We start from the raw sequence: 57,671 nt of genomic DNA, 5'->3' as shown, positions 1-57,671 counted from the left end.
TCCTTGGCGTGGCGAGAAAATGAGAGAATGGTTAGATAAGCTGATTAAAAATGCATCTAAATTCGATTTTCCTATTCACAGATCTGTTAGTCAGCTAACCGTTGCAGAGCGTAAATTGCTTTGGAAGGGGAATAAATACTTTGAAGGTTTAGATGATTTTTTTAAATACCTAGAAGAACAAACTTATAAAATTCAATATAGGGTGATGTTATCACGTTATCGTGGTAAAACCAATTGCCCAGATTGTTTGGGTACACGTTTACGTCCAGATGCTGCTTACGTAAAAATAAACGGCTTTTCTATTACAGATTTGGTTTTGATGCCTTTAGAAAGGTTATTAGACTTTTTTAAGAATATCAAGTTAGATGAGCAACAACAAAAAATATCCAAAAGATTATTGTTAGAAATCACTAACAGAGTGGTTTTCTTAAATGAAGTTGGTTTGGGATATTTAACCTTAAATCGTTTATCAAATACTTTATCCGGTGGCGAGTCGCAAAGAATTAATTTAGCAACATCTTTGGGAAGTTCTTTAGTGGGCTCTGTTTATGTTTTAGATGAGCCAAGTATCGGTTTACATCCAAGAGATACCAATAGGTTAATAGGTGTCTTAAAATCTTTACGTGATGTTGGTAACACTGTTTTGGTGGTAGAGCATGAAGAAGAAATTATGCAAGCCGCAGATCATATTATCGATATCGGGCCCGAAGCTGGTACACAAGGAGGAAATTTAATTTTCGAAGGCTCTTACCAACAAATTCTTAAAGATGAGAAGAGTTTAACAGGCAAATATCTTAGTGGAAGAGAAGAAATAGCCATTCCTAAAAATAGGAGAAAGCCAGTTGATTTTATAGAAATAAAAGGAGCAAGAGAAAATAACCTCCAAAATATTAATGTAAAATTCCCGCTCAACGTATTAACTGCGGTTACAGGTGTTTCTGGTTCCGGAAAAACATCTTTGGTAAAAAGAGTTTTATTTCCTGCTTTACAAAAGGTTTTAGGTAATTATTCTGGCGAGCAAACCGGATTATATGATGGAATTGAAGGCGCTTATGATTTATTAACTCAGGTGGAGTTGGTAGATCAAAACCCAATAGGGCGTTCGTCACGTTCAAATCCGGTTACTTATGTTAAAGCTTGGGATGAGATTAGGGCTTTATATGCTGCCCAACCTGCGGCTAAAGCAGCAGGATTAAAGCCAGCGGCTTTCTCTTTTAATGTTGAGGGCGGTAGGTGTGATGTTTGTCAAGGTGAAGGCGAGGTTAAAATAGAAATGCAGTTTATGGCAGATATTTTCTTACCATGCGAAGCTTGTGGAGGAAAGCGCTTTAAACAACACGTTCTAGACGTTACTTATAAAGATAAAACCGTATCAGAAGTTTTAGATTTAACTATTGATGAAGCCTTAGCTTTCTTTGAATCAGAACAAAAAATCATCAATAAAATAAAACCTTTGGCAGATGTAGGTTTGGGTTATGTACATTTAGGGCAATCGTCAAACACGCTTTCTGGAGGCGAGGCACAAAGGATAAAATTGGCATCTTTTCTTATTAAAGGTAACAATAGTCACAAAAATTTATTCATTTTTGACGAGCCAACTACAGGTTTGCATTTTCATGATATAAAAAAATTGCTAAAATCTTTTGAGGCTTTAATAGAACAAGGCAATACCATTATTGTGATAGAACATAATATGGATGTTATAAAATGTGCAGATTGGGTTATAGATATTGGCCCAGAAGGAGGCGATAAAGGTGGGGATTTAGTTTTTGAAGGTACTCCGGAAGAATTAATAAAGCAAAGAAAATCTTATACTGGCGAGTATTTGAAAGAGAGGTTTTGATGAAGACTGAGGTTTGATGACCGAAGTCCGAAGTTTGCAAGGCTAACTAAAAACTGACAACTTAAAACGAGCAACTGATAACTGTCAACTAAAAACTGACAACCGAATAAAGATGAAAGAAGAATCAAAATTAATAAGAACACAAGCAACAAGATCACAAAACAGAGAACACTCTGTGCCTTTATACCTAACATCAAGTTTTATATTTGATGATGCAGAGCAAGGCAGGGCTATTTTTGCTGATGAAATACAAGGAAATATTTATTCAAGATACTCAAACCCCAACACAACCGAGTTTATTGAAAAGGTTTGCGCTTTAGAAGGTGCAGAGGCGGGTTTAGCTTTTTCTTCTGGTATGGCGGCTGTATTTGCGTCTTTTGCTGGTTTACTAAAAAGTGGAGATCATGTGGTGGCTTTTCGTTCTATTTTTGGCTCTACTCATCAGCTTTTAACAACTTTATTTCCTAGATGGGGCATTACCTCAACTTATGTTGATGCTGCAAATCCAGAAGGACTAGAAGCTGCTATACAAGAAAATACCAAAATGATTTTCTTAGAAACCCCATCAAACCCAGGTTTAGAACTGGTTGATTTAGAATGGCTTTGTAAGATCAAAGAAAAGTATCCAAACATTATTATTAATGTAGATAATTGCTTTGCGACACCATATTTGCAAAAGCCTATTGCTTATGGGGTTGATATTGTGAGTCACTCGGCTACCAAATATATGGACGGACAAGGTCGTGTTTTAGGAGGAGTTGTTGCCGGAAGAGTAGGTTTAATTAAAGAAATGATGTTCTTTATTAGGCATACCGGCCCAGCAATGTCTGCTTTTAACGCTTGGTTATTATCCAAAAGCTTAGAAACTTTACCTGTAAGGATGGATAGGCATTGCAGCAATGCTTTAAAAGTTGCAGAGGCTTTAGAAGCAAGCTCAGAGGTTGAAGTAGTGAGGTATCCGCATTTACCATCCCATCCGCAATATGATTTAGCCAAAAGACAAATGAAACAGGGTGGCGGTATTGTAACTTTCGTTATAAAAGGTGGTTTTGAGAGGGCTAAACGTTTCTTAGATGCTCTAGAAATGGTTTTAATATCATCAAATCTTGGCGATTCTAGAACAATTGCTACACATCCAGCATCAACCACACATTCTAAATTATCAGAAGAAGAGCGTCAGCAAATTGGTATTTTCCCTGGTAGTATTAGGATTTCTGTAGGTTTAGAAAATATTGATGATATTGTGGAGGATATTTCTAGAGCTTTAGAGGTTAGTAAGTAAGTTCATTGGTTCATTAGTAGATAGTTCATTAGTTCAATAGTATATAGTTCATTAGTTGGAATTAAGTTCATTTGAGTAATATGATATGTTAATTTATCTCAAGATAAGTAAGTCTCAATACCCATATCTCAATACTCAAATCTAAAACCAATACTCATATCAAAAAAAATGAAAATAGAATTAAATAGAGTTAGCGATGCAGTACATTTTGAAGCTGCCAGTAGTTTTAGTGATATTAAAGTACATATAGATGGCTCGCCAGAAATTGGAGGCGAAGGTTTGGGTGCTAGACCCATGGAATTAGTTTTAATGGCCTTAGCATCTTGCAGTTCTCTAGACTTAATATCCATATTAAAAAAACAAAGACAGGTTATAGAAGACTTAAAAGTTGTAGTAGAAGCACAAAGAAAAGATGCTATTCCGGCAGTTTTTACTTCTATACACATGATTTTTAAATTTAAAGGTAACTTAGATTTGCCAAAGGTAGAAAAGGCAGCAGAATTGGCTGTGAAAAAATACTGCTCTGTACATGATATGCTTGCAGCAGGTGGTGTTGATATTACCTATGCAATTGAAATAAATTAAGATGTTATCCAAAAAAACCAAATACGCTATCAGAGCACTTATTGCTTTAGGAGAACGCTACCAGAAAGAATCTGTTAATATTTCTTTTATTGCAGAAACAGAGAAAATTCCTAAGAAATTTCTCGAACAAATTTTGCTCGAGTTGCGCAATGCTGGTTTTTTATACAGTAAAAAAGGTGCTGGTGGCGGTTATTCTTTATTAAAAGATCCTCAAGAGATAAATTTGGTTCAAGTGATGCGTTTAACAGGTGGGCCTATAGCTCAATTACCCTGCGTAAGTCTGAATTTTTATCAACGTTGCGATGAGTGTAAAGAAGAAAGCACTTGTGGTATCAGAGATACTTTTAAAGATGTGCGAGATGCAACTTTGAAAATTTTATCAGAGACTACCATTGCAGATTTAATTGCTAAAGAGAAAAGATTAGCACTTCCTTAATTGATTAAGAATTTAAAGCCATTAAACCTTTATGAACTTAAAACACTTATATTTGTAATAAGTAACTGATTTAATGAGCTTTGTGATTTAATTTTTCTAGCTATGGTAAAGCAAAAATCAGCAGAATATATTCGACATATTTTAGCGGCTAATTCCTCTAAACTTAAGTCGTTTGGCGTTAAGCAGATAGGTGTATTTGGTTCTGTTGCCAAGAATGAACAACATCCAAATAGCGATATTGATATATTAGTTTCTCTTGATAAAGAAAGTAAAACACTTCGCAATTTTCTTTCTTTAGCTTATTATTTAGAAGACTTACTTCAAAATAAAGTAGATTTAGTTACAAAGGAATCTCTCAGTAAATATGTTAAAAACAATATTTTAGATACCGTTTTATATGTACCCCTCACAAATTGAGTTCTTATCACATATTTTAGACGAATGTCACTATCTCATTTCAGAATCTGAACAATCTACTTACGAAGATTTATTAGAGAATCCACGATTAAGTAGAGCAATTTGTAGGAGTTTAGAAATCATAGGAGAAGCAAGTAGTAAATTACATCCAGATATAAAAATTAAATACCATTTGGTTCCATGGAGAGAGATGAGTGATTTAAGAAATAGAATCATTCACCATTACTTTGGTGTTGATTATGAGATTGTATGGAATATTTTATCAATGGATATTCTAGAATTAAAAGAATGGATTACTATCATATTAGAATCAGAATCTGGAGCATAATTTTTTTTTAAAATGTCTACTAATTCCGTATACTTTATATATATTTGCAACAGTCAAAATTAGTTTGATGGTTTACAGTTGAATTTTGCCTGCAAAAATAAATAGTTGAGGTGGGTACAGGAGAGCAAGCACATCAAAATATAATTTCTAGTGTGTTAATTGAAAACCTCTTCTGAATTGTTTCAGGGAGGTTTTTTTATATAAAAATATTATGCAAAGCTTTAGAACAGAACTTGAAAATCCTTTAGTAGAAAAAGAAATTATAGATCTTGAACAAAAGATTAGAGCTTTTCGTGAAGGAAAAATTCATGACGAAAAATTTAGAAGTTTAAGGTTGGCCAGAGGCGTTTATGGTCAAAGACAACCTGGTGTTCAAATGGTTCGTATTAAATTACCTTTTGGTAAAGTCACTTTTAAGCAAATTTTAAAAATTGCAGATATTTCTGATGAATACGCATCAAAAAACCTGCATTTTACCACCCGTCAGGATATTCAAATTCATTATGTAAGTTTAGATAGAACACCAGAATTGTGGGCTAAACTTGCAGAAGATGATATTACTTTGAGGGAGGCTTGTGGTAATACTGTAAGAAATGTAACCGCTTCTCCAACATCAGGAATAGATCCTAAAGAACCATTTGATGTTTCTCCTTATGCGCAGGCATACTTCGAGTATTTTTTAAGAAATCCTATCTGCCAAGAAATGGGAAGAAAAATCAAGATTTCTTTTTCTTCAAGTGATGATGATACTGCTTTTTCTTTCATCCATGATTTAGGTTTTATCCCTAAAGTGAAAATAGAAAACAACCAAGAAATAAGAGGTTTTAAAGTTTTACTAGGCGGTGGTTTAGGTGCACAACCTTCTTTAGCACATGTAGTGAGCGAGTTTATGCATGAAGACGATATTGTTCCTTTTGGAGAAGCCGTACTTCGTGTTTTTGATAGACATGGCGAGCGAAATAACAGAAATAAAGCTCGTATGAAATTCTTGGTTAATAAAATTGGGATTGATGAAGTTTTAAGATTGGTTGAAGAAGAAAAAACCGCTATAAAAGTTAAAACTTTTAAAATTAACAGAGATACCGTTAAAACTCCGGTTTTACCAGCAAAAGTTACCCAGCAAGTAACGGTTATAGATGAGGTAGAATATCAAAAATGGGTAGCTACTAACACTTTTGAGCAAAAGCAAAAAGGCTTTTTTGGTGCTTATATTAAAGTAAGCACTGGCGATATGCCTACCAAACAAGCAAGATTGCTAATTGATGGTATTAAGAATTTAGTTGCTGATGAGATAAGAATTACCATTAACCAAGGTTTACTTTTAAAATATGTGCCAGCGGAAAATTTACCTGCTTTGTATAATGTCTTAAAATCATTAAATCTGGTTGCTTTGGGTTTCGATAGCGTTGCCGATGTAACTACTTGCCCTGGTACAGATACTTGTAATTTGGGTATCTCTAACAGTACAGAGTTAAGCCGTATTTTAGAATCTGTAATTTATGAGGAATATCCAGACTTAATTTATGATAGAGATATCAAAATTAAAATTAGTGGATGTATGAATAGCTGCGGTCAGCATGGTTTAGCACATATCGGGTTCCACGGAAGTTCTTTAAAAGCCAATGGTAAAGTTTTACCTGCTGTACAAGTACTTTTAGGTGGCGGTATTGTGGGTGATGGTTTAGGCCGAGCAGCAGATAAAGTTTTAAAAGTTCCTTCTAAAAGAGCTCCACAAGTTTTAAGAAACGTTTTGGATGATTTTCATACAAATGCCGCAGAAAATCAAACATTTCATGCTTATTACGATGAAAAAGGAAAAGATTACTTCTATCAATTATTAAAACCATTGGCAGATAGTACTTTATTTACCGATAGTGATTTTGTGGATTGGGGTCATGAAGAAACTTTCCAAACAGCTATTGGCGTGGGCGAGTGTGCTGGTGTTGTAATTGACTTAGTAGCTACTTTAATATTTGAAGCAGAGGAGAAATTTAGCTGGGCAGTAGAAGCTTATGAAAAGCAAGCTTGGGCCGATGCTATTTACTATTCTTATAGCGTATTTGTTAGCGGTGCTAAAGCATTATTGTTAGATTTAGGTGTTAATAGCAGCACACAATCTGGTATCATTAAAGAATTTACAGAGCGTTTTGAAGGTCAGTTTGTAGATGGTTCTTTTAGCGATTTAGTATTACAAATCAATAAAAACGAGCCTTCAGCTGCTTTTGCAGAGGCTTATTTAGCACAAGCAAATGATTTTCTTGAGAAAGTTAAAAATCATAGAAATCAACCAGAGTTAGAGAAATCTGCAAACGCTTAATAGCTTTTAAAAAGAATGAATCAAACATTAGCTCAAGATAGCGAAAAGGAAAAAGCTGGAAATCAGCTTTTTCCTATTTTCTTAAAGCTACAAAACTTCAATACCTTATTGGTAGGTGGTGGTAATGTAGGTTTAGAAAAGCTTGAAGCTATGTTAAATAATAGTCCTGATGCAAATATTACCGTAGTTGCAGATAGGTATTTAGACGAAGTTTTTACCTTGTTAGAGAAACATCCGCAAGTAAAAACTATTCTTCGCCCATTTGAGGTATCAGATTTAGAAGGTAAGGAGTTGGTGATATTAGCCACTGACAATTACCAACTTCATCAGCAAATACAGCAATTGTGTAAAGAAAAAGGCATATTGGTTAATGTTGCCGATACGCCTCATTTATGCGATTTTTATTTGGGTTCTATCGTTAAGAAAGGAAATCTTAAGATTGCTATTTCTACTAACGGTAAATCGCCAACGGTAGCTAAAAGGCTAAAGCAGGTTTTAAACGAAAGTTTACCTGATGAGTTAGACCAAACTTTAGATAACATCAATAAAATAAGAAATACCTTAACAGGAGATTTTGCTTATAAAGTTAAAAAGCTTAATGAAGTTACGGCTAGTTTGGTTGATGAACAACCTAAACAAAAAATTTCGCCTAAAGCTTTAGGCTGGATAATTTGGATAACCGTTCTTTTTTTTGTTGGAATAACATTTTTTGCACTTTGGAATCAAGATCCGGCTTTTAAAAACTATTTGCTTACGGTTAACCCTTATTTCTATTATTTTTTAATAGCAGGGTTCATCTTTGCGATGATAGATGGCGCTATTGGGATGTCTTATGGCGTAACATCTACAACTTTTTCTTTGTCTATGGGCATACCCCCAGCATCAGCTAGTACGGCGGTACATATATCAGAAATATTAAGTAATGGTATAGCAGGTTGGATGCATTTTAAAATGGGCAACGTAAATAAAAAGCTTTTTAAAATGTTGGTTATTCCAGGGATTATAGGTGCTGTTATAGGTGCATTTTTATTATCATCATTAGAACATTATAGTCATTATACCAAGCCTCTTATTTCTGTTTATACTTTTGTTTTAGGAGTTATCATCATCAGAAAAGCGATTATAGCTAACAGAAGAAAAAACGAGCCGGCAAAGAAGAAAATCACAAAAGTAGCTCCTCTAGGTTTTACAGGTGGTTTTGTGGATGCTGTTGGTGGAGGTGGTTGGGGTACTATTGTTTTATCAACTCTTATTGCTGGCGGCCGACATGCCCGTTACTCTTTGGGCTCTGTAAAACTGAGTCGGTTTTTTGTAGCACTTATGAGTTCCTTAACCTTTATTACCATGCTGAATGATTTACATTGGTACGCTGTAAGTGGTTTGGTTTTAGGAAGCGCCATAGCATCGCCCATAGCGGCTAAAGTATCAAATAAAATATCAGCTAAAACCATCATGTTTGCAGTAGGTATTATCGTGATTTTAGCGAGTAGTAAAAATATCATAGGGTTTATCATGAAATTTTTAGCATAGGGTTTAATAAAGTTTAAGAATTGTATTTTTGCCGAAATTTTAACATGAATAAAGCAGAAGAAATAAAAGAAATTATAAAAGGACTTACTCCAGAAGAGGTTTTAGCAGTTTTAGCTAAAAGCTACGAGGGTGAGATTGTTTTTTCGACCAGTTTTGGTTGGGAAGATCAAGTAATTTCGCACATGATTTTTACTAAAAACCTACCCGTAAAGGTATTTACTTTAGAAACAGGCAGATTGTTTCCGGAAACTTATTATGTATGGAATAGGACATTAGAGACCTATCAGAAGCCTATCCATACCTATTTTCCTGATGCTGCTTTGTTACAAGAGTTTGTATCGGCCAAAGGGCCAAATAGCTTTTACGAATCGGTAGAGAATAGAAAAAGCTGCTGCGGCATAAGAAAAGTTGAACCTTTAAATAGAGCTTTAAAAGGTCAGAAAATTTGGATTACAGGTATCAGAGCAGACCAGTCTGCTAACCGTGAAGATATGGATTGGGTAGAGTGGGATGAGGCACATCAATTGGTAAAAGTGCATCCAATTTTTCATTGGACTTTAGAAGACGTTAAAAAATACGTTGCAGTAAATAACATCCCATATAACCCGCTGCATGATAAAGGTTTCCCTAGTATAGGTTGTGCCCCATGCACCAGAGCGGTAAGAGAGGGAGAAGATTTTAGAGCTGGTAGATGGTGGTGGGAAGACCAAAGTAAAAAAGAATGCGGTTTACATGATTTAGAAGCGAAAAGCTAAAGGCGAAGAGCCCAATAAAAAACATAAAATTTACAAGAAGCTTTTAGCCTTAGGCTTTTAGCTTTCAGCATTAAAATATGGATTATTTAGATCAGTTAGAGGCAGAAGCAATTGCAATTTTAAGAGAAGTTGCAGGGCAATTTGAGAAGCCTGCACTTTTATTCTCGGGTGGTAAAGATTCTATCACATTAGTGAAATTAGCAGAAAAGGCATTCCGTCCAGGAAAATTTCCTTTCCCTTTGGTACATATTGATACCGGACACAATTTCCCTGAAACTATTGAATTTAGAGATAAATTGGTAGCACAGTTAGGAGAAAAACTTATTGTAGGCTACGTTCAAGATTCTATAGACCAAGGAAAAGTAATAGAGCAAACTGGCAAAAATGCGAGTAGAAATGCTTTACAAACGGTTACACTTTTAGATACCATTTTAGAAGGTAAGTTTGATGCTTGTATTGGTGGTGCTAGAAGAGACGAAGAGAAAGCTAGAGCCAAGGAAAGAATTTTCTCTGTTCGTGATGAGTTTGGCCAGTGGGATCCAAAACGTCAACGTCCCGAGCTTTGGAATATCTATAACGGAAAAATCCATAAAGGGGAAAATGTAAGAGTATTCCCTATAAGCAACTGGACTGAGCTTGATGTTTGGAACTATATCAAACGTGAGAATATAGAATTACCTTCTGTTTATTTTGCTCATGAGCGTGATGTTATCATGAGAAACGGACAATGGATGGCGGCTTCTGAATACCTAAATATGGATGAAGAAGATATCATCATCAGAAAAAAGGTAAGATTCAGAACAGTTGGTGATATGACTTGTACTGCAGCTGTAGAGTCTGATAAAGACCAAATAGACGATATTATTTTAGAGATTTCACAATCTAAAATAAGTGAGCGTGGTGCCAGAATGGATGATAAAGTTTCAGAAGCGGCTATGGAAGACCGTAAAAAAGGAGGATATTTCTAATGGATATTTTAAAGTTTTTAACAGCAGGAAGTGTTGATGATGGTAAGAGTACCTTAATTGGTAGAATGCTTTACGATACAGAGTCTATTTTACAAGATCAATTAGAAGCTATCCAAAACTCTAGTCGTAAAAACGATGACGGTTCTATCGATTTAGCCATTTTAACAGATGGTTTAAAAGCAGAGCGTGAACAAGGTATTACGATTGATGTTGCTTACAAATATTTCCAGACCGAGAAACGTAAGTTCATCATTGCTGATACCCCAGGTCATATCCAATACACCAGAAACATGGTTACTGGTGCTTCTAACGCAGATTTAGCTATTATTCTGATAGATGCCCGTAAAGGTGTGATAGAGCAAACCATCCGCCATTCTTATTTAGTTTCTCTACTTGCTTTAGAGCATGTGGTAGTTTGCGTAAATAAAATGGATATGGTTGATTATAGTGAAGAAGTTTTTGAGAAAATCCACGCAGATTACCACTCTTTAGCTGTTAAATTGAATTTGCATGAAGTTACTTTTATACCTGTAAGTGCGTTAAAAGGAGATAACATCGTTAATAACTCTTTAAACATGCCATGGTATAAAGGCAAAAGCTTGTTAGACCATTTAGAAACGGTACCTGTTAGAGAAATGGATGCGCTTTTACCAGCTCGTTTCCCGGTACAATGGGTAATTAGACCACAAACAGAAGAGCTTCATGACTATAGAGGTTATGCTGGTCGTGTTGCAAGCGGTGCTTTTAAAGTTGGCGATACCATTAAAGTATTACCTTCTGGTATGAGATCAAAAATTGCTAAGATTGAAACTTTTGATGGCGAGCATGCCATTGCAGAAGAAGGAAAATCTATCACCATGCATTTAGAAGATGAGATAGATATTAGCAGAGGAGATATGATTTCTGAGGCCGAAAGACAACCGATAGTTTCTAATTTAATTGAGGCTGATATTTGTTGGATGGATACTCGTGAATTAGATACATCAGCTACTTATTTTATACAACATAATAGCAAGCTTACGCGATGCAAAATCCAAGAGATACTTTATAAAGTTAATATCAACACTTTAGAAAAAGTAAATGCTGATGCTTTTGGGTTAAATGATATTGGTAGGGTGGAAATTAAAACAGCTGATGAATTGGCTTTTGATCCTTATGAAACCAATAAAAGAAACGGTGGCGCCATTATTATTGATAGCAGAACCAATGTAACTGTTGGCGCTTTAATGTTAAGAGCTGCACTTTAAAATATAATTTATGATGGTAAAAGCTGTTGCAGAAATGTGGCAGCTTTTTTTATTTAGCGGCTTTTGGCTGATGATATTTTGGTATAATATAACATACCTAAGGTAATCAAAATCATCCCTAAAATACTCAACAGAGATGGTGCTTGTCCGTTTAAGAATAAAAGTTCTAGCATTAAGGTAATACCAATCTCGGCAGATTGCGTTGCTTCTACTGCGCCTAAAATAGAAGTATTATTACCAGCCATTTCTGTAGCTTTAAAAAATAAGACTGTAGCAATTACACCAGAAGATAAAGCTATAAATCCGGATTGTATGAGTTCTGATGATGATGGCGCACCACTTCTAAAATAGGCTATAGCAGCTACAATTAGCCATAATGGCATAGAGCCTAAAGTCATTCCGGCAACACGTTGTATAGCATTTAATTTAATATGTTCTTTTTCTTGAAATAGTAAAATCATCCTGTTACCTAAAGGGAACATAAAGGCAGAAAATATTACTAGAAGAGCTCCAATAAGGATATTAAAAAACGATGAAGATTTAACCTCACCAAATTGAGATATAATCACGCCCATTAAAATAATGCAAGTAGCTATAAAAGCCTTTTTTGGGATAATTTTCCGCTCATCTTGGTAAATAAAAGGAGAAAGAAGTAAGCCAGCAATAATAGTAGTTTGAAAAGTACCAGCAACCAACCAAGCCGGACTAAAAGAAGCTGCCGCCGTTAAAGCAATATAAAAAAGCCCGAAACCTACACTACCCCATAATAACCAAGGCAAAGGCTTGCTAAAAACTGCTTTAAACATAGTTTTACTACCCTTACTTAATAAGGCTACCATTAAAATAATAGGTAAAGTAATGATATATCTTAAACAAGCCGACCATAAAAAATCACCTCCAGCACTAGCCATACTCTTATTTAAAATATAAGTAGCACTAAAAAATAAGGCCGAGAGTAAGCCAAATAAAATTGCTTTTAAAGGATTAGACATATCATTACTTTTTGCAAAAGTATTACTTTAAGCTATCTTGAATAGAAAAAAACGTCTCTTTTATTGCAATTAATATGAAATAAGCCATATATATTTGCAGCCATGTTTTTACTCACTTTTGTAGTTGCTGTAGTTGTAAACTTTGTAGGTTATTTACCCTTTGGTAATATTAACCTTACTGCAGTACAAATGTCTGTGAATAAAGGCATGAAACAAGCATTAGTCTTTATACTTACCTTTTCCATTTTTGAGGCTTGTTTTACCTACGTATTGATGCGTTTTGCCGAGTGGTTTGCCACCAAAAAAGATTTGATGCACTGGTTAGATTGGATATTGATAGTCGTTTTTATCATCTTAGGAACAAGCAGTTGGAGTACCGCTAAAAAAGAGTTAAAACAAAACACCAATCACAGGAAAAGAGACAGCATAAAAACAGGTATCATCTTAGGAATATTTAATCCTATGCAAATACCTTTTTGGATGATTGGCGGGACCTACCTCATATCTCACCAATGGATTACTACAGATGGATTTGGGCTAGAAATATTTGCAGTAGGGGCGGCAATAGGTGCTTTTTCTGCCTTATATTTATTTGCCAGATTTGCCCAATACATTCAAAGTAAGTTTGCTTTAAGCCATCAAATCATCAATAAAAGCGTAGCTTGTATATTCTTTACTTTAGCCATTATCCACGTTGTGAAGCTTGGTTTTTTTAAATAGAGTCTAATAAAAAAAAACAATTGTTGTATTTATGTGTTTAAACATGTATATTAGATTGTAATTTAAAATAAAAAAATATGTCAAACATCGGAAAATGGGTTCTAGACCCTATGCACTCAGAAGTGCAATTTAAAGTTAAGCATCTTGTAATTTCTACCGTAACGGGTACTTTTAAAGTTTTTGACGGCAGTTTAACAACTGAAAGTGAAGATTTTACTAACGCAGCAATAGATTTTTCTTTAGATGTTACCAGTATTGATACCAACCAAACAGATAGAGATAATCACTTAAAATCTGCTGATTTCTTTGATGCAGAAAAATATCCAGCTATGAAATTTACATCAACGGCTTTTACCAAAAGTGGCGATGATTATAAATTAGAAGGCCATTTAACTATTAAAGATGTAACCAAACCAGTAACGCTTGATGTTGAGTTTGGCGGCACCGCAACAGATTTTTATAATCAGGAAAAAGCAGGTTTTGAAGTTTCAGGAAAAATAAGCCGTACTGCATTTGGCTTAACTTGGAATGGCGTAACAGAAGCGGGTAAAATTGTTGTAGGTGATGAAATTAAATTAGCTATTAACGTACAGTTTACAAAACAAGCTTAACTTTGAACACACACTAACACACTAATATTTTAAAGCCCTTCAAATTTGGAGGGCTTTTACTTTTGTAGAAATTCTAAGTTCCAAATTTTTTCTGCTTTACGCCCAATTAACCAAAAAGAAATAGCCAAAATAAAGAAGAATAAAGCTTTATGCCAGCTATCCCAAAAATATTCAAAAAACCTAGTGTATAAGTTGATGATGAGAAAGGTTACGCCAAATTCTCGGGCCATTTCATCTTTAAATTTAAAGCCAATAAATAGGGTGATGATACAAATGGAAATAGAAAGTAAAGCCCAAGTAAAAAGCTGTATTTGGTTTACTTGATACCATTCGTCTATAGAAGCAAAATTTCCAAAAATCGATAATAACCAAAGTGCAGAAAATGAGTATAATAAGCCAATAAAATAAGTGGTTTGAAATAGAAACTGCTGATTCTTAATGTTCTTTAAGGTAAAAGATAAAGCAGTTAAAATTGCTCCAAAACAAACAAAGCGTAATGGGTAATTCATCCCTAAGAAATAAAAATTACTTCTGGATAGATAACTGCTTTCTGTACCAAACCAAGCACCTAAGGAGAATAAAGCAAAAGCCCAAATCAATTTGGATTTAAAGAAATAACCTAAAAAAGCATAAACTGGTATAGCCATTAAGAAAACAGCACTATAACTATCAGTACTTGCTTTAAAAGATTTTCCTAAATAAGCCAATCCATTAGCAATCAGCATAACGCCTATAAAAAGTAAAGCCTCATTTGTGAATTGTTGTTTAGGCAAGATGGTTCTTCTCTTGTTGCCTCTGTATAAAACCCAAGCAGCAATTAAAAATGAAAATACACTGATGATATAGTTTGGCGCATCGTAAATTTGATAAATGAAATTTAGGATGTCATCATCAATAAGCAAAGAGCCTAAAGCAAATACGCCACACGCTAAGGCAATATAAATAGCGTATTGTGCTAATTTGCGCCAATCGAATGCTTTTGTTTCATAAGAAGATTTTAGTTTTTTGGCGGTTTCTTCTTCAATGATAGATTCTTTCTTCCAGTAATCTATCATCTCATCTAAAAAATCTGCTTTCTCGCGGTCTATATTCATATTTAAACCTTTAAAAAATAGCCGACAAAATATCAGCCAATAGCTATGAGTTTAAGATACAAATATCTTTTCTACAGCAATTTTATCTTTAGCAAGTTGAGCGGTAAGCTGCTCTAGATTTTCAAATTTAATATCGTGTCTTATGAAATGGAGAAAATCTAATTGAATATGTTGATGGTAAATATCATCAGCAAAATCAAAAATATTTACTTCAATATTTTGGCTCATTCCGTTAATGGTTGGTCTATGTCCAATATAAGCCATCCCTCTAAATTTCTGTACTTCAGCAGTATCAAGTTTATCATCAGTAGAAATATAGAAAGGGTTTCCAATGATTTGATTTTTGTTACGATTGCTCTTCACATAAACCTCTACAGCATAAATGCCATCAGAAGGAATAAGTTTATAGTTTTCTTCAATAAATAAATTGGCTGTAGGGTAGCCCAAAGTACGGCCAATTTGATCGCCTTTGATAACTTTTCCGGTTAAAGAAAAAGGGTGACCCATAAAATCATGAGCAGTTTTTACGTCACCAGCCAAAATGGCTTCTCTTATTTTTGTAGAGGAAACGGTAACATCGTTAATATCTTGCTCGGGTATTTCTTCAACTTTATAATTAAAAGTGTTTGAAAAATGTTGAAGCTCTTTCAAACTTCCGCGGCGGTCTTTGCCAAACCTATGATCATAACCAATAATGATAGTTTTGGTCCCAATTTTATCAACTAAAATGTCTTTGATGTAGTTTTCAGGACTTAGATTAGAGAAATCTCTAGTAAATGGTGTTATGATTAGATGGTTTACGCCTAAGCTACTTAGCAAAGCAGCTTTTTCTGTCATGTTATTGATAAGCTTTAGTTGATGATCCTCTGGGTGAAGAATCATGCGTGGATGCGGGAAAAATGTTAGGATAACCGTTTCTCCGTTTATTTTTGCGGCTTCTTCTACCAGTTTTCCGATAATCTTTTGATGACCTAGATGTACACCATCAAAAGTACCGATAGTTACTACAGCGTTATCTAGTTTCTTAAACTCATCTATATGATTATAAATCTTCATGATACTGAATTATTTAAAATCAGGGTTTTGTTTAATCTCTCTGATATGATTTACCAATTCCATAATCTCAAAAGCATCATCAACATTAAAGTTACCACTTTTGGTTCTTCTAAGCTTGCTTAAATAAGCACCGTTATTTAGTTTTTTTCCAAAATCATGAGCCAGAGAACGTATATAGGTACCTTTGCTACAAACTACTCTAAAATCTATTTCAGGGAGTTCTATTCTGGTAATTTCAAATTCAGAAATGGTAACTTTTCTTGATTTTAGTTCTACATCTTCACCTCTTCTTGCTTTCATGTAAAGTCTTTCGCCATCTACTTTAATGGCCGAATGTGCTGGTGGAAATTGGTCTAATTCACCGATAAAATGTTGGGTATTAGCTCTAATAGCTTCTTCTGTAAGTCCTGATATATCAAAATGTTGATCAACTTCAGTTTCTAAATCATAAGAAGGAGTGGTAGCACCGATGGTGATAGTTCCTGTATATTCTTTCTCTTCGGCCTGAAAAGTATCTATTTGTTTAGTGAGTTTTCCGGTACAAATGATTAATAAACCGGTAGCCAGAGGGTCTAAAGTACCTGCATGCCCAACTTTTAATTTTAAAGGCTTAAAAGAATTACGCAGTTTACCTACCACATCAAAAGATGTCCATTTATAAGGCTTGTTTATGAGTAAAATTTCGCCAGTAGTAAAATCAAAATTGGGGAATTTTTTTTCTTGAACTTCTTCCATTACACCACCTGTAAATTGGTACCGCTCAAAATAAAAGCAATTATTATAGCACCAACTATAATTCTGTATATCCCAAATACTTTAAAGCCATGCTTGCTTAAATAGCCAATAAAGCTTTTTATCGCAATTAATGCTACCACAAAACCAACGATATTACCAATTAAAAGTAAGTTTAATTCCTCGTTAGTAATGGTATTGCCGTCTTTATAAAAGTCGAATAGTTTTTTAGCTGTTGCGGCAAACATGGTTGGTACAGCTAAAAAGAAAGAAAACTCCGCAGCTGCTTTTCTACTGAGTTTTTGTGTCATCCCACCGATGATACTTGCCGCAGATCTTGAAACGCCAGGTATCATCGCAATACATTGAAATAAACCTATTTTAAATGCTGTTGGATAGTTGATAGCATCAGAATCATCTATATTTCCATCCTTAAACCATTTATCAACAAATAATAATAAAATTCCTCCAATCAATAAAGAAATAGCAACCGTAAGCGGACTTTCTAATAATTCGTCTATTTTATCGCTAAAAAGAACACCAAAAATAATGGCAGGAATAAAGGCTACAAACAGTTTGAAATAAAAATCTATAGACCTAAAAAATCTCTTGAAATAAAGTACAAAAACCGATAAAATAGTGCCTAATTGTATGGCAACAGTAAATAGTTTAACAAAGTTGTTTGATTGAATGCCCATTAAAGAAGAGGCAATAATCATGTGGCCTGTAGAAGAAACAGGTAAAAACTCGGTTAAACCTTCTATAATGGCTAAAATAATAGCTTCAAAAAGATTCATTAATGAGATTTAGGAGTTGATTTTTTTAAGATAGCGTAAAAGCCTAAAGCAAAGCCAGCTAAAACTACAATAGGGGCTAAAACAGTTTTTCTAAAATCATAAATATCCGTATCGCCTGTCATTAAAGCAAAACCAATAATTACGATAGCGATACTGATAACCAGAAACTGATAATTGCTTTTACCAAAAACAAATTGAACTTTATTGTCTGGGGTTGATGTTGGTTTTTGAGACATGGTTTATCTGTATAAATCGTAAATTTTTAATTTCAAGTATTTCGTAACTGCAAAGTAAGTACTTAAACAAGAGATAAAGATACCAACGCCAATTACTGCTATAAATACAATGGCAAACTCATAGTAATTTCTTAAAATTACCAGTTCTGGAATTTGTTGTTGTGCAAAATATAAAGTTAGCACCAATAAAATAATAGCAATTAAACCAGCAATTAAACCGTGTAAAAAGCCATATACTAAGAAAGGTTTCCTAATAAAACTTCTGGTAGCGCCTACCAATTGCATACTTTTTATTAAGAAACGCTGCGAGTAAATGGCCAGTCTTATGGTATTATTAATTAAAGCAATAGCGATGATTAAAAGCACAGCACCAAATCCAAAAATTACTAATGATATGGTTCTGATATTTTGGTTAATCATATCAACTAAAGATTTTTGATACCTAACTTCATTAATCATCGGATTTTTTTGAAGCTGTTTACTTAAAATATCAATACTTTGATTGTTAGCATATTCTGCTTTTAAATAAACATCAATAGAAGAAAGCAAAGGGTTATAGCCTAAAAATTTGATAAAATCTTCACCTAAATCTTGGGTTAGGTTTCTTGCAGCTACTTCTTTACTAATGTATTGTGTAGATTTTACATAACCATTAGCCTCCACCTGTTTTTGCAAAGCTAAAATATCAACCTCTTTTGTACCTTCGTTTATCACTAAGTTAAGTACAATGTTTTCTTTAACATAGTTTGATAAATTTTTACCATGTACCAAAATTAAACCCAATAAACCAACCATCAATAACACTAAAGAAATGCTTATAACGGTTGAGATATAAATGGTCTTGGTTTTTTTTGATGCTCTGCTATCTTCAAATTCTTCCATAAAAACTGATGATTATTTCTGCGAAAATAAGAAACCTTAGTCTAAAATAAGCATGATTACTTGTAAACTATAGAATTTAACATTTTTTGGCTTTTAAAATATTTCTATAACGTTTGTTTTTCAGATAATTTATAAGTTGTATAGCTTAAAATAAATAAAAGCCTAAAGCCTATACATTAATTTTTTATTTTCGCACAAATAAAGAATTGCGAAATGGATTATCAATTTAAAAGTATAGAAGCTAAGTGGCAAAATTTCTGGGCTCAAAACCAAACTTATAAAGTAGAAACCGATACCACTAAACCCAAGTATTATGTGTTAGATATGTTTCCTTATCCATCTGGTGCAGGTTTACATGTTGGGCATCCGCTGGGTTATATAGCTTCTGATATTTTTGCTCGCTATAAAAGATTAAAAGGCTTTAACGTTTTGCATCCCATGGGTTATGATTCTTTTGGTTTACCTGCAGAACAGTATGCCATACAAACGGGGCAACACCCGGCTATTACTACAGAAGCTAATATTAAAAGATATCGTGAGCAATTAGATAATCTGGGTTTTTCTTTTGATTGGACTAAAGAAGTACGCACTAGCTCTCCAGATTATTACAAATGGACGCAGTGGATTTTTATGCAATTGTTTAATGCGTGGTATAACAAATCTACTGATAAGGCAGAGCCTATCTCAACCTTAATCCATCACCTAGAAACACAAGGAACGGCTAATTTAAATGCAGTTTCTGATGATGATACACAAAATCTTTTACCAACAGATTGGGCCGCTTTCTCTGAGGAAGAGAAACAAGCAGAATTGTTAAAATATCGTTTAACCTTTTTGAAAGAAAGTACGGTAAACTGGTGCCCTGCTTTAGGTACTGTTTTAGCTAACGATGAGGTTAAAGATGGTTTTTCAGAACGTGGCGGGCACCCGGTTGAGCAAAAGAAAATGATGCAGTGGAGTATGCGTATCACCGCTTATGCAGAAAGGTTGTTACAAGGCTTAAATGATATAGACTGGCCAGAACCATTGAAAGAAATGCAACGCAACTGGATAGGAAAGAGCGTTGGAGCGATGGTGAAGTTTAGCCTCATCCCCAACCCTTCTCCAAAGGAGAAGGGAGCGCAGGAGAACCTATCATTCGGATATGAAACGGCTAATTCTTTTGTGTGGGATTTATTAAAAGAGAATTCTAAAGTCAATCGTAAAAATCAAACGGATGCAGAATTTGTGCTTTGGCAGAGTTTACGTAACAGTCAAATAGGTTTTAAAATAAGAAGGCAGCATGTAATTGAAGGATATATTGCTGATTTTGCATGTCTGTCACAAAAACTTGTTATCGAAGTTGACGGAGGTTATCACCAGGATATTGATGCAGCAGAATATGACAAAATAAGAACTCATTTCTTAAATCAAGCAGGTTTTGAAGTTATCCGATTTACTAACGAAGAAGTAATCAATCAAACAGAAAAAGTAGTTTCTGTTATAAAAGAAAAACTAGAGCATTTATCCCAGCAAAAAGAATCTACAACAAATCAAACGATACAATCCAAGCGTTTATCCACAGGACAGGCAGCTCCCTCTCTTTCGGAGAGGGCGGGGGGTGAGGCCTATATAGAAGTTTTCACCACCCGTGTAGATACCATTTTCGGGGTTTCATTTTTAGTGTTAGCTCCAGAACATGAGCTAGTTGCGAAAATTACAACGTCAGAGCAGAAAGCAGAAATTGAAGCTTATATTACTCAAACTAAAAAGAAATCAGAATTAGACCGTATGGCTGACACCAAAACCGTATCAGGAGCTTTTACAGGTGCTTATGCTATCAACCCGGTTGATGGTGCTAGAGTTCCTATTTGGATAGCCGATTACGTTTTAGCAGGTTATGGTACAGGTGCGGTTATGGCTGTTCCTTCCGGAGATCAACGTGATTATTTATTTGCCCAGCAGTACAATTTGCCTATCATCCAAATCTTAGATGCGCAGCAAATGGAAAACGAGGCTGATCCCACTAAAGAAGGTAAATACGTAAATTCTGGTTTTATCAACGGTTTAGCCTACAAGGAAGCTACCGTAAAAGTTATTGCCTTTTTAGAAGAAATAGGTATGGGATACGCAAAAATAAATTACCGTATGCGTGATGCTATTTTTGGTCGCCAACGTTATTGGGGAGAACCTGTTCCAGTATATTTTAAAAATGGCTTGCCTTATCTAATAGATGAAAGCGAATTGCCATTAATGCTTCCAGAAGTTGATAAATACTTACCAACAGAATCTGGTGAGCCACCCTTGGGTAGAGCAAAAGATTGGAAATATAAAAACGAGTATGAATACGAATTAAGCACCATGCCAGGTTGGGCGGGTAGTAGTTGGTATTGGTATCGCTATATGGATGCAAAAAATGAAAACGCTTTCGCTGATAAAGATAAAATAGCTTATTGGAAAGACGTTGATTTATACATAGGCGGTTCTGAGCATGCTACAGGACACTTATTATATAGCCGTTTTTGGAATAAATTCTTAAAAGATTTAGGTTATGTAACTGAAGAAGAACCTTTCAAGAAGTTGATTAATCAAGGGATGATTCAAGGGAGGTCTAATTTTGTTTATAGGATTAATGACGAAGAGGGAAGAGGTACAAATCAGTTTGTTTCTGCTGGTTTAAGGAAACAATATCAAACTTCTGCTCTACATGTTGATGTCAATATCGTAAACAACGATATCCTAGATACAGAAAAATTTAGAGCATCCAGACCTGAATATAAAGATGCTGTCTTTATTTTCGAGGATGGAACCAACTCCCTCTCCTTTGGAGAGGGCAGGGGTGAGGCCAAATACATCTGCGGAGCCGAAGTAGAAAAAATGTCTAAATCCAAATTTAACGTAGTTAACCCTGATGATTTAACTGAACGTTACGGAGCAGATACTCTACGTATGTATGAGATGTTCTTAGGCCCTCTAGAGCAAAGCAAACCTTGGAATACCAACGGTATAGAAGGCGTATTTAAGTTTTTAAGAAAGTTTTGGAAACTGTTTCATGATGAGGCCTTCAATTTTGTAGTTTCTAATGAAGCACCAACAAAAGCCGAGTTAAAAGCTCTGCATAAAATTATCAAAAAGGTAGAAGAAGATATAGAACGTTTTTCTTTCAATACCTCAGTTTCTAGTTTTATGATTGCCGTTAACGAGTTAACAGACTTAAAATGCAACAAAAGAGCTATCCTTCAAGATTTAGTTTTATTATTGCATCCTTATGCGCCACACATCACAGAAGAGCTTTGGGCTTTATTAGGAAATGCAGAAGGAACAATTTCTTACGCAAGCTTCCCTAAATTTAATCCGGAATATTTGGTTGAGAATGATTTTAACTATCCTATCTCAGTCAATGGTAAAACCAGAACCAATTTAAGTTTCCCTTTAAGTATGGAAACTGCAGATATAGAAAAAGAAGTTTTAGCAAATGAAGCTGTTCAAAAATATTTAGAAGGTAAATTGCCTAAAAAGGTGATAGTAGTAAAAGGAAGAATTGTTAATATTGTAGTTTAGAATTAAATATTTAGAACCGTAAATATTATATTTGCGTATAAAACCTAAGCTAAACAAATTAAAACCTTTAAACTATGAAAAATTTATTTTTTATTTTACTTCTACTCGTATGTACTAATTTCTTAAATGCTACAATTGTTGATGACAAAAAATCTGAAATTGTTATAGAAAATAACGAAATCAAAGCAAAAGACAAGATTCTAGGAAAAATTAAAGCTGATGAAAAGGAAATAATTGCTGCAAAATCTAAAATCAAGAACTATGTAGTTTCTATTTACAACAAAAAAGGGGCTTTAATTGCTACTTACGATGTTAAATCAGCATTAAAGCAATCTAAAAAAGACCGTAATATTTTAGAAGCATCTTTAAAAACTTACAAAGATAATGTTACCCATACAGGGTCTAATTTCTTAGATTTTAATGCAAATATGACTACAGAAATAGACCAAACGGCACCACAATTCTCAAGAGTTATTGAATATTTAATTCAAAACAAGTACATGTAAATCTTTTTTATCAAAAAGGTTTAGTAAAGTAAGTGTTACAGGAGAAAATAATTTCTGCACTCCTGTAACATTTACTTTTTTTTTGCTTCTAATTTTGCAAATACAACAAAACAAGGGATGAAATATTTATACTTATTACTAATTGTTTTAATATCAACTAAAACATTTGCTCAAATGCCTATGGGGGCAGGTGGTGGTTCAAGCACCATTATTGGCAAAATATCGGGTACTGTAATAGACTCGCTAACCAATAAACCTATAGATTATGCAACTATCGCACTATCAAAAAGTCAGCAAACAAAATCAACCAATGGCTCTTTGGCAGATGATAAAGGCGCTTTCAAAATAGAGAAAATAATACCAGGTAAATACAGAATCACTGTTTCTTTTATTGGTTATCAAACCAAAATTATTGACCCTGTAATAACAACCAACAGCAAGCCCGATATTAATTTAGGCATCATCAAGTTATCGCCTAACACAAAACTTTTAAACGAAGTTGTTGTAGAAGGACAAACCTCTATAGTAGAAAATAAAATAGATAAATTGGTTTATAACGCCGAAAAAGATGTGGCTATTGCTGGTGGTAACGCTACTGATGTTTTACGTAAAGTACCACTTTTATCTGTAGATTATGATGGTAATGTATCTTTAAGAGGAAGTTCAAACATCAGGGTATTAATTAATGGTAAACCATCAGGTACCATGGCTGGTAATATTGCCGATGCTCTAAAAGCGATACCTGCAGATCAAATTAAAAACGTAGAAGTCATTACATCTCCATCGGCAAAATACGATGCTGAGGGTACTTCTGGTATCATCAATATCATCACTAAAAAGAACAACTTAGAAGGGATGAGCGGTTCTGTTAATGCAGGCGTTGGCATCCGTCAAAATAGTGGAAATATAAATTTAAATCTTAAAAAAAGTAGGTTAACGGTTACTGCAAACGGTGGTGGTTACTATTCTTGGCCACAAACTTCTATTCTAGATTTTAATAGAATAGATAGTGATGGAGGTTTTAATCTTCAAAGTGGTAGAAGTACTACCGAGCGTTTAGCAACTAATGGTTCTATAGGTGCCGATTATGATTTCAATAAATATAATTCGGTTAGCTCTACCCTTAAATTAAACTGGTTTCAGTTTGGTGTAGATGGTTTTAATGATATTAATGATTCTAATGAAAGTGATATTTTTACTCGTATAACCAATAATAAAAATAGAGTTACTGGTTACGATTGGAATAACGATTATACCCACAAATTCAAAAAAGAAGGACAAGAAATTTCATTAGCTTGGCAATTAACCCAAAGTAATTTGGTTAATGATTATGATTCTTATTTTTCTACAGTAGCTCGTCAAGAAATTGGTACTAGTGATGCTATCAATAAAGAGTCTACTTTTCAGTTAGATTACACGCATCCTTTCAAAAAAGTAGTTTGGGAAACAGGTGTTAAAGCCATTTTAAGAGATATCACCAATGATTCTGGCGTCGATAGCGCAGATTTATCTGGTGATAATAAAATTCCTGTAGATGGTAGAAATTTTATTTATGATTATAATCAAGATGTGCTTTCTGCTTACACCACCTTTGGTTTTACCTTAGCTAAAAAGTATGGTGTGAAAATAGGAGGTAGGTACGAGTTCACAGACATTAACGGTTTTGCAACAGGAACTACAGCGTTTACGCCTTTTACCAATGATTATGGCAATTTTGTGCCAAGTTTTGTGGTTTCAAGAACTTTCAAGAATTTCCAAACCGTAAAGTTTAGTTATAATAAACGTTTACAAAGGCCAAGTGTGTTTTTCTTGAATCCGTTCCTAAACTCTGCCGATTTTTATAATCAATCTCAGGGTAACCCTAATTTAGGGCCAGAGCTAGCAGATAATTTTGAAATTAATTACTCCACCTTTGTTAAAACAACTATTATAAACGCTTCTATTTATTACAGAGCAACTAAAGATATTATTGAGAGTATTATTACTCAAAGAGCTGTAGATGGCGAAATTATTTCATTCACCACTTATGATAACGTAGGTAGAAATAATTCTGTAGGATTCAACTTCTTCGGCTCTGTTAATCCAACAAAAAAGCTTACGTTAAGAGGTAATTTTAACATTTACACCTATGATATTAATTTGTCTACTGCAAGTGCAAATTTTTCAGCTATAGAAGATAAAGTTTATTTGATGTATAACGGTTTCTTAAGTGCGACCTACAACATGCCTAAAGGTTTAGTTTTTGAGACTTTTTTAATTACCAACTCACCAAGAAGAACTTTCCAAGGTAGAAATCCATCTTTTAACATGTGGAGCTTGGGTCTTAAAAAAGAGTTATTTAACAAAAAAGGAAGTATTGGTTTAAATGTGATAGATCCATTTAATAACCGCAAAAATTTCGAGTCTGAAATTAGAAACCCAGCCTTTGTACAGTCTAATAATTTTTCTATCCCTTTCCGTTCTGTTGGTGTTAACTTCAGCTGGAGATTTGGAAGCTTAAAAGTGAATCAAAATCCTAAAAAAGGTGTTAAAAATGACGACTTAAAACAAGGTGATGGCGGAGGCCAAGCCGGTGGAGGTATGGGTAACTAAAACCATTAATAAAACAATTTAAAACAGGGATAAATCGGATAGGTTTATCCCTGTTTTGATTTTACTATCTTTGCAGAAACTTGATATTCATGAAGAGAATTATTTCTTTATTACCTGCCGCAACCGAGATTATTTGTGCTTTAGGCTTAGAAGAAAATTTGGTTGGACGCTCTCACGAGTGTGATTTTCCAGCCAGTGTCCAGCATTTGCCTATTTGCTCTGATGCGAAATTTACTTCAACAGGTAGCAGTAAAGAGATAGATCAACAAGTGAAAGAAATTTTATCAGATTCTTTATCTATCTACAAAATTGATAAAGCATTAATTCAACAATTAAAACCTGATATCATCATTACCCAAGCACAATGTGATGTTTGTGCCGTTTCTTTAAAAGATGTAGAAGAGGCTTTGGCCGATTTTATTAGTCATCAAAGCCAAATTATTTCGTTAGAACCTAAAGTTTTAAATGATGTTTTTGATGATATTAGAAAAATAGCTGTAGCAACAGACACGATGCTTGCAGCCGAAGCTTTGATAGAAGATTTAGAAGAGCGAAAAGACATCGTAAAACATAAACTAAAGTTTTTTAATGATAAACCTAAAGTAGCTTGTATAGAGTGGCTAGAACCTGTAATGGTATCAGGGAATTGGATTCCTGAGTTAGTAGAAATTGCAGGAGGTACATCATTATTAGCGCAAAATGGCCAGCATTCTCCCTTTGTAAGTTGGGACGAAATTGCAGAAGCAAATCCAGATATTATCGTTGTGATGCCATGTGGTTTTTCTATCTCTAGAACCATGCAAGAGATAGGTGTTTTATTGAGTCAACCGCAATGGAAAGATTTGCAAGCTGTTAAAAACAATAAAATCTACATTGCTGATGGTAACCACTATTTTAACAGAAGTGGTCCACGCTTAGTAGATTCTATCGAGATTTTAGCTGAAATCATCACACCAAAATATTTCAATTTTGGTTATGAAGGCAATGCTTGGCTTAAGTTTGATGTAGCTTAAAAAGCAATAAACTTTTCTGCTTGCTCATCGCAAAACTTGACGGTATCGGCATTAAAGAAATCAGCATCTTCATTTAATTCTTTATGTACTGCCGTAACATGAATTTTTAAGGGCATAACCTGCATATTCATATAATTACAAACACCAGTAAAATGGTCTACACCACGTATGTTTCCATATTTTCCTGATGATACACCAACTAAAGCTGCTTTTTTACCGTAGAAAGATTGAGGAAAGTCGCAAGCATCTATAAAAACTTTTAAAATACCCGGGAAACTTCCATTATATTCTGGAATCACAAAAAGAAATTTATCAGCGGCAGAAACCAATTGTTGTATATTTTGGAACTCGGCACTTCTTTTACCATATAGATCAGAAATAATTAAATTTTCAGGTAAATCTGTTAAAGATAAAACAGAGGCATCTGTGCCTTTAGCTTTTAAAATTTTTTGGTAATATTTTGCTACTTTAAGCGTATTACTATTCAGCCTGTTAGTTGCTGAAATTATTAAAGTCATATCTGTATGTTTATAAATCTTCTAAACGTGTGGAAATTGATATTGTTTAAATTTGTATCTTAGCCCTTTATGAAAAAGTGGTTAAATAAGCTCAAAATTACAAAAATATGGCTTTTTAACTATAGCAAACATACTAGCATATAGCATACTTTAGGTAGATGAGTAAGATAATAGCAATTGCCAATCAGAAAGGAGGAGTAGGTAAAACAACTTCCTCTATTAATTTAGCAGCAAGTTTAGCCGTACTTGAGTTTAAAACTTTAATTGTTGATGCCGATCCTCAGGCAAATTCTACATCAGGTATAGGTTTTGATCCTCGTACCATCAAAACAAGTATTTACGAATGTATCATTAATGATGTTGACCCTAAAGAAGCTATTAGGAAAACAGAAACCCCTAATTTAGATTTATTACCTGCCCATATAGATTTAGTAGGTGCAGAAATAGAGATGATAAATCTTCATGAACGCGAGTTCAAGATGAAGGCAGTTTTAGAAAAAATTAGAGACCAATATGATTTTATCATTATTGATTGTTCTCCATCTTTAGGTTTAATCACTATCAATGCGCTTACAGCAGCAGATTCGGTTATTATTCCTGTACAATGTGAATATTTTGCGTTAGAAGGTTTAGGTAAGTTGTTAAATACCATCAAAATTGTACAAACACGTTTAAATCCAGAACTTCAAATAGAAGGGATTTTATTAACCATGTACGATGTACGTTTACGACTTTCTAACCAAGTGGTAGAAGAAGTGCGTTCGCATTTTGAAGATTTAGTTTTCCAAACCATTATAGCCAGAAATACAAGATTGAGCGAGGCGCCAAGCTTTGGTATATCAGTGATCATGCATGATGCTAATTCTAAAGGTGCTATAAACTATTTAAATCTTGCCCGTGAGATTATCAAAAAGAATGGTTTATCAAAAGAAAGTCCGGTTGATCAAAAAGAAGTAGTATAAAGCATGACTAAAGAAAGAAAATTTGGTTTAGGTAAAGGTTTAGGTGCTTTACTTAATGATACTCCGGATACATCCTATCAGCGTCAGCAGCCCATCGTTTCAGAAAATATAAATGCGGCTTCTTTAGGTTCTATCAGTAAAATTAACATCAATCAAATACAGGTAAATCCATTCCAACCTCGTTTTGAGTTTGATGAAGAAGCCTTAAAAGAGCTTTCAGAATCTATAAAACTTCAAGGTTTAATTCAGCCTATTACCGTTCGCAAGGTTGGAGATTCTTATCAGTTAATTTCTGGTGAAAGAAGATTAAGAGCTACAAAAATGGCCGGTATTGATGAAATACCAGCTTATATACGCACAGCTAACGACCAGCAAATGCTGGAAATGGCTTTAATAGAGAATATCCAAAGAGAGAACTTAAATGCTATAGAAGTGGCTTTAAGTTTCCAGAGGATGATTGATGAATGCTCTTTAAAACAAGAAGAATTGGGCGATAGGGTTTCTAAAAACCGTTCAACCATTACCAATTATTTACGTTTATTAAAATTACCTCCGGTAATACAGGCTGCTATCAGAGATAATCATTTATCTATGGGGCATGCAAGAGCACTTATCAGTGTAGAAGATTCTTCTAGTCAGTTATTTATTTTTCAAGAAATTATTGATAAAGATTTATCAGTAAGAAAAGTAGAAGAATTGGTAAGAAATATCAAACAAAATGGCGCTAAAAAGCCAGAATCAGCAAAAAAAGCTGATGGTGTTTCTTTCCAATATCAAAAAATACAAGACGATTTATCTTCAAAATTTGCAACTAAAATTAAAATGAAAGTTCAGCCAAACGGAAAAGGAAGTATAGAAATTCCGTTTTTATCTGATGATGATCTGAACAGAATTTTAGAACTTTTGGACTGGTAGCATGCTTAAGCCTTTATTTTTTGCGATTTTACTAGGTAGCAGTGTTTTGTGTTTTGCACAAAATAAGGATACTGCATCAGTAGAAAAGCCGAAAATTTCTATAAAGCAACGCTTAAATAGCGATATATTTTCTTTGTTTAAAGATAGTACAGAGCTGCAATCACCACGTAAAGCTGTTTTACGTTCGGCTATTATCCCCGGTTGGGGGCAAGCAAGAAACGGAAAATGGTGGAAAGTTCCTTTAGTTTATGGTGGCTTTGTTGGTATAGGTCTGGTTTACGATTTTAATCAGCGTTTTTATAAAGAGTTTTTAGGCGAAAGCCAAGCCAGAAGCGAAGGTCGTAAAGAACTTGAGCAATACTTAAACGCTTCAGACTTACAAATTTACAGCGCAAAAGACTTTTATAGAAGAAATAGAGATTTAAGCATATTAGCTTTCGTAGGTTTTTATGGTATCAATATGATTGATGCCTATATAGACGCCCGCTTAGCAACTTTTGATGTTGATGACGATTTAGCAATCAAAATATCACCTTCTATTTATACACCAGTTTATTCTTTCGGCATAAACCAAGCTCCGGTTCCTATGCTTAAATTAACCATAAAATTATGAAGATAGCATTACTAGGCTACGGCAAAATGGGTAAAATGATTGAGAGCATTGCCTTAGACCGTAATCACGAAATTATTTTAAAAATAGATGAAAGTAATACTCATGAGCTTACGGTAGAAAATCTGCAGAAAGCAGATGTAGCCATAGAGTTTAGTACACCAGCAACTGTTTTAACCAATATCCAAAAATGTATTGATGCACAGGTGCCATTAGTGGTTGGTACTACCGGATGGTATGGACAGTTACAACAAGTAAAAGATGCTTGTTTAACTGCAAATTCTACTGTTATGTATGGCTCAAACTTTAGTGTAGGGGTTAATATATTTTTCCAAATCAGTAAAATTGCTGCCAAGATGATGAATAACTTTTCTGACCAATATGATGTTGGTATGGAAGAAATTCATCATATTCATAAATTAGATTCGCCAAGCGGTACAGCTATTACCATTGCAGAAGATATTTTAGAAGAGTTTAAAACTAAAAAAGAGTGGGTTGATGTTAATGCTTCGGAAAATAATGTAACACAACACCGTCCAGAGCATCTAATTATAGAGTCTTACAGAGAAGGTGAAGTACCGGGTACACATGCTGTTATTTATGATTCTGACGTAGACCGTATAGAATTAAAGCATGTAGCGCATGGCAGACAGGGCTTTGCTTTAGGGGCAGTCTTAGCTGGAGAATGGTTACAAGGTAAAAAAGGTTTTTACTCTGTAAAAGAGATGTACAATTTTAATGTATAAAAAAATATTATCATGAATTTTAAATTCTGGGAGAAAAACAAAAACAAAAAAACACCAGTAAAAAAGAAAAGCGCCAGCAGAGAATGGCTTGATGCAATAGTTTTTGCTGTTATAGCTGCTACTTTAATTCGTGGTTTGTTTATAGAAGCTTATACCATACCTACAGGTTCAATGGAACGCTCTTTATTGGTAGGCGATTTCTTATTTGTAAGTAAGGTTAACTATGGTGCTCGTACACCTATAACGCCTATTGCTTTTCCTTTTGCTCATCATACGATGCCGGTAACGGGTACCAAAGCTTATTGGGACGGCTGGCAATTACCTTATTACCGTTTACCTGGTTTTCAGGATATTAAGCGCAATGATGTAGTGGTATTTAATTATCCTATGGATGCTGATGAACCATTAAACCGCCCGATTGATAAACGAGAGAACTATATCAAAAGATGTTTAGCTATTGGTGGCGATACTTTAAGTATTGATAATGGTGTGGTTTTCGTAAACGGAAAACAAGTTGATATTCCAGAAAGAAGTCAAACAACTTATTACGTTAAAACTGATGGAACGGAGTTTAATCCTAAAGCTTTAGAAGACATTGATACTGATGTAGAGCGTGTAAGTGCTGATGAATATGTTTTCATTATGCCATCTACAGAAATCAGTAAAGTGAAAGCCTTCTCTAATGTGAAAGTTTTTACGCCTATGATAGCTCAAAAAGGGGAGTTTAAACAAGAGATATTTCCTCATGATCCTAATTTAAAATGGAATGAAGATAATTATGGCCCTATTATAGTTCCTAAACAGGGTTGGACAGTTACCCTAGATAGTTTAACCTACCCGATGTATAAAAGAGCTATCCAATTGTACGAGGGTAACCAATTAGAAGTAAAAGGTAATGATTTTTACATCAATGGAAAAAAATCTAATACCTATACTTTTAAAATGAATTATTATTGGATGATGGGAGATAATCGCCATAATTCATTAGATTCTAGATATTGGGGTTTTGTTCCTGAAGACCATATCGTTGGTAAAGCTTTATTCGTATGGATGAGCTGGAATGAAAACGGAACTTTCTTTGATAAGATAAGATGGAATAGACTATTTATGGGAATTCATTAATTCCTATTTACAGCATAAAAAAAGCGAATTTTTTAAAATTCGCTTTTTTTTATGCCTAATTGTTAGATTACAATTGTTGTAACCCAAACTTAGCGGCAACCTCATTCATATCTTTTACAACAGCATCGATTAGCGGTATACCATTAATTTTTCTGTCTTTTTCTGCTGCTAGTTCTGGCTCGCCAGGGATAATAACTTTCTGATCTTGGTTAATTGGCTTAGCTTCTTTAAAGCGTTTTATCCAATTATCCATGTGCGCTTTAAAAGCTGCTTTTGGTCTAAAGCCATCAACACGCATAGCGCCTAAGAAATGACCAAGCCCTTGGCCAGGTTGGTTAGGTAATGGATCCATAAAGGCTACAAAAGGAGGAGCCCAAGGGCCATAACTAGCGCCAGATAATACTGCCGATAAAATATCAACAGTAGCACTTAAGCCAAATCCTTTATGGCTACCATGTTCTCTATCAGAGCCTAGTGGAAGTAAAGAACCACCAGCTTTTAACCCATGAGGGTCTATGGTTGGATTACCTTCCTTATCTTGTATCCAGCCTGTAGGCACTTCAGTATTTTTCCTTTGTGCTATTTCTAGTTTCCCATTAGCTGCGGTAGAAGTTGCCATATCTACCACCATTGGCGGATAATTTTCTGCCGGAAAAGCATAGCAAATGGGATTGGTCCCTAGCATTCTTTCGGTAGAAAAAGTTGGTGCCACCAAAGGACTAGCATTGGTTACGGCGAAACCGATCATATCTTGTTCTACAGCCATCAAAGTGTGGTAAGCGGCAATACCAAAATGGTTTGAGTTTCTCACGGCAACCCATCCAGAACCACATTCTTCTGCTTTTCTTATCGCTACTTGCATAGCCCAAGGCGCTACAATAAGTCCTAAACCTGCATCACCATCAACGGTAGCGGTACTATTGGTTTCATGTACTACTTTAATATGAGGCTTGGTATTAATTCTTTTCTTTTCCCATAATCTTACATAGCCTGTTAAACGAGCAACACCATGAGAGTCTATACCTCTTAAATCAGCTTTAATTAAAACATCTGCAGCTAACTTAGCATGCTCATCAGAACATCCCATAGCTTTAAAAATATTCTCTGTAAAACTTCTTAGCTGCTGTTCGGGAAAAATATGGTATTCCATTAAATAAGTATGGTAAATTTAAAATCTAAAGGTATAAAATGTTGGATTAGATTTTGGATAAAATCATCGCCTTGTGCCACATAAAATAAGCCGAAGTTTTCTTTTCTTTCTTGTAATCCTCCGCCCGGAAATAATACCGATTTTATCTTATCAAGATTATTCATAGCGTCGGCAAAATTCTTTTTCTCTGCTTTTAAAAGCTTCTTTTCAAGATTTAGTATAGCTTTTTCTAACCTAACTTTTACAGCTTCTGTACTTGGGGATAGGGTAGGATCTATTTTATGAGCTCTTAACTTTAATTTTTCAAAAATACAGTCTATCTCTCTCCATTCGTTTTTTAAATCTAAAATATGATTTGAATGGACTTTAATCCAACGAGATTTTAAAGTATCTATATCCTCAAAAATATCCTTAAAATCTAGCTTAAGGCGATTTAACTTGTCTTTTAGTTTCGGACTAGCAATCATAGCCGAATTTCTGAGTATTAAAATAGGATAATCAACTTTATAAAAATCGAAATTTGATTTCAGTTGCAGCCAATAAATAACCTCGGCACCACCACCTATATAAGCAATATTTGGTAATATAACTTCTTGATAAAGAGGGCGCATCACCACATTAGGACTAAATCTTTCAGGATAATTTTCTATTTCCAGATGAAGTTCATCTTCACTAAACTTTATATCTGTATTTAATACTTGATATTGATTGTTCTCGAAAACAATTCGCTCACGTAAATCATCAGTTAAATAAAAGAAGTTTATCTCACGAGCATTTACTTGTGGTGTTATGCCAATTTTAGTTAATGCTTCATTAGTCTTGGAGATATTTTGGAAGCTATGCTGCCCAACAATATCTTGTTTAATGATAGGCGCAAACTGCTTTTTTAGTTCTGGATGATCTGCATCTATAATAACTAAACCATGCTCTCCAAAAAGCTCATTGACTAAATAGCGTGTTGCATCAGCAAGTTTTGTAAATTTGGTATAAGCTTCTTGAACAATTTCGCTTAGTTTTAATGCGTTATCTGAAAGACCTAAAATACCTTTATATTCATTTAAAGCTTGGATGATAGATTGCGTATCTACTCTGCCTGCTGCTCCAGAAGTTTCTTTTTTCCAGCTTATTTTTTTGCCTCCTATATAAGTATGATTGATTTCTTCAAAATCATGATCTTCTGAGGCCATCCAATAAACGGGAATGAAATTTTGGTTAGGAAACTCTTTTTTAAGGTCTTTTGCCAAATTAATAGCCGTTACTATTTTGAATATAAAATAAAGCGGTCCTGTAAAAATATTGAGCTGATGCCCTGTTGTAATGGTAAAGCTGTTATGCTCTAGAAGCTGATTTATATGAGCTTGAGTAGATGAAGATATACGGATTTGTTGATATTGCTCTTTTAAAGCATCAACCAAAGTTTGCCTGTTGGCGATAACTTTTTTATTTGCTAGCAGTGCTTTAAAACCCGCAAGATTTGATGGTTGATGATAAAAAGGCTTTAAATCGGCATCTTGCCTGATGTATCTGATTAACGCCGGTGAGAAACATCGGGTTTCTTCATAATCAATATACTGAGCTTCCATTGCAAACGAAAATAGGAGAAAATTCATCATTTCCCCTATTTCTATCAATTATTTGACAATAGTTCCATAAAGGTCAAAATCTTCTGCCCGGTCTATTTTAACCTGTACAAAACTACCTGTAGTTGCATAGTTATCTGCAGCATGTAGTAATACTTCATTATCTACTTCCGGAGAATCAAATTGTGTTCTTCCCACAAAGTAATCGCCTTCTTTTTTATCAATTAAAACTTTGTAAGTGTTGCCAACTTTTTGTTGGTTAAGGTCAAAAGAAATACCTTGCTGCACTTCCATGATGGCTTCTACACGTTCCTCTTTAATTTCTTGTGGTACATCATCAACCAAATCATAAGCATGTGTTTTTTCTTCATGCGAATAGGTGAAACATCCTAATCTATCAAATTTGGTTTCCTCTACCCAGTTTAACATCTCTTCAAAATCTTGCTGAGTTTCGCCTGGATAACCACAAATTAAGGTGGTCCTCATGGCTATATCCGGCACTTTATCTCTAATCTGATTTACTAAATCGATGGTTTTTTGCTTAGTTGTGCCTCTACGCATTGATTTTAACATATTATCTGTAATATGTTGTAAAGGCATGTCCAGATAATTACAAATATTAGAACGCTCATTCATCACATCCAAAATATCCATAGGGAAACCAGACGGATAAGCATATTGTAATCTTATCCATTCAATGCCATCAACATCAGACAGATTGCGCATTAAATCGGCCAATTTACGTTCATTATAAAGGTCTAAACCATAATAAGTAAGGTCTTGAGCAATTAAAATCAATTCTTTGGTGCCGTTTTTAGCTAAATGTTTGGCTTCTTTTACCAGCTCTTCAATAGGTTTTGATACGTGTTTACCACGCATTAATGGGATGGCACAAAAAGAACAAGGTCTATTACAGCCTTCGGCAATTTTAAAGTAAGCAAAATGCGATGGTGTTGTTAAAAGTCTTTCTCCTAGTAACTCATATTTGTAGTTAGCACCAACTGAAGTTAATAGATTTTGTAAATCGTTAGTGCCAAACCAAGCATCAACATTAGTGATTTCTGCTGATAATTCTGGAGTATAACGTTCTGATAAACATCCGGTAACAATAACTTTTCCAACTTTTCCTTGTTCTTTAAGCTCGCTAAACTGCAATATGGTATCAATAGATTCTTGCTTAGCATTATCAATAAAGCCACAAGTATTGATAACGATAATATCATTTTCTTGTACACGATTTGCTTCATGTACAACATCTATTTGATTGCCTTTAAGCTGACCCATAAGTACCTCAGAGTCGTAAGTATTTTTAGAGCAACCTAATGTTACTACATTAACTCTGGGTCTAATAGCTTCGGTATTTATATTTCTTTTTTTAACACGCATAATTTTTATTTAAGGGAAGTATTTATACACTTCTTTTCTATGAAGTACCCTTTCATAAGAAAAAATATTCCCTTCTATTTTTATTCCCAACCTATAATCGCCAATTCTAATTTTATAAAATTGCGAGTAATCTTTCAACTTTTCTAATTTGCCAGAATTTAAAATATCTTCAGCATTGGAATAATCTTTAAAAACGTAAGATTCTATTTTTACTCTCTGCTTAGATGAAATAGACGCTAAATCTTTTAGAAATTTTTTGTTAAAAACAATTTCCATCATTTGGCTTTATCAAGCTTCTGATAGTAAGCTTGAGCGTCATTAAATGATAATATATCTTTTGCATTGTTAGCAGCTATAGCTTTTGCTAATCCTAAATCTTCTTTGTCATGAGTACTAACAACTTCTGATTTAAATCCCATTTTGGTGGCAATTTCTTTTAGAAGGTTTATTTCTTCTTTGTTATTAGTATGTATTACGATGCTTTCCATGACTAAATTTAATGATTATTGCTTGAATAATGACTCCACAAACTCCTTTTTATTGAAAAGCTGTAAGTCGGTCATTTTTTCGCCAACACCAATATATTTTACCGGGATTTTAAACTGATCAGAAATACCGATAACAACACCGCCTTTTGCAGTACCGTCTAATTTAGTTAATGCTAAGGCGTTAACATCGGTGGCTTGCGTAAATTGCTTACACTGTTCAATAGCGTTTTGCCCTGTGGAGGCATCTAAAACCAATAAGATTTCATGCGGTGCACCCGGTACAACCTTATTCATGACATTTTTAATTTTAGAAAGCTCGTTCATTAAACCAACTTTATTGTGTAACCTTCCGGCGGTATCAATAATAGCGATATCTTCTTGGTTCGCAACGGCAGATTGTAAAGTGTCAAATGCAACAGAGGCAGGGTCGGCATTCATACCTTGAGATACCACCCTAACGTTAACACGCTCTCCCCAAAGTTTAATTTGGTCAACAGCCGCAGCTCTAAAAGTATCGGCAGCACCTAAGACAACTTTTTGTCCAGCTTCTCTTAATTGATAAGCTAACTTGCCTATGGTGGTGGTTTTTCCTACACCATTTACGCCAACAACCATAATGACATAAGGTTTTTGGTTGGTGTACGATGCCAGATTTTCAAAATCTGTTGAGTTGTTTTCTTCTAATAATGCTTGGATTTCTTCTTTCAGAATACCATTAAGCTCACTCGTATTTAAATATTTATCTCTAGCAACTCTTGCTTGTATTCTATCTATAATTTTTAGCGTGGTGCTAACACCAACATCAGAGGTGACTAATATTTCCTCTAATTCGTCTAAAACATCATCATCAACTGTAGATTTTCCTACAACAGCCTTACTTATTTTAGAAAAAAAAGTGTCTTTAGTTTTTTCAAGTCCTTTATCAAGGGCTTCTTTTTCTTCAACAGTTTTTTCTTTTTTCTTAAAGAAATCAAATAATCCCATAAGGTATAAAATTAAATAAAAAAAGCCATTCTAATGGTTATTAGAACGGCTTCAATATCATAGAAGTTTTAAATTAAGCGTTAGTGCTTTCTTTTGCAGCAACGATAGCATCTTTAATATGATCATTGTGTGCAATAACTTCTTTAAAGGTATAAGCGCCTGTTTTAGGAGACTTAACCATAGTAATAACCTTTGAATACTCTTTACCGGTTCCGGTTTTTAGGGTTGCAACTACTTTCTTTGCCATGTTAAATATTATTTTATGCTAACAGGTAGCTATTTCTTACTTAATTTCTTTGTGTAAAGTAACTTTCCTTAAAACAGGATTAAATTTCTTTATCTCTAATCTCTCTGGAGTGTTTTTACGATTCTTGGTAGTGATATACCTTGAAGTACCCGCCATTCCGCTTTCTTTATGTTCAGTACATTCTAAAATTACTTGAACTCTGTTGCCTTTCTTAGCCATTCTATTTCGGTTTTAAAAGTCTTTAAATTAGATAGATCCTTTATTGATGAATCTGTTAATAGCCTCGGTAATACCGATTTTATTGATAGTTTTTATTGCTGATGTGGAAACTTTTAAAGTTATCCAACGGTCTTCTTCAGGGATATAAAATCTCTTTAATTGAAGGTTAGGATGAAACTTACGTTTGGTTTTCACGTTCGAATGAGATACGTGGTTACCTACTAATGATGCTTTTCCTGTTAAATCACAAATTCTTGACATGACTATATCGTGTTTTCTATTAAAACTCAGTTTTACAAAGAGTGTGCAAATATCAGTAAATAAAATGTATTAGGCAATAGTATTTTCAATTATTTTTAGAATTTATTTCTTTTCATACGATTTGCTTAAAACATAGCTATCAAACAGGTTAATAAGAATGCTTCCTGTTTCGATATTTAAATTTTATTGCTAATTTGCTATAGTTTATGGATGTATCAAAAAAAGTAAAAAAAACTTGTCCCAAGTGTCAATCAACTCAAATCGTAAAAAGCGGAATTATCAATGATAAACAACGCTTTAAGTGCAAAGATTGCCAATATTATTTTACTGTTGATAAAATAGGAAAGCAAGTAGATAACTATTATATCATCAAAGCTTTGCAGTTATATGTAGAAGGCGTTTCTTACCGGGAAATAGAACGTTTGTTGGGTGTAAGCCACGTATCAGTAATGAAATGGGTTAAAAAGTTTCAGTTAACAAGACCGGTTAAAACGGTCTATCAACCTTCATATAAAATACTTAAACATCAAGAATTGATGGATTTTTATGCTCAGGAAGAGAATTTAAAAGGAGCAGGAATGATTGTTACTGAATTAGGCGATAAGTATATGTTGATTAAATGGGACAGGTTTAAATAAATTATATATATATCATTAGCATTTTTAAGATTGTGGTTTGTTTTTAAGCGACTTTATAACAAGCTTTATAAAACTTTTATAAACCAAACAACCCAAATTTAAATGATGTTAGAAAGTGTTCCTCAACAAAAGGTGGATAAGAAAAACCTTTGGAAAGTAATTGGTGTCTCCAGTGCAGGCACCCTCATTGAATGGTATGACTTCTATATCTTCGGAAGCTTAGCCGTTATTATTGCAACTAAATTTTTCCCTCAAGACAATCCCACGGCTGCATTTTTATCAACATTAGCAACTTTTGCAGCAGGTTTTGTGGTAAGACCCTTTGGCGCTTTGTTTTTTGGTAGGTTAGGAGACATCATAGGAAGGAAATACACCTTTATGGTTACCTTATTATTAATGGGCTTCTCAACTTTTGCCATCGGCTTAATCCCAAGTTATGATACTATAGGTTTTGTAGCCCCGGTTTTAGTTTTGATTTTAAGACTATTACAAGGATTAGCTTTAGGTGGCGAGTATGGTGGCGCAGCAACTTATGTAGCAGAACATTCTGAACCTAATAAAAGAGGTTTAAGAACCGCTTGGATACAAACTACAGCCACAGTAGGTTTATTTATTTCGCTTTTTGTGATTCTGATAACTAGAAATGCTATGGATAAAGCTTCTTTTGAAGACTGGGGATGGCGTGTACCTTTCTTAATTTCTATTGTAATGGTAGCTGTTTCTTACTTCATCAGAAGAAATATGGATGAATCTCCATTGTTTAAAAAAGCTAAAGCTGAGGGTAAAACCGTTGCTAACCCTTTAAAAGAATCATTCGGGAAAAAGTTAAACTTCAAATTTGTTTTACTAGCCTTATTTGGTGCAACTATGGGGCAAGGTGTGGTTTGGTATACCGGGCAGTTTTATGCTTTATCATTCTTACAAACCGTTTGTCATATAGAATTTGATCAAACCAACTATATCATTGCCTTAGGTTTAATGTTAGGCACAGGATTTTTCGTGTTTTTCGGTTGGTTATCTGATAAAATAGGCAGAAAAGGTATCATGATGGTGGGTATGCTTGTCGCGATTTTAACTTACCGACCAATATATGATAAAATTTATCAGACAGCCGATGTAACTAATAAAGTAGAGCTTCCAGATCAATTAAAAACGGATATTGCTGTTTCGCTTAAAGAAGGCACTTCAGATTCTATCAAAACGATAACAACTACCAAATACTATACGGATGGAACTATCTATACAGAGCTATCAGAACAAGTTATTTCAGCATCAGCGCAAGCGAGTAAAGCTAAAATCACTAAAATAGTGAATGTAGGTAATGAAAGCTTTTATATTCTTGTTGCTTTGGTTTTGATTCAGGTTATCTATGTAGCTATGGTTTATGGTCCAATTGCAGCATTTTTAGTAGAGATGTTCCCAACCAATATCAGATATACTTCTATGTCTTTACCATACCATATTGGAAATGGTGTTTTTGGAGGATTATTACCTGCTATAGCTACTTATTTAGCATCGCAAGCTACTACGGCTAATGAGGCCGCTGCCGCTGCAGGACAGGTATTACCTTTTGATAAGCCTTATTTAGAGGGTTTATGGTATCCAATTATTATTGCCGGAGTATGCTTTATTATAGGAGTACTCTACATTGGTAAACAAAAAGCTATGAACGATTAATTTTAAAAGACATGAATTTTATAAAAAGAATATTAGGAATAGTATGGATTCTTCTGGGTATTGCGGCTGGTTACTATTTATTGGTTAGTCAGGCTCTTCCAAAATTTGCAACAGGGAGTACGGAAGATTTAGTGCCTGCCATTATTTACTGCTTTATTTTAGCCCCTATTATAGTAGGTGGGATGTTTGTTTTTGGTTTATACGCTATGCAAGGCGAGTATAATCAGGAGGATTAAGAGAAATGAAAGAGCGATTAATGAAGGAAAAGTTGGTTTTCTTTAGCGCTATATTTTGTGTGCTATTGCTATATCCTGTACTTTCTATTTTTAATCGCTCTTCTTTAATTTGGGGTATCCCAACCTTGTATTTATACCTATTTGTTGCTTGGATTTTCATAATCGCCGTATTGTTTTATGTGGTAAGAAAGGATAGTAGAGAATAGATATGAATACTTTATTGGTTGTCATATTTTCTTTTGGTTACCTGCTTTTATTGTTTGGTGTGGCTTACTGGGCCGAGAAAAAATCTAACCAAAACAACAATACGCTAAAGCCTTACGTTTATGCGCTTTCTATGGCGGTTTACTGTACCGCATGGACTTTCTATGGCAGCATTGGCAGGGCAGCAGATTTTGGTCCTGATTTTTTAGCCATTTACATAGGGCCTACCATTGCAGCACCGCTTTGGTTCTTGATTCTTAGGAAGATGATAAGAATCTGCAAAGCGCAAAGAATTACCTCTATTGCCGATTTTATTTCTGCCCGTTATGGTAAAAACACTTCTTTAGGTACTTTAGCAACTATTGTATGTGTATTAGGTGTAATTCCCTACATTTCATTACAAATAAAGGCCATTGCTACAACCTTTGCTTTTTTAGTTAATCACCCTCAGCAAACTAGTTTAAGTTCAAACATCTCTTTATTAAGTAATATCCCCTTTTGGATAACTGTTTTACTAGCTGTTTTTATCATCATTTTTGGTACACGTAAAGTAGATTCAACAGAAAGACATGAAGGCATGGTTACCGCTGTAGCCTTTGAGTCGATAGTGAAATTAGTAGCTTTTCTAGTAGGCGGAATTTTTGTTGTTTTCTTTCTTTTTAATGGGTTTGATGATATTTTTAGCAGAGCAGCCGCCATACCCGCATTGCAAAAGAGTTTTACTTTTGATGCCTCTTATAACTATACCGATTGGTTGGTGATGTGCATCCTATCTATGTTTGCTGTGTTATTATTGCCAAGGCAGTTTCAAGTTGCTGTGGTAGAAAATGTTGATGAGAAACATCTTTATAAAGCTATTTGGTTATTTCCTTTGTATCTTTTAATTATTAACGTATTTGTATTGCCGATAGCCTTAGCTGGGCAGTTATTACCTATATCATCAAATTTTGAGGCTGATTTTAGTATACTCTCTTTGCCATTTGTATACCATCATCAAGGGATTACTTTATTAATTTATTTAGGAGGTTTTTCTGCTGCAACCGGGATGATTATTGTGGAAACCATTGCTTTAAGCACCATGTTGAGCAATAATTTGTTGATACCACTTATTCTTAAAGTAGCTCCTTTCAAAAAGATTTTTATTCATAAGGTAGAGCGGTCTATTAAAAATATCCGGAGGCTGTCTATCATTTTAATCCTGCTCTTGGCTTATGCTTATTTTGCTGAGATTGCTGAAAGTTACTCGCTAGTTTCAACAGGTTTAATTTCTTTTGCTGCGGTAGCGCAATTTGCCCCCGCTGTTATTGGTGGAATGTTTTGGTCTCGGGCTAATAAAAATGGAGCTTTATTAGGCATCATCAGTGGTTTTATCATTTGGTTTTTTACGCTAATTATTCCGGCTATTATTGGGGCAGGTTTATTACCTAAAGAAATTCTAAGTGAGGGTTTATTTGGTTTGGGATTATTAAAACCTAATCAACTATTTGGATTATCGGCTTTTACACCTTTAACACATGCTTTCTTTTGGAGTATGTTTATCAATGTTTTATTGTACGTTTTAGGCTCTTTATACACTAAATCAACCAACCAAGAAGAAATACAAGCTGAACTTTTTATCAACGTTTCTAAATACCGAGTTGCTTACGAAACCTCAGTTAACAGAACAGGGCAAATCAAAATAAAAGAGATTAAAAGCTTGATGGAGCAGTTCTTAGGGCAAGAGAAAACCAAGCAGCTTTTAACACATTTTTCCAGAAGATATCAGCTTAATTTGTTACAAGAAGATGCCAATGCCGACCAACGCCTAATCACTTATGCGGAAAAAATTCTGTCAGGTGTTATTGGTTCTGCATCATCAAGAATATTAATAGAATCTATCGTTAAGGAGGAAGAAATAAGCTTAAATGAAGTTGTAGAAATCCTGAAAGAATCTCAACAATTTATTAGCTTAAATAAAGAGTTACAGCAAAAATCAGAACAATTAAAAAAAGCTTCAGATGCATTAGAATTGGCTAATATGCAAATGAAAGAAGCAGAAATTATTAAAGATGATTTCTTGTATAGTATTACACATGAATTACGTACACCGCTTACCTCTATAAGAGCTTTTTCTGAGATTTTATACGATAACCCTGAGATAGATACCCTACAAAGACAACAGTTTTTAGCCACTATGATTAAGGAAATTGAACGCTTAAGTAGGTTAATTACTCAGGTATTAGATTTAGAAAAATTAGAATCAGGAAAGCAAAATATACAGCATCAGGAAATAGCTATTAAAAAATTAGTTGAGGATGTCTTGCATGCTTTATCTCAGTTAATGAAAGATAAAAATATCACCTTATCTACTTCTTTTCCAGAGCATCTTCCAGTAGTTTATGGAGATCAGGATTTATTATCCAGGGTGGTTAACAACTTGGTTTCTAATGCTATAAAGTATTGTAGTAAAAAGGATGGAGAAATAAAAGTAATGGTTTTAGAGAATGAGGGCTTTATAAAAATCAACATCACAGATAATGGTGAAGGCATCCCGGACAAGGATAAAAATTACGTTTTTAACAAGTTTTATCAAACAGAAAATCAAACTAAAAAGGCAGAAGGAAGTGGTTTAGGCTTAGCAATTTGCAAGAAAATTGTGGAGTTGCACCAAGGAGAAATAGGCGTTGTAGATGCCGAGAAATCTGGTACCTGTTTTTACTTTACATTACCTGTAGCAAAGAAATTATGAGTGTAGCTAGAAAAGTTTTAATTGTTGATGATGACCCAGCCATAGTCATGTCTGTAGAGTTTTTGCTAAGAAAAGCTGGTTTCGAGGTTTTTATTGCTTTAAGTGGTACAGAGGCTATGGTAAAAATTAAAGAACATCAGCCAGAATTAATATTATTAGATATTATGATGCCCGATGTTAACGGTTACGAAGTTTGTGATTTTGTGAAGCAAAGCGAAGCTTACAAACATATAAAAGTGATTTTTATTTCGGCAAAAAGCAAAGATGAAGATATTAAACTTGCATACAGCAAAGGGGCAGATTTGTTCATCATCAAACCTTTTTCTACTCGCCGTTTAATAGAGAAAATAACAGCATTAAATAAAGAAGATTATAAAACAATAAATTAAAGAGAAAAATGGATTTAAGCATCAAGTCGTTTGAAGATTATCAGAAAGTTTATCAACACAGTGTTGAGCAACCAGAGCAATTTTGGGATACTGTTGCAAGCAGCTTCTTATGGAAAAAGAAGTGGAATAAAGTGCTAGACTGGAACTTTAAAGAGCCTGATATCAATTGGTTTGTTGGAGGTAAATTAAATATTACAGAAAATTGTTTAGATAGGCATTTAGCAGACAAAGGAGATCAACCTGCTTTAATTTGGGAACCAAACGACCCAGAAGAGCATCACCGAGCTTTTACCTACAAGCAACTACACCAAAAAGTATGTTTGTTTGCCAATGTTTTAAAAAACAACGGTGCTAAAAAAGGCGATAGAATTTGCATTTACATGCCTATGGTGCCAGAATTAGCTGTTGCTGTTTTAGCTTGTGCCAGAATTGGAGCTATACACTCGGTAGTATTTGGCGGTTTTTCTGCTCAATCTATAGCAGATAGGATACAAGATGCTAATTGCAATATAGTTATTACTGCCGATGGTTCTTACCGAGGCACCAAAGAAGTGCCTTTAAAAAATGTAATGGACGATGCTTTGGTACAATGTCCATCTGTTAAAAGAGTTATTGTACTTACCCGTAGCAGAACGCCAATATCCATGATAAAAGGTCGTGATGTTTGGTGGGAAGATGAAATTAAGAAAGTAGAAACTTTAGGGATGCTAGATTGCCCCGCAGAAGAAATGGATGCAGAAGACCCATTGTTTATCTTATATACATCCGGTTCAACCGGAAAACCCAAGGGCGTAGTGCATACCTGCGGTGGTTACATGGTTTATGCCGGTTACAGTTTCCAAAATGTTTTTCAGTACCAACCAGAAGAAATTTATTTCTGTACTGCAGATATTGGATGGATTACTGGACACACCTATATAGTTTATGGGCCATTAGCTATGGGTGCTACAAGTTTATTGTTTGAAGGTGTGCCAACTTGGCCAGATGCAGGCAGATTTTGGGATATTGTAGCAGAATACAAAGTAAATATCTTATACACTGCGCCTACGGCAATTCGTTCTCTCATGCAATTTGGTTTAGATTTCGTAAAAGATAAAGATTTAAGCTCTTTAAGAGTGTTAGGTTCTGTGGGTGAACCCATAAATGAAGAAGCATGGAATTGGTATCATGAGCATATTGGTAAAAAGAATTGTCCTATTGTTGATACATGGTGGCAAACAGAAACTGGCGGAATTTTAATATCTCCATTAGCTAACGTTACACCAATAAAACCTTGTTTTGCAACCTTACCATTGCCAGGTATACAGCCCATTTTAGTTGATGAAAAAGGTGAGGAAATTGTTGGAAATGGTGTTTCTGGTAATTTATGTATCAAATTTCCGTGGCCCGGGATGTTAAGAACAACCTACGGAGATCATGAACGTTGCCGCGTAAACTACTTTGCTACTTATGATAATTTATATTTTACTGGCGATGGTTGTATGCGTGACGAGGATGGTTATTATCGTATTACAGGTAGGGTAGATGATGTTATCAATGTATCAGGACATAGAATTGGCACAGCAGAAGTAGAAAATGCCATCAATATGTTCTCTGATGTGGTAGAGTCTGCAGTAGTAGGTTATCCGCATGATATTAAAGGACAAGGTATTTATGCTTATGTGATACTTTCTAAAGAGACCGATGATGAAGAGTTAACCAGAAAAGATATAGCTATGACGGTTAGTCGTATCATTGGACCTATTGCTAAACCAGATAAAATACAGTTTGTAAGTGGTTTACCTAAAACCAGATCAGGTAAAATTATGAGAAGAATTTTAAGAAAAATTGCTGAGGGTGAGGTGAATAGTTTAGGCGATACTTCAACCTTGTTAGACCCTAGTGTTGTAGATGAGATTAAGAATAATAGGTTATCTTAAATTCTAGTGGCATGATGCTTGGACATTATTTAGAAATATTTATTCATCTAAAAAAAGGAGAACATCATGGACAAATTAGAATTAAAAGGTAAGTGGAATGAAATTAAAGGTAAGGTAAAACAGGCTTATGCCGATTTAACCGACGATGATTTAACTTACCAAGAAGGCCAAGAAGATGAAATGCTTGGCAAAATACAAAGCAAAACAGGCAAAACCAGAGACGAGGTTGTAAAATGGCTTAGAAGTCTGTAAACAAAGATTAAACTAATGTGAGGTTACTTTTTTGTTACACTTATTATAAAAGTTTGGTATGAGCTTTGTTTATTTTTGTATGTAATCTTCTCAGTAAGATTATTCATACGTTTAGGTTTAGGTTTAGTAAAGATTAAGGAGACATGCCCATGTCTCCTTTTTCTTTTTTAATATTATCTTGTTTAAACGGATCAAAGGATCAAGCGTAAAAGTTGGGGAGGATTAAACTACATCAAAAATACTTATAAAATAAAACTTTTGATGTATTTCAAAAATTAAACAAAAAAAGCCACTTAAAGTGGCTTTTGATTGTAGTAGCGGGGAGCAGGATCGAACTGCCGACCTCAGGGTTATGAATCCTGCGCTCTAACCATCTGAGCTACCCCGCCAAGGGGTAATACATTTTTTATCAGGTTATGAATCCTGTGCTCTTCCCGATAGCTATCAGGATACTTGAACTAATCTTTTCATAAATGGTCTTTTTGAAAAGGTTTGCAAATATAAAGTAAAATACCTTTCTTTAGAAAAGTTTGTGAAAAAAACTTTGATATTTTTTACTCTGGCAATTTATACATCTTATACATGGCTGATAAAGTTAAGTTTACATTAGAATACGAGATTAAATGCTCACCAAAAATTTTATATGGTTTTATAAGTGAACCTAATGGATTATCCCAATGGTTTGCTGATGACGTTTATTTTAAAGATCATGTTTATACCTTTGTATGGGATGATGGAGAAGAACAAAAAGCCAAGATGTTATCTTCAAAAGAGTCTAAATCTGTTAAATTTGCTTGGTTAGATGACGAACCTTATACGTTTTTTGAGTTAGAGATTATTAAGGATGAGTTAACCAACGATGTAGCTTTGGTTATCACAGATTTTGCACTTCCAGAAAACCTAAAAGACCGTCAATTAATTTGGAATATCCAAATAGAAAACCTTTTAAGTGTAATAGGAGCCTGATTTTTGCTACTTTTGCAAAGTGAAAAAGGTACACCTACTCATTATTAAAGCTTTCATTAGGCCTTTCATCGTCACATTTTTTATTGTGATGTTTGTTCTGTTGATGCTTTTTCTATTTAAATATATTGATGATTTAATAGGAAAAGGTTTCGAGTGGTACGTAATTCTACAGTTATTAATGTACGCCGCTGCTACCAACGTAGCCATGGCATTGCCTTTAGCTGTATTGTTATCTTCTATCATGACTTTTGGAAACCTTGGCGAGAATTATGAATTGGTTGCCATAAAATCTGCTGGCATTTCTTTACAAAAGGCAATGGCTCCTTTAGTAGCTATGGTGGTAGGTTTAAGTATTGCAGCTTTCCTTTTTTCTGATTTTATGCTGCCCGTTGCCAATCTAAAAATGGGTTCTTTACTTTATGATGTTAGAAATCAAAAGGCAGCTTTTTTAATAGAAGAAGGCGTTTTTAATAACAGTATCCCGGGTTACTCAATCAGAGTTAAGCAAAAGCTACAAACAGATAGTGGTGATGTCTTAAAAGACATCGTCATTTACGACCAATCTAAAGGAACAGGAAATACAAATGTGCTGATGGCTAATGAAGGTGAAATGTACAAAACCGAGGATAAAAAATTCCTTATTCTTAAACTTAAAGATGGTGTACGGTACGAAGAAAGTAATGGGAAAGGATATGACCCTAGAGAACGTTTAACACGCTTTAATTTCAAGGAAACCGAACAACGTTTTGATTTATCATCATTTAATTTCAAAAGGGAGGATGAAAATTTATTTAAAAACAACTTTCAGATGATGAATTTGAAGGAGTTGGATTCTGCCGAGAAAGATACGAGGGTGAGGTATGATAGCATTAGAACTTTAGGAGCAAAATCTTTAGAGTCTTACTACAAAATATACTATGGCACAGCTAAGTATGGTTCTGCAGTAGGGAAAACGGGTTTAAATTTTAAAAAAGATGGTGTTTTAGCAGGTTTAGATAGCTCCCAGCATGCTGCTGCCGTAACTGCTGCGCTTGATAATGTTAGATATGCCAAAGATGGTTTAGAAACTCATACTTTTCAAGCAGAAGAGTTTATGAAAACCATTAGAAGGTATTTAGTAGAATATAACCGTAAATTTACCCTATCTGTTTCTTGTTTAGTTCTTTTCTTTATAGGTGCTCCTTTAGGTGCAATTATAAGAAAAGGTGGTTTAGGTTTACCTGTAGTAGTTTCTGTTATTTTCTTTTTGGTCTATCATGTCATCAGTACCGTTGGCGAGAAATCTGTTAAAGAAGGTTCGCTATCACCAGTAATGGGAATGTGGATAGCTATATTTGTACTTACCCCTCTAGGATTATTTTTAACCTACAAGGCAACGGTAGATTCTGCACTTTTTGATACAGATTCCTATAAAAATTTCTTTAAAAAATTACTGAAAAAGAAAGAAAAAAATATCCAGTAATTATTGCAAAGGCTTGACGCTACAAACCATCCAAACATAAAATTGGTATTTAAAATCATTAAATTTGTCTGTATCAAAAAAACTAAACTTTGTAGCCAATATTTGTTTACGTTTTAGATACATAAATTATAAAACATGCTTAATACAATAGAAGAAGCAATTGAGGATATTAAAGCAGGTAAAATCATCATAGTTGTAGATGATGAAGACCGCGAAAATGAGGGTGATTTTTTAACAGCTGCTCGTAACGCCACACCAGAAGTGATTAACTTTATGGCTAAGCATGGAAGAGGTTTAATTTGTGCTCCTATCACTACAGATAGATGTCGTGAGCTAAACCTTGAGCTTATGGTAGGTAAAAACACTGCCACTTTTGAAACCAATTTCACGGTTTCGATTGATCTGATTGGTCACGGTTGCACCACCGGTATATCTGCATCAGACCGTTCTAAAACCATTATGGCGCTTATAGACCCTAAAATAAAAGCAGAAGATTTAGGTAGACCAGGACATATTTTTCCTTTAATTTCTAAAAACGGTGGTGTGATTAGAAGAGCCGGACATACAGAGGCTGCTGTTGATTTGGCAGAACTAGCCGGTTTTGAGCCTGCCGGAGTGATTTGTGAAATCATGAACGAAGAAGGCGAAATGGCTAGATTACCAGAACTATTAGAAATGGCTAAGAAACTGGATATGAAGATTGTTTCTATTCAGGATTTAATTAGCTATCGTTTAAGAACCGAGTCACTCATTAAAAAAGAAGTATCTGTCAAATTACCAACAGAGTGGGGTGATTTTGAAATGGTTGCTTTTACACAGGTGAATACCGGAGAAAACCATTTAGCACTTGTGAAAGGAAGTTGGGAAGACGATGAACCTATCCTGGTTAGGGTACATAGTTCTTGTATCACTGGAGATATTTTTGGCTCTTGCAGATGCGATTGTGGTCCGCAATTACATAAAGCCATGGAGATGATAGAGAAAGAAGGGAAGGGTTTAATTGTTTACATGAACCAGGAGGGTAGAGGCATAGGCTTGGTAAATAAACTAAAAAGCTATAATCTACAAGAAAACGGAATGGATACTTTTGAAGCTAATATAGCCTTAGGTTTTGGTATGGATGAAAGAGATTATGGAGTAGGAGCTCAGATTATCAGGAGCTTAGGTGTTAGAAAGATGAAGTTAATGTCTAATAACCCTACAAAAAGAGCTGGTTTAATAGGTTACGGCTTAGAAGTAGTTGATAATGTGCCAATAGAAATTGAATCTAACAAGCATAACGAACTCTACTTAAAAGCTAAAAGAGATAAAATGGGTCATACCATCATGAAAGAAAGATAATTTTAAAAGAAAGAGGAAGGTTAAGAAATTAATTTTCCTCTTCTTCTTTTGGGGTAACGATAATAGGTTTGCTTAACGTTTTTCTTCTATCTTCAGCATTTTCCTTGCTTTCTGCTTCTCGTTTTCCTCGGGCAAAAGTATTTCTAATAAATTCTTTAAATGTATCGTATTCTTGGGTGTAAACCAATCCAAAACCATTTACATATAAATCTGTATTGAGGTTAAACAAATCCTGATTGGTTGGTCTTTGAAAAGATTTTGCAATAAAACTTCCATCTTTATTGATGTTAAAACTCATTTCTAAGTCTCTTGTTAAATCATTTAAATTAGAATTTAGGAGGTTATTATTTAGCACATCATTAGAATATCTATTATTTACAAAGTTTCCGGTAATTCTTAACCTATTATTGAAAAAGCTATAGCTTCCGCCGATTTCATTTTGCGAGCGTACGTTAATATCTAGATTTTTGATATTTAAAGATTGAGAAATAATATTATTGATTTTACTAAAGGCAAGCTCTAAACCAGAACCTAATAAATCATTATTGGTAAAGCCAATACCACCACCAGAATTTCCGTTAAAACTATTCCTCACTACCAGGTTAATCACTTGTTGGGCTTCGTTATCTTCATTATCTAAATAACCCTGCAAACGCGTTTTAATATCAGTATTGTTAGGAAAAGCCAAGTTAAAAGTAATATCAGGGTTTAACAAAGAACCTTTAAGCATCATCTCAGCTTCAGCCAAAACACGTAAATTTCTTTGATCATCTGGGAGTGTAGTTCCTGCTGCTTGGTACAGAGGTAAAAGACTTGCCCGTGTACTATAAACAGCGTTTAAATTGATGTTTGCATCGCTAGGATCGCCTGTCCAGCGTATGGTACCACCTTTTCTAATATCAAAAGTTTTATTGATAACGTTATTGGCTGTAAAATCAAATTTACCTTCGTTAATAATATAATCACCAAACATTTCAAAATCACCTAAGCTGGTGATTCTCAATCTTAATTGCCCGTCGCCTTTACCCGAGAGGTTTCCTACTTCGGTTAAAATATTAGCTGTAGATGTTTGTCCTACTTCAAGCTCAAACTCCATGGTTAGACCATTAAAAAAATTCTCTTTTTTGACTTTATTTAGAGAAGTGTCTTTAGCAACATAAGTAATAAAATCATTATTACCTATGGTAGAGGCATTGTTAAGCGGAATGGTAAATATTGTTCCTTCTTCTGTTTTGGCTTTGATATTGATATTCATGGCGTCGGTAGGTCCTTTAAAAGTGAAAGTCCCTGTTCCAAATGCAGTACCATAATAAATGGCATTATCTTTTGAGGTAGTGTTAAGCGCCATAAAATTATTGGCTTTAACGCTGATATCTAATAAAGGATTAGATGGATTTTTTAAGTCTACACTACCATTAGCAATGGCTTTGTGATTAAAAGCGTCTACAATTTCTAAATCTTCTAAACGTATAAGGCTATTTTCTATGCTTACATCATCATTAATGGTATAGGATGTTTTTAAATAATTTACGGTAAACCCGGCATTAGCCAGTTTAACATCTCCATTTATTTGTGGGTTACTAAATTTACCTGTGATTTTTAAATCAGATGATATATTCCCCTTTAATTTAGTGATTAAGTTTTTTACAAAGGGCTCAAACAAAATAAGTTCTGTTTGGTCCAAATTCATAGCCAAATCTAAGTTGTTTGTTTCGCTTTTAAAATCAACAATACCTGTAATATCTGTAGTTTTTTTGTCGTTTTTCTCTACGCTAGCTTTGATGTTGATGTTATTTTCTTCGTTATCGTAGGCAGAAGCCAAGCGTACAAATCCAATTTCTGTTCTGTTATATCTTAAAGAATCTACGGTAATGTCTGCTCCAATATTAGGGTTTCCTAAAATGGCTGATAAGTTGGCAGTACCATTCATAACGCCTTTTAGCTCTACTCCGAAGTTTTTAGTAAGCTGACTTAAAGAAGACATCTGTAAGTTTTCTATCACAATTTCTAGTAAATCATCTTCAGAGGCTGATATAGCCCCATTAACAGCTACCAATTGTGTGGTATTTGATAGCTCAAAACCTTCTATAATGGTTTTATTTTCTTCAAATTTAATACTGGCTTTATCTTCAACCTTCCATATTTGGTTATCAATAATAATATCAGAAGGTAAGATGCTTACTTTTGCTAAAGTATCGCTACCAAACTCTACCAAGCCGTACAAGTCTAATTGGTTAACTGCATCTTTATCAGATAATTTAACGTTAAAAGTTAGACTATCACTTTTTAAAGTGTTTTGTAAAATGATATTTTGTACATATAAGCCATTTTCAGAAAACTCTACTTTATCTAAAGATAAAATAGCTTCAAAAGATTTTGGGTTTGTATTTTGGTCGATGATTAAATTGTTGAAAACCATATTATTGTATTTGATGGTTTTTACATAACCGTTTAAACTAACCAGGTTATTTTTAGAATCAAATTTACCATTGAATACACCTCTTTCGGGGATTTTAATTTGAGGGAAAAAGATGTTTGATACATAATCAAAATTCTTTAAATCTATGTTAAACTCAAAATTCTGATCTTTTGGAGGTACAATTTTAGTTTTTAAAGATGGGATATATTTTTTTACTACTGTTTTAAATGCCGATGGTAAGGTTGCCAGATCATATTGCCCTTTTATAGTAGCATCGCCAATATCTGATGTAAGCGCAAGCAATCTATCTTTACCAATTCCTCTGGCCCTTAAATAAACAGAATCTATTACAAAAGAGCTATCTTTTGTAGTGGCTTTAACGTGGCTAAGCTCCAGATTTCCTTGTATATTATCTAGGCTATTGCCTGTAAAATTTGTAGTAAAATCGGCATCAATTTGTACAGTATCTTTATAAAGGTTTAGTTTATGAAGATTAGCTTGTCTTATTTGCGCTTTAAATTTAAACTCTGGAAGGCTGGGGTTTAGGTTAGCTAAACCATTAAAATCAAGTTTAAGATTTTTATCATTAACTTTTACTTTACCATCAAAAAGTTGCTTATTAATAGTACCATCAACTTTTATATTACTGTAGCGGTAGCCTTTAAAGTCAAAATATTTTACAGAAGCTGCAACTTCTTCATAAATCTTATCAAGCTCAAAATCTCTTCCTTTTACATCAACTGTAAAGCTGGTACGGTTTAAGGTTGATTGGCCTGTTAAATCGCCTATATTAAAATCAAAAGCTTGTAAATTACCCGTATAAGAAGGAATACCAGCTTTATCAATTTTCATGTTGATGTCTGATTTCAATCGGCCTAGCTTAGTTTTAAACTCGCCATAAGCAATAAAATCATTCTGGAAACCGGTAAACTGTCCGTTAAAATTGATATTACCAAATTTATCTATAATAGCCGGAATGGCTTTAATTTTGTTGGCTGTAGCTTTTCCAAGGATATAATCAATATCTTTTTTATTGCTGTAAACCTGGTCAAACCTAAGGTCTAGAAAAGTATTATCCCAATCTGGTAAGCCTCGTAAATTAAAATCTCCTTTAATGTAAGTTGCTTGTCCGGCTTTAATAGTTAAATCTCTAGCTTTTAGGTTATTAATTCTACCTTTTATATTTCCGGTTATATCTAAAACCAAATCCATTTTTGCTAGTTGAGGAGCAAAATAGGCAATGTCTTTGGCTACAATTTTAGCATTTTTAAAGTGTGCATCAACGCTTACTAGGTTATTAAAATCCTGAAAATCTTTAAAGCTTTTAAAACGCATACTATAGTAGTCTGTAAGCGTTGTACTTGGTGTTTGCAGTAGCATATTTTCTACCGTTATGCTATTGGTATCTATAGTTAAAGCACCCGTAAGATTATTGAGTATAAAACCCGTTTTCTCTTTAAATCGAAGTTTATTGATTTGTGCTTTGAAAAGATGGTTTTTAGTATCTAAGTTATTGATATCGGCACTAAAATTCAGTAAGTGGATGTTGTTATAATCAATACCTTCTTTAAAAACAACTTTAGAAAGGTAATTGATATACCTAAAGTCTAGATTTTTGATGATGATATTGTTGAGGTTAAAATTAAAGGGACGCTTTTTTTGGGTGGTATCTACTACGCCAGAATCAAAATAGTTAATGATAAAAGTTAAATTTGTGGTACTATCTTTATAAGATTTTAGGAAAAACTTAGCATTGGTAAGCTCTGCATAGTCTAAATCTATTCTTCTTTCAGAAAACGGGGCGAAGTAATTTATATCAACTTCTAATTCGGGGGCTAGTAAAAGTGTATCACCTTCTAAATCCTCTACCAATAAGCCTTCTAATACTAAAGATTTAAAAGGTTTCAAATATAAAGAGCCAATTTCTACACGGGTTTTAAGCTCATCAGCTAAAAAAGCGGCTGCTTTTTTTGCTGCCCAAGTTTGTACAGGTTTAAATTGCAAAGAAAAAATAAGTGTTCCTATCAGGATGATGATAGTTAATAAAATATAAAGCGATATTTTGAATACTTTTTTAATAATTTTGCTTTTAAACTTTATAAAATAATTTGTGGCAATAATACTCGGAATAGAATCCTCTTGTGATGAAACTTCTGCATCTGTATGTATAGACGGTGCAATAGTGTCTAATATTATAGCAAACCAAACTATTCATCATCAATATGGTGGTGTAGTACCAGAATTAGCTTCCAGAGTACATCAACAAAATATTATTCCGGCTGTTCACCAAGCCATAGTTGCAGCAAAAATAAATAAAAATCAGATAGATGCAGTAGCTTTTACACGCGGCCCTGGTTTATTAGGTTCTTTATTAGTGGGAACCTCTTTTGCCAAGGCTTTTGCTCTAGCAAATGAGATACCATTAATTGAGGTAAACCACATGCAGGCGCATATTTTAGCTCATTTTATCCCGAATCAAAGAGAGGATGAAAAGCTCCCTAAGTTTCCTTTTATTTGCTTAACCGTTTCTGGTGGGCATACCCAAATTGTTTTGGTTAAAGATTATTTTGAGATGGAGATACTAGGAGAAACCACAGATGATGCTGCTGGAGAAGCTTTTGATAAAACAGCTAAAATTCTTGAACTGCCTTATCCGGGTGGTCCTTTGATAGACCAATACGCTCAAACAGGGAATCCGCATGCTTACCAATTTCCAGAACCGCAAATACCGGGCTTAAACTTTAGTTTTAGCGGATTAAAAACCTCTATCCTGTATTTTGTAAGAGATCATGTAAAAGAAAACCCCAATTTTGTTCAAGAAAATTTAGCTGATATTTGTGCTTCGGTACAGTATCGTATCGTGTCTATCTTATTAAACAAGCTTAAAAAAGCAGCTCAGGAATATCAAATTACAGATATTGCTATTGCTGGCGGAGTTTCAGCAAACTCTGGTCTACGTACAGCCTTAACAGCATTGGCACACCAGAAAGGTTGGAATGTTTTTATTCCGAAATTTGAATATTGTACAGACAATGCAGCCATGATTGCCATTGCTGGCTACTATAAATTCTTGAAAGGCGATTTTGTTGGGCAAGATATTGCGCCTTTAGCTCGTATGCCTATCGTATGAGGTATTTTACCCATAAAAGAAAATTAAGCGGACTAGCTATCATTTTAGCTGGATTTCTTCTTTTGATTTTTCAGCATCTTTTTGCTTACACTGGGCACTTTGGTTTTGATGATTTAAATTATGCAGAGCTGGCTCATGCCTTTTTTCAGAAGCAGCCTGTTTGGGGTCATACTTTTACATTTCGCTTTGGTATTGTTATTCCTTTAGGGGTTTTATATTGGCTTTTTGGCGTTTCTGATAGTGTCTCTATCATTTTTCCCATGTTGGTTTCCTTGGGTTTATTGTTGTTAGTTTATGATCATCTAAAAGGAGAAACCTATAAAACTTGGATAGCCACCGCTATTTTACTTTCAAACCCTTGGATAACTTTTTATAGCGACAAAATTGGGGTAGATATTCCGATTACTTTTTTGATACTGCTTGCTATAACTTTTTTATATAAAGCAAGATATAGTATTTATTGGCAAAGAAAACAGGGCTTAAGTGGATTCCTGTTTGCAAGCACTATTTTCTTGGGTTTATTAACCAAAGAAACCATCTGGTTTTTATTTCCGCTGGTTGTTTTTTTCTTTGTTCTTGATGTGATTAGGCTACAGCGACTAAAATTTTGGTTTAGCGCTGTGCTTTGGTTGAGCTTGTTTTTGGTTATTTATTTTTATTGGCAATACTTACAATTTGGTAATTGGTTTTATAGGTTTGAGCTCATTCAAAAATATGATAAAACCAATTTATGCTCTTATGATAGACAACCTATAGAGGTAGTTTTACATCGTATTAGCTATGAGTTATTTCTTTATTTTTTTAAAGAATCGACTTTTATACTACCCATTTTAGCTGTCTTTTTATGTTTAACCAAGCAAACTTTTACCAATAGCAGAACTAAAGAGAACTTTTGGCTTTTAAGTGCTATCATACTTATTTTAACGGCTAATTTTTGGAGTATCTCTTATCATTCTTACCATCCTTTATGTGTTGATATCAGACATTATTTATTCATCATGCCTGTATCGGCTATAGCCATTGCTCATCATTATAAAAAGTTGTTTAGATTTTGGCCAATTATTTTCCTTTTGGCTACAAGTATGCTGGTTATTATTTTGGACGAATACTGGGATATAAAGACCATCGCCATCTATCAAGCAGTTTGTTTAATGCTGATTTTTGCTTTGATGCTTGTATTTATCAAACATCAAAAATATATTTTCTTAGGTATAGCTTTATTGCCTTTACTGAATGTTTATGTACAGCTAAAATCAGCAAAAGCGTTTAATTATCCAGAGCAAAAATCTATAGCTCAGCAGTTTATTAAGGATAAGAAAAACACTACCGTTTATACTGCAGGAACACACATCAGATTGTTTAAATACCTTTTAGGTTTTCAGTTAAATCATTATAAGCTAATACCTTATGCAAGCTTTAAAAAGTTGGAAGACGGCTACCATTACTGGAATTACCATGCCGCTTATGCAGCTGGCGAATTGGATTTTGTGCCACCAGAAGTTAATCATTTCTCTGTACAAGAACATCAATTATTAGATACGCGGGATATAAAAATTTGGCGTATCAATAAACAATTTTTAAATGCTGAACCAGAATTTTATGAGGCAAAAAAATCTCCTCTATGGACAGGTTTTATTACAGATACTACGCTTTTAAAATCGAAAGATGAGTTTGGACCTACTTTTAAAACCATGATTAATGCCGATGTGAAAAGTATAAATATCTCTGCTAAATGGAAATTGAAGAAAAAGGATGCAAAAGATGCTACTTTGGTATTTGCTTTAGAAGAGCAAGGTAAAATGATTTTTTGGAAACCCTTTAGCATCCATTCTGATAGGGCAGTGGTAGATAATTGGTATGTTTTATATAAGTCTGTTAGGTTTGAAAATTTTAAGATTTCTAAACAGGCAGAACTTAAAGTTTATATTTGGAATAATTTTAAAACAGAATTGGAAATTGCCGAAGCTAGCGTTTCCTTAGTTAGAGCTCGTAAAGATTAAAGATGAAATACCTAATTGTTGGTCTTGGAAATATAGGTCCTGAATATGCTGACAACCGCCATAATATAGGTTTTATGGTGTTGGATGAATTAGCGAAACAAGAGAATGCTAAATTTTCTATGTTAAAGCTAGCTTATTATACAGAAGTTTCTTTTAAAGGGCGTATGCTGCATCTGATAAAGCCAACTACTTATATGAATTTGAGTGGTAAAGCTGTAAGTTATTGGATGAAGGAATTAAAAATTCCAATAGAAAATGTCTTGGTAATTGTTGATGATTTAGCTATTCCTTTTGGAGCTATCAAATTAAAACCAAAGGGCAGCCCAGCCGGACATAATGGTTTAAAAAGTATTGAAGGACTGTTAGGTTCTAACGAGTATAGTCGCATTAAATTTGGTATCAGTGATCATTTTCCAAAAGGTCGTCAGGCTGATTATGTATTAAGCGGTTTTGATCAAGATGAGATACCAGATTTGCCTGCTTTGATAGAGCGTTCTATAGCTATCATCAAAAGCTTTGTAACGGTAGGAGCTGAACTTACTATGACTAATTTTAATAACTTGAAGCTGCCTAAGTAAGCTTTTTATTTTTGTAGATTTAAGAACAACGGGCTATCACCCACAAGGCTTTCCGGCCTCATAGG

The 57,671-nt window shown here is 34.2% G+C and carries 53 protein-coding genes and 1 tRNA gene (1 of these 54 cut by a window edge); 35 read left to right on the top strand and 19 right to left on the bottom strand.

Annotated features, from left to right (window positions below; all coding sequences use genetic code 11):
• From uvrA to cysN, 11 genes are all read left to right on the top strand, one after another.
• Positions 1–1,843, top strand: the 3' portion of a protein-coding gene (uvrA, locus tag B2745_RS10750; protein WP_304066303.1) for an excinuclease ABC subunit UvrA. The gene continues 950 nt to the left of window position 1, outside the view; the window shows 1,843 of its 2,793 coding nt (coding positions 951–2,793); its start codon lies beyond the left edge, outside the window; its stop codon occupies positions 1,841–1,843.
• Positions 1,844–1,955: 112 nt separating this feature from the next.
• Positions 1,956–3,125 (top strand): trans-sulfuration enzyme family protein, encoded by a 1,170-nt coding sequence (locus B2745_RS10745; RefSeq protein ID WP_304066301.1) that lies wholly within the window; start codon positions 1,956–1,958, stop codon positions 3,123–3,125.
• 168 nt (positions 3,126–3,293) lie between these two features.
• Positions 3,294–3,710 (top strand): OsmC family protein, encoded by a 417-nt coding sequence (locus B2745_RS10740; protein ID WP_304066299.1) that lies wholly within the window; start codon positions 3,294–3,296, stop codon positions 3,708–3,710.
• Between the two features lies 1 nt (position 3,711).
• Positions 3,712–4,146 carry an RrF2 family transcriptional regulator gene (locus tag B2745_RS10735; RefSeq protein ID WP_026904441.1) on the top strand — a complete coding sequence of 145 codons (435 nt, stop codon included), beginning with the start codon at positions 3,712–3,714 and terminating at the stop codon, positions 4,144–4,146.
• 102 nt (positions 4,147–4,248) lie between these two features.
• Positions 4,249–4,563: a nucleotidyltransferase family protein gene (locus B2745_RS10730; RefSeq protein WP_304066296.1), complete on the top strand. Its 315-nt coding sequence runs from the start codon at positions 4,249–4,251 to the stop codon at positions 4,561–4,563.
• Positions 4,544–4,891 carry a DUF86 domain-containing protein gene (locus B2745_RS10725; protein WP_304066293.1) on the top strand — a complete coding sequence of 116 codons (348 nt, stop codon included), beginning with the start codon at positions 4,544–4,546 and terminating at the stop codon, positions 4,889–4,891. Before B2745_RS10730 ends, B2745_RS10725 begins: the two co-directional genes overlap by 20 nt.
• 211 nt (positions 4,892–5,102) lie before the next feature.
• Positions 5,103–7,208: a nitrite reductase gene (locus tag B2745_RS10720; protein ID WP_304066290.1), complete on the top strand. Its 2,106-nt coding sequence runs from the start codon at positions 5,103–5,105 to the stop codon at positions 7,206–7,208.
• Between the two features lie 15 nt (positions 7,209–7,223).
• The gene (locus B2745_RS10715) at positions 7,224–8,738 is read left to right on the top strand and encodes a TSUP family transporter (RefSeq protein ID WP_304066288.1); all 1,515 of its coding nucleotides are present in this window, start codon (positions 7,224–7,226) and stop codon (positions 8,736–8,738) included.
• A 44-nt stretch (positions 8,739–8,782) separates the two neighbouring features.
• Positions 8,783–9,493, top strand: coding sequence for a phosphoadenylyl-sulfate reductase (locus B2745_RS10710; protein ID WP_304066285.1), 711 nt, complete (start codon positions 8,783–8,785; stop codon positions 9,491–9,493).
• A 77-nt stretch (positions 9,494–9,570) separates the two neighbouring features.
• Complete coding sequence (gene cysD, locus B2745_RS10705) at positions 9,571–10,461, top strand: sulfate adenylyltransferase subunit CysD (protein ID WP_304066283.1); 891 nt, start codon at positions 9,571–9,573, stop codon at positions 10,459–10,461.
• Positions 10,461–11,708, top strand: coding sequence for a sulfate adenylyltransferase subunit CysN (gene cysN / locus B2745_RS10700; RefSeq protein WP_304066281.1), 1,248 nt, complete (start codon positions 10,461–10,463; stop codon positions 11,706–11,708). The genes cysD and cysN overlap by 1 nt, the downstream gene beginning before the upstream one ends.
• 53 nt (positions 11,709–11,761) lie before the next feature.
• Here cysN and B2745_RS10695 read toward each other — a convergent pair whose 3' ends face one another.
• Positions 11,762–12,700 carry a multidrug resistance efflux transporter family protein gene (locus B2745_RS10695; RefSeq protein WP_304066278.1) on the bottom strand — a complete coding sequence of 313 codons (939 nt, stop codon included), beginning with the start codon at positions 12,698–12,700 and terminating at the stop codon, positions 11,762–11,764.
• A 102-nt stretch (positions 12,701–12,802) separates the two neighbouring features.
• On the opposite strand from B2745_RS10695, the gene B2745_RS10690 reads away from it, so the two are divergent.
• Positions 12,803–13,420, top strand: a complete 618-nt coding sequence (locus B2745_RS10690) for a LysE family transporter (RefSeq protein WP_304066275.1) — start codon at positions 12,803–12,805, stop codon at positions 13,418–13,420.
• A 77-nt stretch (positions 13,421–13,497) separates the two neighbouring features.
• On the top strand, positions 13,498–14,031 hold the full coding sequence (locus tag B2745_RS10685) for a YceI family protein (RefSeq protein ID WP_304066271.1): 534 nt from the start codon (positions 13,498–13,500) through the stop codon (positions 14,029–14,031).
• Positions 14,032–14,087: 56 nt separating this feature from the next.
• Here the strand turns inward: B2745_RS10685 and B2745_RS10680 are convergent, their stop codons facing one another.
• From B2745_RS10680 to B2745_RS10655, 6 genes are read right to left on the bottom strand one after another with little or no spacing between them, the layout of a single operon-like run.
• Positions 14,088–15,125, bottom strand: coding sequence for a DUF2157 domain-containing protein (locus B2745_RS10680; protein WP_304066268.1), 1,038 nt, complete (start codon positions 15,123–15,125; stop codon positions 14,088–14,090).
• Between the two features lie 51 nt (positions 15,126–15,176).
• Positions 15,177–16,181, bottom strand: coding sequence for a bifunctional riboflavin kinase/FAD synthetase (locus B2745_RS10675; RefSeq protein ID WP_304066265.1), 1,005 nt, complete (start codon positions 16,179–16,181; stop codon positions 15,177–15,179).
• 9 nt (positions 16,182–16,190) lie between these two features.
• The gene (gene truB / locus B2745_RS10670; protein WP_304066263.1) at positions 16,191–16,916 is read right to left on the bottom strand and encodes a tRNA pseudouridine(55) synthase TruB; all 726 of its coding nucleotides are present in this window, start codon (positions 16,914–16,916) and stop codon (positions 16,191–16,193) included.
• Positions 16,916–17,710, bottom strand: coding sequence for an undecaprenyl-diphosphate phosphatase (locus B2745_RS10665; RefSeq protein ID WP_304066260.1), 795 nt, complete (start codon positions 17,708–17,710; stop codon positions 16,916–16,918). The genes truB and B2745_RS10665 overlap by 1 nt, the downstream gene beginning before the upstream one ends.
• Positions 17,710–17,946 carry a DUF3098 domain-containing protein gene (locus tag B2745_RS10660; protein WP_026904456.1) on the bottom strand — a complete coding sequence of 79 codons (237 nt, stop codon included), beginning with the start codon at positions 17,944–17,946 and terminating at the stop codon, positions 17,710–17,712. Before B2745_RS10660 ends, B2745_RS10665 begins: the two co-directional genes overlap by 1 nt.
• Positions 17,947–17,949: 3 nt before the next feature.
• Complete coding sequence (locus B2745_RS10655) at positions 17,950–18,828, bottom strand: cell division protein FtsX (protein ID WP_304066257.1); 879 nt, start codon at positions 18,826–18,828, stop codon at positions 17,950–17,952.
• Between the two features lie 213 nt (positions 18,829–19,041).
• Between B2745_RS10655 and B2745_RS10650 the strand changes: the two genes are divergently transcribed.
• The 4 genes from B2745_RS10650 (at position 19,042) to B2745_RS10635 (ending at position 26,479) form a co-directional block, all read left to right on the top strand.
• Complete coding sequence (locus tag B2745_RS10650; protein ID WP_304066255.1) at positions 19,042–22,368, top strand: leucine--tRNA ligase; 3,327 nt, start codon at positions 19,042–19,044, stop codon at positions 22,366–22,368.
• 74 nt (positions 22,369–22,442) lie between these two features.
• Positions 22,443–22,874, top strand: a complete 432-nt coding sequence (locus tag B2745_RS10645; protein ID WP_304066252.1) for a hypothetical protein — start codon at positions 22,443–22,445, stop codon at positions 22,872–22,874.
• 117 nt (positions 22,875–22,991) lie between these two features.
• Positions 22,992–25,466: a TonB-dependent receptor domain-containing protein gene (locus tag B2745_RS10640; protein ID WP_304066249.1), complete on the top strand. Its 2,475-nt coding sequence runs from the start codon at positions 22,992–22,994 to the stop codon at positions 25,464–25,466.
• An 89-nt stretch (positions 25,467–25,555) separates the two neighbouring features.
• Complete coding sequence (locus tag B2745_RS10635) at positions 25,556–26,479, top strand: cobalamin-binding protein (protein ID WP_304066246.1); 924 nt, start codon at positions 25,556–25,558, stop codon at positions 26,477–26,479.
• On the opposite strand, the gene B2745_RS10630 is transcribed toward B2745_RS10635, so the two are convergent.
• Positions 26,476–26,997 carry an NADPH-dependent FMN reductase gene (locus tag B2745_RS10630; RefSeq protein ID WP_304066243.1) on the bottom strand — a complete coding sequence of 174 codons (522 nt, stop codon included), beginning with the start codon at positions 26,995–26,997 and terminating at the stop codon, positions 26,476–26,478. The genes B2745_RS10635 and B2745_RS10630 overlap by 4 nt on opposite strands.
• Positions 26,998–27,155: 158 nt before the next feature.
• Here B2745_RS10630 and B2745_RS10625 point away from each other — a divergent pair, with 158 nt between their 5' ends.
• The 5 genes from B2745_RS10625 to lepB are packed head-to-tail and all read left to right on the top strand — an operon-like array spanning position 27,156 to position 31,352.
• Positions 27,156–27,959 carry a ParA family protein gene (locus B2745_RS10625; RefSeq protein ID WP_026902669.1) on the top strand — a complete coding sequence of 268 codons (804 nt, stop codon included), beginning with the start codon at positions 27,156–27,158 and terminating at the stop codon, positions 27,957–27,959.
• A 3-nt stretch (positions 27,960–27,962) separates the two neighbouring features.
• On the top strand, positions 27,963–28,874 hold the full coding sequence (locus tag B2745_RS10620; protein ID WP_304066240.1) for a ParB/RepB/Spo0J family partition protein: 912 nt from the start codon (positions 27,963–27,965) through the stop codon (positions 28,872–28,874).
• Position 28,875: 1 nt separating this feature from the next.
• Positions 28,876–29,487, top strand: coding sequence for a DUF5683 domain-containing protein (locus B2745_RS10615; protein WP_304066237.1), 612 nt, complete (start codon positions 28,876–28,878; stop codon positions 29,485–29,487).
• Entirely contained in the window at positions 29,484–30,230 is a 747-nt protein-coding gene (dapB, locus tag B2745_RS10610) for a 4-hydroxy-tetrahydrodipicolinate reductase (RefSeq protein WP_304066235.1), read from the top strand. The genes B2745_RS10615 and dapB overlap by 4 nt, the downstream gene beginning before the upstream one ends.
• 12 nt (positions 30,231–30,242) lie before the next feature.
• Positions 30,243–31,352: a signal peptidase I gene (gene lepB, locus B2745_RS10605; protein ID WP_304066232.1), complete on the top strand. Its 1,110-nt coding sequence runs from the start codon at positions 30,243–30,245 to the stop codon at positions 31,350–31,352.
• A 67-nt stretch (positions 31,353–31,419) separates the two neighbouring features.
• On the opposite strand, the gene B2745_RS10600 is transcribed toward lepB, so the two are convergent.
• The 9 genes from B2745_RS10600 to rpmB form a co-directional block, all read right to left on the bottom strand.
• The gene (locus tag B2745_RS10600; RefSeq protein WP_304066229.1) at positions 31,420–32,502 is read right to left on the bottom strand and encodes an Ldh family oxidoreductase; all 1,083 of its coding nucleotides are present in this window, start codon (positions 32,500–32,502) and stop codon (positions 31,420–31,422) included.
• On the bottom strand, positions 32,502–34,115 hold the full coding sequence (gene bshC / locus B2745_RS10595) for a bacillithiol biosynthesis cysteine-adding enzyme BshC (protein ID WP_349681783.1): 1,614 nt from the start codon (positions 34,113–34,115) through the stop codon (positions 32,502–32,504). Before bshC ends, B2745_RS10600 begins: the two co-directional genes overlap by 1 nt.
• Before the next feature lie 18 nt (positions 34,116–34,133).
• The gene (gene rimO / locus B2745_RS10590; RefSeq protein ID WP_304066227.1) at positions 34,134–35,468 is read right to left on the bottom strand and encodes a 30S ribosomal protein S12 methylthiotransferase RimO; all 1,335 of its coding nucleotides are present in this window, start codon (positions 35,466–35,468) and stop codon (positions 34,134–34,136) included.
• A 9-nt stretch (positions 35,469–35,477) separates the two neighbouring features.
• Positions 35,478–35,747 (bottom strand): type II toxin-antitoxin system RelE family toxin, encoded by a 270-nt coding sequence (locus B2745_RS10585; protein ID WP_304066225.1) that lies wholly within the window; start codon positions 35,745–35,747, stop codon positions 35,478–35,480.
• On the bottom strand, positions 35,744–35,956 hold the full coding sequence (locus B2745_RS10580) for a hypothetical protein (protein WP_304066223.1): 213 nt from the start codon (positions 35,954–35,956) through the stop codon (positions 35,744–35,746). The genes B2745_RS10585 and B2745_RS10580 overlap by 4 nt, the downstream gene beginning before the upstream one ends.
• 15 nt (positions 35,957–35,971) lie before the next feature.
• A complete protein-coding gene (gene ftsY / locus B2745_RS10575; RefSeq protein WP_304066222.1) occupies positions 35,972–36,940 on the bottom strand; it encodes a signal recognition particle-docking protein FtsY in 969 nt (322 codons plus the stop codon).
• Between the two features lie 73 nt (positions 36,941–37,013).
• A complete protein-coding gene (locus B2745_RS10570) occupies positions 37,014–37,187 on the bottom strand; it encodes a DUF4295 domain-containing protein (RefSeq protein ID WP_154288353.1) in 174 nt (57 codons plus the stop codon).
• Between the two features lie 36 nt (positions 37,188–37,223).
• Positions 37,224–37,406: a 50S ribosomal protein L33 gene (gene rpmG, locus B2745_RS10565; RefSeq protein WP_026902658.1), complete on the bottom strand. Its 183-nt coding sequence runs from the start codon at positions 37,404–37,406 to the stop codon at positions 37,224–37,226.
• 27 nt (positions 37,407–37,433) lie between these two features.
• Positions 37,434–37,667 carry a 50S ribosomal protein L28 gene (rpmB, locus tag B2745_RS10560; RefSeq protein ID WP_026902657.1) on the bottom strand — a complete coding sequence of 78 codons (234 nt, stop codon included), beginning with the start codon at positions 37,665–37,667 and terminating at the stop codon, positions 37,434–37,436.
• 206 nt (positions 37,668–37,873) lie between these two features.
• Between rpmB and B2745_RS10555 the strand changes: the two genes are divergently transcribed.
• From B2745_RS10555 to B2745_RS10525, 7 genes are all read left to right on the top strand, one after another.
• Complete coding sequence (locus B2745_RS10555; protein WP_304066219.1) at positions 37,874–38,305, top strand: IS1/IS1595 family N-terminal zinc-binding domain-containing protein; 432 nt, start codon at positions 37,874–37,876, stop codon at positions 38,303–38,305.
• A 105-nt stretch (positions 38,306–38,410) separates the two neighbouring features.
• Entirely contained in the window at positions 38,411–39,982 is a 1,572-nt protein-coding gene (locus tag B2745_RS10550; RefSeq protein ID WP_304066336.1) for an MFS transporter, read from the top strand.
• A gap of 11 nt (positions 39,983–39,993) precedes the next feature.
• Complete coding sequence (locus B2745_RS10545) at positions 39,994–40,218, top strand: DUF6814 family protein (protein WP_026902654.1); 225 nt, start codon at positions 39,994–39,996, stop codon at positions 40,216–40,218.
• 208 nt (positions 40,219–40,426) lie between these two features.
• Entirely contained in the window at positions 40,427–43,150 is a 2,724-nt protein-coding gene (locus tag B2745_RS10540; RefSeq protein WP_304066217.1) for a sensor histidine kinase, read from the top strand.
• A complete protein-coding gene (locus B2745_RS10535; RefSeq protein ID WP_304066214.1) occupies positions 43,147–43,539 on the top strand; it encodes a response regulator in 393 nt (130 codons plus the stop codon). Before B2745_RS10540 ends, B2745_RS10535 begins: the two co-directional genes overlap by 4 nt.
• 8 nt (positions 43,540–43,547) lie before the next feature.
• Positions 43,548–45,458: an acetate--CoA ligase gene (gene acs / locus B2745_RS10530; RefSeq protein ID WP_304066211.1), complete on the top strand. Its 1,911-nt coding sequence runs from the start codon at positions 43,548–43,550 to the stop codon at positions 45,456–45,458.
• 66 nt (positions 45,459–45,524) lie between these two features.
• Positions 45,525–45,710 carry a CsbD family protein gene (locus B2745_RS10525; protein ID WP_026902650.1) on the top strand — a complete coding sequence of 62 codons (186 nt, stop codon included), beginning with the start codon at positions 45,525–45,527 and terminating at the stop codon, positions 45,708–45,710.
• A gap of 315 nt (positions 45,711–46,025) precedes the next feature.
• Here the strand turns inward: B2745_RS10525 and B2745_RS10520 are convergent.
• Positions 46,026–46,099: transfer RNA gene (locus B2745_RS10520), tRNA-Met, on the bottom strand.
• A gap of 193 nt (positions 46,100–46,292) precedes the next feature.
• Here B2745_RS10520 and B2745_RS10515 point away from each other — a divergent pair.
• From B2745_RS10515 to B2745_RS10505, 3 genes are all read left to right on the top strand, one after another.
• Complete coding sequence (locus B2745_RS10515) at positions 46,293–46,676, top strand: START-like domain-containing protein (RefSeq protein WP_026903694.1); 384 nt, start codon at positions 46,293–46,295, stop codon at positions 46,674–46,676.
• 19 nt (positions 46,677–46,695) lie between these two features.
• Complete coding sequence (locus B2745_RS10510) at positions 46,696–48,138, top strand: LptF/LptG family permease (RefSeq protein ID WP_304066208.1); 1,443 nt, start codon at positions 46,696–46,698, stop codon at positions 48,136–48,138.
• A 135-nt stretch (positions 48,139–48,273) separates the two neighbouring features.
• Positions 48,274–49,479 (top strand): bifunctional 3,4-dihydroxy-2-butanone-4-phosphate synthase/GTP cyclohydrolase II, encoded by a 1,206-nt coding sequence (locus B2745_RS10505; RefSeq protein WP_304066206.1) that lies wholly within the window; start codon positions 48,274–48,276, stop codon positions 49,477–49,479.
• 28 nt (positions 49,480–49,507) lie between these two features.
• On the opposite strand, the gene B2745_RS10500 is transcribed toward B2745_RS10505, so the two are convergent.
• Positions 49,508–53,902 carry a translocation/assembly module TamB domain-containing protein gene (locus tag B2745_RS10500; RefSeq protein ID WP_304066204.1) on the bottom strand — a complete coding sequence of 1,465 codons (4,395 nt, stop codon included), beginning with the start codon at positions 53,900–53,902 and terminating at the stop codon, positions 49,508–49,510.
• Positions 53,903–54,008: 106 nt separating this feature from the next.
• On the opposite strand from B2745_RS10500, the gene tsaD reads away from it, so the two are divergent.
• From tsaD to pth, 3 genes are read left to right on the top strand one after another with little or no spacing between them, the layout of a single operon-like run.
• Positions 54,009–55,028 carry a tRNA (adenosine(37)-N6)-threonylcarbamoyltransferase complex transferase subunit TsaD gene (gene tsaD / locus B2745_RS10495; RefSeq protein ID WP_304066202.1) on the top strand — a complete coding sequence of 340 codons (1,020 nt, stop codon included), beginning with the start codon at positions 54,009–54,011 and terminating at the stop codon, positions 55,026–55,028.
• Positions 55,025–57,028 carry a hypothetical protein gene (locus B2745_RS10490; protein WP_304066199.1) on the top strand — a complete coding sequence of 668 codons (2,004 nt, stop codon included), beginning with the start codon at positions 55,025–55,027 and terminating at the stop codon, positions 57,026–57,028. The genes tsaD and B2745_RS10490 overlap by 4 nt, the downstream gene beginning before the upstream one ends.
• Before the next feature lie 2 nt (positions 57,029–57,030).
• The gene (pth, locus tag B2745_RS10485) at positions 57,031–57,606 is read left to right on the top strand and encodes an aminoacyl-tRNA hydrolase (RefSeq protein ID WP_304066197.1); all 576 of its coding nucleotides are present in this window, start codon (positions 57,031–57,033) and stop codon (positions 57,604–57,606) included.
• The last annotated feature ends 65 nt before the right edge of the window (positions 57,607–57,671 follow it).

This window comes from Pedobacter glucosidilyticus (assembly GCF_002483235.1).
Lineage (GTDB): Bacteria > Bacteroidota > Bacteroidia > Sphingobacteriales > Sphingobacteriaceae > Pseudopedobacter > Pseudopedobacter glucosidilyticum_B.
The sequence above is the reverse complement of the archived record's forward strand: the minus strand, read 5'-3'. Positions and strand labels throughout refer to the sequence as shown.

What these genes read in the sequence shown, in the direction of transcription:
- rimO (WP_304066227.1), bottom strand. Translation starts at nt 35,468, where the DNA reads ATGCGTGTTAAAAAAAGAAATATAAATACCGAAGCTATTAGACCCAGA.
- B2745_RS10570 (WP_154288353.1), bottom strand. Translation starts at nt 37,187, where the DNA reads ATGGCAAAGAAAGTAGTTGCAACCCTAAAAACCGGAACCGGTAAAGAG.
- B2745_RS10625 (WP_026902669.1), top strand. Translation starts at nt 27,156, where the DNA reads ATGAGTAAGATAATAGCAATTGCCAATCAGAAAGGAGGAGTAGGTAAA.
- B2745_RS10655 (WP_304066257.1), bottom strand. Translation starts at nt 18,828, where the DNA reads ATGGAAGAATTTGAAGATAGCAGAGCATCAAAAAAAACCAAGACCATT.
- B2745_RS10535 (WP_304066214.1), top strand. Translation starts at nt 43,147, where the DNA reads ATGAGTGTAGCTAGAAAAGTTTTAATTGTTGATGATGACCCAGCCATA.
- B2745_RS10490 (WP_304066199.1), top strand. Translation starts at nt 55,025, where the DNA reads ATGAGGTATTTTACCCATAAAAGAAAATTAAGCGGACTAGCTATCATT.
- B2745_RS10615 (WP_304066237.1), top strand. Translation starts at nt 28,876, where the DNA reads ATGCTTAAGCCTTTATTTTTTGCGATTTTACTAGGTAGCAGTGTTTTG.
- B2745_RS10640 (WP_304066249.1), top strand. Translation starts at nt 22,992, where the DNA reads ATGAAATATTTATACTTATTACTAATTGTTTTAATATCAACTAAAACA.
- B2745_RS10695 (WP_304066278.1), bottom strand. Translation starts at nt 12,700, where the DNA reads ATGTCTAATCCTTTAAAAGCAATTTTATTTGGCTTACTCTCGGCCTTA.
- B2745_RS10540 (WP_304066217.1), top strand. Translation starts at nt 40,427, where the DNA reads ATGAATACTTTATTGGTTGTCATATTTTCTTTTGGTTACCTGCTTTTA.
- cysD (WP_304066283.1), top strand. Translation starts at nt 9,571, where the DNA reads ATGGATTATTTAGATCAGTTAGAGGCAGAAGCAATTGCAATTTTAAGA.
- B2745_RS10725 (WP_304066293.1), top strand. Translation starts at nt 4,544, where the DNA reads ATGTACCCCTCACAAATTGAGTTCTTATCACATATTTTAGACGAATGT.
- bshC (WP_349681783.1), bottom strand. Translation starts at nt 34,115, where the DNA reads ATGATGAATTTTCTCCTATTTTCGTTTGCAATGGAAGCTCAGTATATT.
- B2745_RS10685 (WP_304066271.1), top strand. Translation starts at nt 13,498, where the DNA reads ATGTCAAACATCGGAAAATGGGTTCTAGACCCTATGCACTCAGAAGTG.
- B2745_RS10545 (WP_026902654.1), top strand. Translation starts at nt 39,994, where the DNA reads ATGAATTTTATAAAAAGAATATTAGGAATAGTATGGATTCTTCTGGGT.
- B2745_RS10650 (WP_304066255.1), top strand. Translation starts at nt 19,042, where the DNA reads ATGGATTATCAATTTAAAAGTATAGAAGCTAAGTGGCAAAATTTCTGG.
- truB (WP_304066263.1), bottom strand. Translation starts at nt 16,916, where the DNA reads ATGGAAGAAGTTCAAGAAAAAAAATTCCCCAATTTTGATTTTACTACT.
- B2745_RS10710 (WP_304066285.1), top strand. Translation starts at nt 8,783, where the DNA reads ATGAATAAAGCAGAAGAAATAAAAGAAATTATAAAAGGACTTACTCCA.
- B2745_RS10555 (WP_304066219.1), top strand. Translation starts at nt 37,874, where the DNA reads ATGGATGTATCAAAAAAAGTAAAAAAAACTTGTCCCAAGTGTCAATCA.
- ftsY (WP_304066222.1), bottom strand. Translation starts at nt 36,940, where the DNA reads ATGGGATTATTTGATTTCTTTAAGAAAAAAGAAAAAACTGTTGAAGAA.
- B2745_RS10600 (WP_304066229.1), bottom strand. Translation starts at nt 32,502, where the DNA reads ATGGAATACCATATTTTTCCCGAACAGCAGCTAAGAAGTTTTACAGAG.
- B2745_RS10745 (WP_304066301.1), top strand. Translation starts at nt 1,956, where the DNA reads ATGAAAGAAGAATCAAAATTAATAAGAACACAAGCAACAAGATCACAA.
- B2745_RS10580 (WP_304066223.1), bottom strand. Translation starts at nt 35,956, where the DNA reads ATGGAAAGCATCGTAATACATACTAATAACAAAGAAGAAATAAACCTT.
- cysN (WP_304066281.1), top strand. Translation starts at nt 10,461, where the DNA reads ATGGATATTTTAAAGTTTTTAACAGCAGGAAGTGTTGATGATGGTAAG.
- rpmG (WP_026902658.1), bottom strand. Translation starts at nt 37,406, where the DNA reads ATGGCTAAGAAAGGCAACAGAGTTCAAGTAATTTTAGAATGTACTGAA.
- B2745_RS10735 (WP_026904441.1), top strand. Translation starts at nt 3,712, where the DNA reads ATGTTATCCAAAAAAACCAAATACGCTATCAGAGCACTTATTGCTTTA.
- acs (WP_304066211.1), top strand. Translation starts at nt 43,548, where the DNA reads ATGGATTTAAGCATCAAGTCGTTTGAAGATTATCAGAAAGTTTATCAA.
- B2745_RS10620 (WP_304066240.1), top strand. Translation starts at nt 27,963, where the DNA reads ATGACTAAAGAAAGAAAATTTGGTTTAGGTAAAGGTTTAGGTGCTTTA.
- B2745_RS10635 (WP_304066246.1), top strand. Translation starts at nt 25,556, where the DNA reads ATGAAGAGAATTATTTCTTTATTACCTGCCGCAACCGAGATTATTTGT.
- B2745_RS10550 (WP_304066336.1), top strand. Translation starts at nt 38,411, where the DNA reads ATGTTAGAAAGTGTTCCTCAACAAAAGGTGGATAAGAAAAACCTTTGG.
- pth (WP_304066197.1), top strand. Translation starts at nt 57,031, where the DNA reads ATGAAATACCTAATTGTTGGTCTTGGAAATATAGGTCCTGAATATGCT.
- rpmB (WP_026902657.1), bottom strand. Translation starts at nt 37,667, where the DNA reads ATGTCAAGAATTTGTGATTTAACAGGAAAAGCATCATTAGTAGGTAAC.
- B2745_RS10730 (WP_304066296.1), top strand. Translation starts at nt 4,249, where the DNA reads ATGGTAAAGCAAAAATCAGCAGAATATATTCGACATATTTTAGCGGCT.
- lepB (WP_304066232.1), top strand. Translation starts at nt 30,243, where the DNA reads ATGAATTTTAAATTCTGGGAGAAAAACAAAAACAAAAAAACACCAGTA.
- B2745_RS10680 (WP_304066268.1), bottom strand. Translation starts at nt 15,125, where the DNA reads ATGAATATAGACCGCGAGAAAGCAGATTTTTTAGATGAGATGATAGAT.
- B2745_RS10690 (WP_304066275.1), top strand. Translation starts at nt 12,803, where the DNA reads ATGTTTTTACTCACTTTTGTAGTTGCTGTAGTTGTAAACTTTGTAGGT.
- B2745_RS10740 (WP_304066299.1), top strand. Translation starts at nt 3,294, where the DNA reads ATGAAAATAGAATTAAATAGAGTTAGCGATGCAGTACATTTTGAAGCT.
- B2745_RS10630 (WP_304066243.1), bottom strand. Translation starts at nt 26,997, where the DNA reads ATGACTTTAATAATTTCAGCAACTAACAGGCTGAATAGTAATACGCTT.
- B2745_RS10515 (WP_026903694.1), top strand. Translation starts at nt 46,293, where the DNA reads ATGGCTGATAAAGTTAAGTTTACATTAGAATACGAGATTAAATGCTCA.
- B2745_RS10505 (WP_304066206.1), top strand. Translation starts at nt 48,274, where the DNA reads ATGCTTAATACAATAGAAGAAGCAATTGAGGATATTAAAGCAGGTAAA.
- dapB (WP_304066235.1), top strand. Translation starts at nt 29,484, where the DNA reads ATGAAGATAGCATTACTAGGCTACGGCAAAATGGGTAAAATGATTGAG.
- B2745_RS10665 (WP_304066260.1), bottom strand. Translation starts at nt 17,710, where the DNA reads ATGAATCTTTTTGAAGCTATTATTTTAGCCATTATAGAAGGTTTAACC.
- B2745_RS10645 (WP_304066252.1), top strand. Translation starts at nt 22,443, where the DNA reads ATGAAAAATTTATTTTTTATTTTACTTCTACTCGTATGTACTAATTTC.
- B2745_RS10675 (WP_304066265.1), bottom strand. Translation starts at nt 16,181, where the DNA reads ATGAAGATTTATAATCATATAGATGAGTTTAAGAAACTAGATAACGCT.
- B2745_RS10720 (WP_304066290.1), top strand. Translation starts at nt 5,103, where the DNA reads ATGCAAAGCTTTAGAACAGAACTTGAAAATCCTTTAGTAGAAAAAGAA.
- B2745_RS10715 (WP_304066288.1), top strand. Translation starts at nt 7,224, where the DNA reads ATGAATCAAACATTAGCTCAAGATAGCGAAAAGGAAAAAGCTGGAAAT.
- B2745_RS10585 (WP_304066225.1), bottom strand. Translation starts at nt 35,747, where the DNA reads ATGATGGAAATTGTTTTTAACAAAAAATTTCTAAAAGATTTAGCGTCT.
- B2745_RS10525 (WP_026902650.1), top strand. Translation starts at nt 45,525, where the DNA reads ATGGACAAATTAGAATTAAAAGGTAAGTGGAATGAAATTAAAGGTAAG.
- B2745_RS10660 (WP_026904456.1), bottom strand. Translation starts at nt 17,946, where the DNA reads ATGTCTCAAAAACCAACATCAACCCCAGACAATAAAGTTCAATTTGTT.